The organism is Kaistella gelatinilytica (assembly GCF_015679325.1).
GTDB classification, from domain to species: Bacteria; Bacteroidota; Bacteroidia; order Flavobacteriales; family Weeksellaceae; genus Kaistella; species Kaistella gelatinilytica.
On the sequence record NZ_JADPVI010000003.1, the window covers coordinates 288,357 to 346,027 of the forward strand.

The window sequence follows — 57,671 nt, forward strand, 5'->3', positions numbered from 1 at the left end:
AATTTAAAGTTGGACTTTCTTATTATTTTTTCTCTGCAGAGTTTGAAGGAAATATCAATCCAAAATTATTTGAAAAACAGACTAGAATTTTTGAATTGCCATAAAAAAATTCCTGAACGAATTCAGGAATTTATATTATTACGTATTTTTTGACGAAGCGAAAATCTGCAGCCCGGCTTGAGTGGAGCTCTTTTTATTTGGTGGCTGAGCTTGTCGAAGCCACTAAATAAAAAAGCGGGAACGGAAGACGGAAAAGCTGCCCAAATAAAGAATTTAATCGTTCAGCTTCAACACCGCCATAAATGCGGATTGTGGAACCTCTACTCTACCAATTTGTTTCATTTTCTTCTTTCCTTCTTTCTGCTTTTCCAACAATTTACGTTTACGGGAAATATCGCCTCCGTAACATTTTGCGGTAACGTCTTTTCTTAAAGCTTTGATGGTTTCACGAGCAATAACTTTCGCTCCCAAAGCGGCCTGAATTGCAATATCAAACTGTTGTCTCGGGATCAGTTCGCGCAATTTCTCACACATTCTTTTTCCAATATAAAAGGCGTTGCTGTCGTGAATCAGGGACGAAAGCGCATCGACCATATCGCCATTGATGAGAATATCCATCTTCACCAATTTTGAAGCGCGGAAACCGATCGGATGATAATCAAAAGAGGCATAACCTTTGGAAACGGATTTCAAACGGTCATAAAAATCGAAAACAACTTCTGCTAAAGGCATATTGAAAACGAGCTCTACTCTATCGGAAGTCAAATAACTTTGGTTAACAATTTCGCCGCGCTTTTCGATACACAAAGTCATCACGGGACCAACATAATCGGATTTGGTAATGATGGATGCTTTGATAAACGGTTCTTCAACGCGATCCATCGTCATCGGATCTGTCATTTCTGATGGATTGTTAATTAAGATCATTTTTTCAGGATCTTTTTTGGTGTAACCGTGGTAAGAAACGTTGGGAACGGTCGTGATAACGTCCATATTAAATTCGCGGTCGAGTCTTTCCTGAACGATCTCCATGTGCAACATTCCGAGGAATCCGCAACGAAAACCGAAACCTAGTGCGGCAGAACTTTCGGGTTCGAAAACCAAAGAAGCATCATTCAAACGCAGTTTTTCTAAAGAGAATCTTAATTCTTCAAAATCCTCTGATTCGATGGGATAAATCCCGGCAAAAACCATTGGTTTTACTTCTTCGAAACCGTCGATTGCTTCAGTTGCGCCATTTTCAAAAGTGGTGATCGTATCACCGACTTTTACTTCGCGCGCATCTTTAATACCGGAAATAATATAACCAACATCGCCGGTTTTAATTTCTTTCTTTGCGACTTGTTTTAGTTTTAAAGTTCCAACTTCATCGGCTTCATACATTTTGTTGGTTGCCATGAATTTGATCCGTTGTCCTTTTTTAATACTGCCGTTGACAACTTTGAAATAAGCTTCAATTCCACGGAAAGGATTGTAAACTGAATCAAAAATCAGTGCTTGAAGCGGACCGTCTTCATTTCCAACCGGTGCCGGAATTCTGTTGACGATATGTTCTAACAATTCATGAACTCCTTCTCCAGTTTTTCCGGAAACGCGTAAAACGTCTTCATATTCACAACCAATTAGGTTCATAATTTCATCGGTTACTTCTTCCGGGTTTGCAGAAGGTAAATCGATCTTATTCAGAATTGGAATGATGGTTAAATCATTTTCTAAAGCTAAATATAAATTGCTTATCGTTTGAGCCTGAATGCTTTGAGCCGCATCCACAATCAGAAGCGCACCTTCACAGGCTGCGATGGAACGGGAAACTTCATAAGAGAAATCTACATGTCCCGGAGTATCAATTAAATTAAGAATATATTTTTCTCCATTTAATTCATAATCCATTTGAATGGCGTGAGATTTTATGGTGATTCCACGTTCTTTCTCAATATCCATATCATCTAAAGTCTGAGACTGCAGTTCTCGGGAAGTCACGGTATTGGTATATTCCAAAAGCCGGTCTGCCAAAGTAGATTTACCGTGGTCAATATGTGCAATAATGCAAAAATTTCGTATGTTTTTCATTCAATTCTAGATAGTTTGCAAAGATAATGAAAGCGAAGAGAAAAAGATCATTTTTTCTTAAAAGTCCAGATTTACTTAACAAAGGAATATTCTCCTGTTAAAAAATCGATGTAAATAGGATATCTTTCATCTTTTAAAGCATTGTTGTATTTCACACTAAACTGAATTCCGGCTGCGATTCCGCCGACTGCTCCAAAAAGAAAAAATGCAGATGATGTATTAATTTCTTCCGGGAAAAGCATGAATTTATTTGCATTTACATAAAACCCTCTTTCGTCATGCAACATTTCTAAAAATCCTGCCTGCGAATTTTTGCACGCCTTACCACTTTCTACATAACAAAAGAATTTCCTTGCCGGGATTTTGTTATCATTTGGATCGATGGCTTTTACAACGTCGCCATCACTTCTTACAATTTTATAATTTTCAAGTGGCGTTTGTTTAAAGAAACTTTGAGCATCCAGATAAATTCCATTCTTTAGTTTACTGTTTGAAAAAACAGGGTAAGTCGCTTTTAAAATATCTTCGTAATTGTAGAGATCAGCCATGGGAATTACAGTTTCAGAAGGCGTTGCTCTGTAAGTACTGAACATTAAATTTTGGAGAACTTTCTGCGTATTATCCACAAAAAGATCTGGGATTCCGCCCATTTCTTTGGTGCTAAAACTTATTACGTTATCGTATCTCTTCAAAAAATAATAGCCGTTATCTTTTTTGAGAAAAGTACTAAATTTCATATCTAAGACACAGTAAATCTCATCATTTTTCACCTTATCAGTAATCGCTAAATTTTCTATTAGCAATACAATGTCGTTTGTGCCTTTATCTCTTTTTTTATTGTTTTTTTCGAACCAATTTTCGATATCTGCGCTTAAATCATTGGTAGGAAAACTAAAAGAATAATATTTTCCCCGAAAAACCATATTTCTGAAAACTTTATTTTTTCTCAAGTCAATAACTTCCAAACTTTTTGTAGTTCCTGTATAATCTTTCAGTGGATAATTCAGCTTAATGATCTTTTTTTCCTGTCCAAAAATAAATAGAGGCAACAGAAAAATTAAAAGGGTCTTTGTCATGAGTCATTGTTCTGTGGTGAAAATAAGAATTTTCAGGAGAAAAAGAACGACCTCTACAAAAACTTGCAGAGGTCGCTCAAACATTAAAAATAAACTATTATGGTCTTCTACGCTGCGTACTAGGATTTCCTTGTCCGTCTTCTTTTTTTTCTATTATTTTACTTCGCATCTTTCCTTCCGTGTGATACATTTGAAGAACTTGCTGCGGTTTTATTACTTTCAGAAACTTTTCAGAATACATTTTTCGGTTGTCTAAAAGTTGCTGACCAACTTCAAAACTCTCGTTGAGCTGCTTCTTTGCCTCATCATCACTCATATTTTCGTAATCGCTGCCAGATTTGAACTTACTTTTGATCAAATTTTGCTTTTCCTGATATTCAGAATACAAAGATTTAAAATCACCCTGCGTATTTTGCGGAACAGCCAGTGTTGAAACCATCATATTTTCGCGAAATTCCTGCAAAACCGATTTTCTTTCCTGCGGACTCATCTTCTGAATGATCTGTTTCCTTTGGTCCGGTTTCATCGTTTTCCAATCGTATTTCTGTGCTTGAGCAAAACTGTTTTGTGAAGTTAAAAACAGCGTGATCAGCAAAAATAAAATCTTTTTCATGTTTCTTTTAGTTTTAATTGTACAAATCCAGATAAACATCCTGTTCAACATTTTTTCCTAAATCTGCCAAATCTGCGGAGGAAAAACTAGCGAGAATCTGATCTACTTGAATATCAGGATTTTGACTTACTGCCGTTTTTTCTGAATCTCCCAATTTATTTTTATTCTGCTCTACAATTGCAGTTGGAACTTTGCTTTCTTTTTGATTCGATGCGACAACAGTAGTTAAATCTTGGTCTGCAATTTGATCCGGAACAACAGCTTCTTTTTTAGGGTTATCACTTGGTAATGAACTGTTTGCAACCGTATTGCTGTCGTTGGTAACTTGTTTTGTGGCAGATACCACTTCAGTATCAGTATTTTTCTGATTGACGAAAAAGGTCACTCCGAACAATAAAGCAACTGCAGCGGCGGCAGAATAAGCCCAGTTCATCTTAATAATTTTCGCCTCTTTTTTAGGAGCGGTTTCTGCAAGAACTTTCATCTGCATTTCCTCGAAAAAACGGTCAGGAACGCTGTAAACGTTTTGACGTTCTAATTTTTCTATATCTAAATTTTTCATCTGTCTATTTTTATTTCTTTAATGGTCATCTGCAATGATGCGATTTTACTAGAGAAAAAATGTTTTATTCGGTGTAATTTAATTTTATATACTCTTCCACTTTCTGTTTGGCGTAATGGTAATTGGTTTTCAAAGTTCCAACCGACATGTCTACAATTTTCGAAATTTCTTCATACGGTAGATCTTCGTAATATCTTAAAGTAAAAACCAGTTTCTGCTTTTCCGGTAATGACTGAATGGCTTTCTGTAACAAGATCTGAATTTCATCGGCATCTGCTGTAACATTCTCTGCAACTAAGTTTTGAAGATGATATTCTGAACCTTCGTCACTTTTTTGCATTTTTTTCATCTTATTCAGCTGTTGCAAAGCTTCGTTCGTAGCAATTCTATACAACCATGTATATAGTTGACTGTCCTGCTTGAACTGATGAAAATTCTGATACGCTTTGATAAACGTGTCCTGTAAAACATCTTGCGCCAGATCGTGATCAACAATTAATCTCCTGATATGCCAATATAACCTACTCTGATAAGCATCCATCATCGAACGAACTCCTTTTTCACGGGTTTTCTCGCTCGACATCAACTCGATAATTTCGGTTTCATTAATCTTCATTGCGACGCTTTCGTTGTTTTGATGGTAAATTTAATTAAAAGTTAAATAAGTATTTCAATATTGAGTCCAAACCAAAATAATTACCTTTGTTCATATTTAACTCAATGAAAATCGTCATTCTAGGTTCCGGAAATGTAGCTTATCATCTCGCGAAAGCTTTCAAGGAAAAAAATATCGCTGTTTCCCAAATTTTCGGCAGGAATGATAATGCCTTGAAGGAAATTTCAGAAAAATTGGATATTCCTTTTTCTACTACTGAATTGTTAGATGCAGATTTCTATCTGATCGCGGTAAATGACGATGCAGTTGCAACAATTTCAAAACAAATTACGAAAGAAAATTGCGTGGTCGCGCATACTTCCGGTTCATTACCAAAAGAAATTTTGGATGGTAAATTTAGAAAAGGCTGTTTTTATCCATTACAGACTTTTTCCAAATCGAAAGAACTGCAGTATTCAGAAATTCCTTTTTTCGTAGAAGCTGATAACGAAGATGATTTAAAAATGCTCGAAAATCTGGCTTTGAAAATTTCTGAAAATGTAATGAAAAGCGATTATGAAAAAAGAAAATATATTCATCTTACCGCAGTTTTTGCCTGCAACTTTGTGAATCATCTTTTTGCCCGGGCAAAAGAAATTTCAGATTCTCAGCAAATTCCATTTCAATACTTTTTGCCTTTAATTAAAGAAACTACGTCGAAGATTTATTCAATGGATCCTAAATTAGCGCAAACTGGACCGGCAATAAGGAATGATGAAAAGATCTTACAACTACATGAAGCTTTAATTAAAGATGAGGAACATCTCAAAATCTACCAGGTAATGAACGAATCAATAAAAAAAATGTATGAGTTATAAAACGAAACTAAAAAATATAAAAGCTTTTGTATTCGATGTTGACGGTGTTTTTACCGATGGAAGCGTTTACCTTTTACCAGGTGGAAATATGTGTAGAGTCATGAATGTTCTAGACGGTTATGCGGTGGTAAAAGCCATTAAAAATAATTATATCATTGGAGTTATTACCGGCGGAAATGATGAAGAAGTTCGACACAGGATCAATTACTTGGGTATCAAAGATTATTACGCCAAATCGCCCGATAAACAAATTGATTTTGAGGATTTTAAATCAAAATACAATTTAAAAAACGAGGAGATCTTAACGATGGGAGATGATCTTTCGGATATCAACATTATGAAAGTTTCGGGAATTTCGGCATGTCCAAAAAATTCAGTTCAGGAAGTGAAAGCAATCTCAGAATATATATCTCCAATTGAAGGTGGAAAAGGCGCAGTTCGCGACGTTATTGAACAGGTTATGAAAATTCAGGGAAACTGGATTGAAGATAATACTCAAAGTGTTTAATTGATTATTAATGAAAATATTACTAGCCTCCAATTCACCGCGAAGAAAAGAATTATTAGAAAATTTAGGCTTTACTTTTGAGGTCGTCTCGATTGACTGTGAGGAAATTTATCCGCAAAATTTAGCGGTTGAGGAAGTCGCGGAATATCTTTCGGAATTGAAGGCAAATGCTTTCCGCGATCTGGAAAAAGACGAAATTTTAATTACTGCTGATACGATTGTGGCTTTAGAAAACGAAATTCTGGGAAAACCGAAAGATGAGGCAGAAGCCAGAGAAATGTTACGAAAACTTTCTGGGAAAACACATCAGGTTTACACGGGCTTTACGATCAGAAGTTTAGAAAAAAATATCTCAAAAACCGATGTGGCTTCTGTAGAAATTGGTGATTTAACAGACACTGAAATTGATTTCTATATCAAAAATTACAAACCTTTTGACAAAGCAGGAAGTTATGGTGTTCAGGAGTGGCTCGGAATGGCAAAAATCAAGAAGATCGAAGGAAGTTATTATACGATCATGGGCTTTCCGACGCATTTGGTTTACTCGGTTTTAAAAGATTTTGAATAAGTAGCTTTAAAAAATAAAAAATCATTATTTTTACAACAAATTAATTGGCATTTTCTATACTAAAGTGCCAATTTCAAAGTTATTATGAAATAATGAAAAAAACGATACTCTTTCTTTTAGCAATCACGGTTCTCAGTTCCTGCTCATCTCGTAAAAAGACGAATAGTTCTACCTTTATGAAGGGATTTTTCGCCTACTACAATACTCTTTTTAATAGTAAAGATGCTCTGGAAACTGAACTAAAAAATCGCGATAAAGCACACAGAGATAATTTTTACGCTCCATACATTCAATTATTGACTTACGATGAGCAACCTCTTGGAACGGAACTGGGATCTGCAAAAATCTTCAGCGATGATCCTGCTCCGACTGGAAGAATGGGCAACAACGGACCGGGAACTCCGGGCGCCAATAACTTCGGAACTCCAGGCAGATCACAAAATCCTAATAATCCCGGAGGAAAAACGGGAGCTACCATTTTAGAAATTTCCGAAGCAAAAGCACTTCAAGCCATCGCCAAATATTCAGTAATGAAAGGCGGTGTAGAGAAGAATAAAGAAATTTTCAATGCAAATATATTGCTGGCTCAAGCTAGAATTTATCAAAATAAACCTCTGGAAGCTTTAGATGGTTTGAATTATATTTTTTCGAATATGCCGAAAGATAAAAGAATTCGTTTGGCGAAAATTTATCAAGGTCTCGCCTATTCAAAAATGGAAGATTATACAAGAGCCGAAGAGGTTTTTGCAGATCTGAAAAAAGAAAAACTGAAAAAAGATCAGCGCAAATTGCTGAGTATTTATTACTCAGAAATGTTGCTTCACGCTGGAAAAAAAGAAGATGCTATCAATGAACTGAGCGATGCTTATGCGGTCAATAAAAACAGAAAACTTCGCAGTAGAATTGCTTTTCTTCGCGGGCAGATCTTAGCCAATTTAGGGAAAAACGAAGAAGCAAGAGAAAGTTTTGTTTCCGCTTACAAAAATGCGAACAACTTTGAGTTCGAAGTAAAATCACAAATCGAAATCGCCAAAACCTTTAACGGAAAAGGTGATGATTACGAAGGAGCCAAAGAATATTTAGCAAAAATCAGTAAGAAAGGAACGTACGCTTCCAGAAAAAATGAATTTTACTATGCTCTGGGTTTAATGGCAAATAAAGCCGGAAAGAAAGACGAAGCTAAAGCGTTCTTCGCACAGTCATTGAAGGAAAAAATTTCGGATCCACAAATCCGTGGACTGAATTATTTTGAGATTGGAAAAGCCTATTTTGAAGACAGCGATTATCTTTCAGCAGGTGCTTACTACGATTCTGCTTTAGCCGTAATGAATTACGAACCTTCAAAAATTTTATTGACGGAACAATCAAAAAACATCAAACAGGTTTCTAAAAATTATTATTTAATTAAGAAAAATGACAGTATTCTGGCATTAACCAACATGCCGGAATTTGAAAGAATTGCATATTTCGCCAAGTATATTGAGGGAATTAAAACCAAAGAAGCAAAAGAAGAACTGGAGAAGAAAAGAGCCGAACGCAGCAAAGGATTTGATACCGGCGATTATTCTGCTAATTCACTTTTTGCCGCAAATACCGGAGGATTTCAGGATTTTGGAGAAAGTAAGGGTGGCTTTTATTTTGCGAATCTGAGCACGGTTGCAAAGGGAGAATCCAGCTTTAAACAGTTGTGGGGAAACCGTTCCCTGAATGATAACTGGCGCACCTCTGCAAGAAGCAACTCCATTGAAGATATGAAGAATGAGGCGATGGGAATTACAAATGCACCTGACCCAAGAAGATTAGAACCTGGTTTTTATATTGAAAAAATACCGACCGATCAAAAGGATATTTTTGCGCTGAAAAAAGCGAGAGATACCGCAAGCTTAGGTTTAGGAAGAATGTACGAATCTTATTTTTCTGATACGCCTCTTGCGACCAAAACGCTGTATAATCTCGTAGATTCGAAACCGGAAGACGATTTAAAACTTCAGGCACTTTATCAGATTTTTGCCATTAATTATGAAAAAAATCCGAGTGCTGCAGATCGCGCTAAGCAGATGATCCTCACTGAATATCCGTACACTTCTTATGCGGAATTTGTGAAAAATCCTAAAAATAATTCCTTCGCCAAATCCTCTGAAGAAGTGGAGAAAGTATATGCAGAAGCATTTGATCTATACGCTCAAGAAAAATATGCGGAGAGTAAAGTTTTGATAGAATCTTCTTTAGAAAAATATCCAAAAGACGCGTTGGTTCCAAAATTCGCTTTGTTAAATGCCTTTAATTCAGGAAAAATTGCCGGGAAAGAAATTATGATCCTTCAGCTGGAGCAGATCGCGCTCAACTACGCCAGAACGCGGGAAGGTGAAAAAGCACTGGAAATGCTGAAATATTTGAAAAGCGATCTGGCTATTGAAACCACTGATGAAACTGGTAATAAATTGAATGGTGGTCCCGGAACGCCGGAGAATAAAGCGGATCAGAATAACGGCGCACCAGTTCCAGGAGAACCTGTTGCAGAACCAGTTCCTCGACGCCGCCCGCAAAATGATGAAAAAAATGAAATACAGTCTCCTAAAATAAATCAGCTAGACATGGGAAGACCCGTAGAAAAAACAGTTGACACGAAACTCTAATACTTAAAAAGCGAAGATCATTCTTCGCTTTTTTTATTCGTTCAATTTATGGAGAACAGCATTTCAAAATGCTTTAACAGTTTAAATTATTCTGATTTCTTTTTCTTAACCCCCTGAAAATCCTTTAAATAAAAAGGTTCAAAGTAAGCAACATCCTCAAATTCTTTTTTATGGAATTTATCACTGGCTTTTTTTATTAAATATTTTGCGGAGGGAAATATCGTATCATCAAACTCGGCGGTAGAAAACTGAAGAATTTCCTTTGCTTTTTTGGCTCCGTCACCTACAAAAATTATTTTTTTCCCTTCAAGTTCCTGAAAAGAAGATCCATCTAAAATTTTAGCTTCTGTTTCCGTCAGTATTTCGCCGGATTTTCCATCAAAATTAGCACAATAAACCTCCATTCTTCTTGCGTCAATTAAAGGAATGATCAAATCATACCCTTTATTTAAAAAAGGTTCGATCATCGTTTCTAGAGAATTTACAGCGATAAGCGGAATTTCTAAACCGAAGCAAAATCCTTTTGCGGAAGAAGCGCCGATTCGCAATCCTGTGTACGATCCCGGTCCTTTTCCTAAACTGATGGCATCTAAATCCTGCAACGTGATTTTAGCGCCTTCTAAAGCCCATTGTACAAAGGTGTGCAAACTTTCAGACTGTTTATAATTTTCGGAAACTTCTTCGCACAAACATAACAGCTCTTCGCCATCAGAAATAGCCACAGAGCAGTTTTTGGAGGAAGTTTCGATATGAAGTATTTTCATTTTTGAAAACAAATTAAAGTATAAATTAATTACAAGCCGACGTTTTTATAAACGGTTCGCGATTCAGCCTGCGCGCTTGGATAAATGGTTAAATCTGAAATACAAACGTGTTTCGGCGCGTTGACACAATAAGAAATTGCATCGGCAATATCAGTTGGCTTCAAAGCTTGAAAACCTTGATAAACTGTTTTTGCACGTTCTTCATCTCCTTTGAAACGAACTTTTGAGAAATCAGTTTCCGTTAGTCCCGGTTGAAGATTGGTGACTTTGATACCAAATTCGGTGAGCTCCAAACGCATTCCTTCTGAAATTACATCAACGGCTTTTTTGGAAGCACAATAAACTACTCCATTTGCGTAAGTTTGACGTGCTGCAGTTGAAGAAATGTTTACAATATGTCCGGATTTTTGGCTTTTCATACCAGGAATAAGAAGTTTAGAAATGTAGAGAATTCCTTTTACGTTTCCATCTAACATCGCATCCCAATCATCAATGTTTCCGTTTTCTAAGGAATCCATTCCGTGAGCGTTTCCAGCGTTATTGACTAATACATCAACTTTTTTCCAGTTTTCCGGAAGAGAATGAATTGCCTTTTCGACTTCAGAAAATTCCCGAATATCGAAATTCAAACTAAATATTTCGGTACTTGCCGAAAGATGGGTTTTCATTTGGTTCAAAACTTCTACATTTCGACCACAAATAATAAGTCGCCAGTTATTTTTTGCGAGAAGTTCTGCGGTAGCTTTTCCAATTCCGGAAGTTGCGCCTGTAATAAGTGCTGTTTTCATTTTATTTGATATTTTTAATTCGCATCGAAACTCTGAAAAGCGTCTTCGATGTGATTGATTTGTAATTTTCCTGATGCATCTGGAAGAACAGTAATGATGTCGAAACGTACTTCTTTGTCAATAGAATTTTCATTCATGAAAAAGTCTGAGCAAAGTAAAATTGCTTTTATTTTCTTCTTTGTTACTGCTTCTTGCGGCTCAATGAGCGTATCATAACTTCTTGCTTTCACTTCCACGACAACAATCAGGTTTTCGAATTCTGCAACGATATCTATTTCTGCTCTTTGATAACGAAAGTTTCTGACCAAAATTTTATAATTTTTCTTGGTCAAATAATCAGCAGCTAAAGCTTCTGCAAGGTTTCCGAAATCATTGTGTTCTGCCATTATTTAATAAATTGATACGCCCACCAAATCATCAAAAATTGAAGTGGTAAACGCAATAAAGTGAACCAAAATCCTTCCTTTTTCTTAACATAATATTTACGGGACATTTCAATATTCGCCGGAAAAACAGCTATTAATAACGCAATGGTCAAATAAGCGCCGAGATTAGATGTTGCTGGAAAAAGCAGTAAAATTCCGCAGATTATTTCGGCAATTCCACTTAAAATTATTAAAATATGATGTGCCGGAAGATAAGCAGGCATTATTTTTCTATAGAAATTGGGTTTTAGGAAATGCAAAATTCCTGCGATAATAAGCAATACCGCAAAGATATATTTTGAAATTCCCAGCATTTCCATTAGAATTCGATTGTTGTTTTTTCAGCGACTTTCAATCTGATATTTGCTCCGATAATTAAAGGTCGATTATCATGAATATGTCCGTTCGGAAAACCAAATGCTGTTGGGAAGTCATATTTTGAAATCCGATCAGTAACTATTTTATAGGCAAATTCATCAAATCTTTCTTCATAGCTTTTGTTGTCTTTTTCATCGCCCATATTGGTCATTCCACCAATAATTAAACCTTTAATATTTCGAAAAACTCCGGCCAGATCTAAGCTGATCAACATTCGGTCTAAAGCATAATAATTCTCTCCGATATCTTCAATAAAAAGAATTTTATCTTTAAAATTAAAAGAATAATTCGTACCCAAAAGTGCATAAACTAAAGCGAGATTTCCGCCTACCAAAGTTCCTTCTGTAAATCCATTTCTATTAAACGGCGTTTTATCAATCGTATATTTTGGTCTTTTACCTTCTAAAACATCGAAGATTAAATTATAGCTTTCATCGGTTACTCCAAAGCTGGAAGTTTTGATGGTTTGTCCGTGAATTGAGGCGAAATTATTTTTTAATAAAAAGCTTTGAATAACCGTATTATCGGAATATCCAATATACCATTTCGGGTTTTTCCTGAATCTGGAAAGCGTGATATGTCTCAATAAATGTTGACACCCATAACCACCTCTAGAAGCCCAAATTGCACCGATTTCTTCATTATTAAACGCCCAGTTCATCTCTTCTATTCTTTCCTTTTCAGTTCCTGCGTAATTGTAACCGTTTGAAAATTTAGTGTAAAGGTGCTTTCCGAGAACTGGTTCAAAACCTTTTGATTCAATCAGTGTTAATCCTTTTTCCAACTGAGATTCTTCAACCGCACCTGCAGGGGAAATGACCGCAATTTTATCTCCTTTTTTCAAAGATTTAGGGAAAGTTACTTCTTTCATTTGTGAATCATTTTTTGCTCTGTCTTTTCTGCATCTTCAAGCCTTCTGTCGAACTGGTTGAATTTTTTGAAACTCTGCAGGAATATGAAAATACTGAATGCAATTAAAATAAATCCTACCAGTTTCCGGATCTGATTCGTCAGTTTTTGAGTAAGCCGATCGTGAAACTGTTTCGCGAGATAAATTTTGAAAAAATCAATAACCAGATAAGTTCCCACTACCAATGCCATATACAACAGAAAATCATCAAGTCCGGGATACGCATTTCTCACCGAAATTACGGTAACCAACCAAAATAAAACAACGCCAATATTGAGAATATTAAAGAAAAAACCATTGAAAAACGTCTTCATATAGTTTTGGTTGATCATTTTTTCTTCACTGGCTAAATGCATTTTGGTTTTAGAAACGATCATATAAACTGCGTAGATCAAAATGATAAAAGCGGTAATCCGGTAAAATCCAGGATGTTTATCAATAATTTCAACGAGATCGCCACTCGCAAAAAATGCGGCGGCAATACATAAAATATCCGCGGAAATAACCCCTAGATCTAAGGCTAAAGCATGTTTCGGGCCTCGGGAGAAACTTGTTTCAATTAAGAGAAAAAATATGGGCCCGATAAAAACCAGACTCAACATAATTCCTAAACCGATCGCGGAGAAAATGAGTTCAAACATAGAAAAAGATCTTAAGTTGTTGGAATTTTCCTCTAACTTATTATAAATAAATGATTTATGAATTGATAATTTTAAAGTCCAATTGCTTTTGAACTAAATTAACTTTCATCACCTTGATGGTTACTTTGTCGCCTAACTGATATTGATTTCCTGTTCGGCTTCCCTGAACCAAATGATTTTTTTGATCATAAGAGTAAGAATCATCCATTAAATCACGAAGTTTAATCAAACCTTCTGCACCATTTTCCGGAATCTGAACCCAGAAACCAAAATCTGCAACACCCGAAATTACACCGGTAAAATCTTCGCCCAAATGTTTCTCCATAAATTTGACCTGCATAAACTTGATAGAATCCCGTTCTGCATCGGCTGCTAAACGTTCTCTCGCACTGCAATGCTTACATTTTATTTCATACTCCTCTTTATTCGGCGATTTTCCGCCATCTAAATAATGTTGTAACAATCGGTGTGCAATTAAATCAGGATAACGTCGAATTGGTGAAGTAAAATGCGAATAATAGTCGAATCCTAAACCGTAATGTCCGATCGGATCTGTAGAGTAGATCGCTTTACTCATGGATCTCATGGCCAAAGTTTCGATCATATTTTCCTCCCCTTTTCCTTTCACGTCACCCAATAATTTATTTAAGGATTGCGCTACTTTTTTAGTGTTCGCCAGATCCATTTTATATCCAAAAGTTCCTACAAAATCGCGCAAAGCTTCTAATTTTGCTGGATCAGGATCATCGTGAATTCTATAGATAAATGTTTTTTCGGTCGGTTTTCCATTTTTTAAAGAAACAAATTCTGACACTTTTTTATTGGCCAATAATGCAAATTCTTCGATCAAATGGTTGGAATCTTTGCTCACTTTAAAGTAAACTCCAATCGGCTGGCTGTTTTCATCTAAATTAAAACGGACTTCGCTGCGGTCAAAAGTTATGGCTCCATCTTCAATTCTTCTTTTGCGAAGAATTTTTGCCAAACGGTCTAAAACTAAAATTTCTTCCGTCAGATCACCTTCCTTCGTTTCAATTCTTTCCTGTGCCTCTTCGTACGAAAATCTTCGGTCAGAATGAGTGATCGTTCTGCCTAACCATTCGTTTAGAACTTCCGAATTTTCATTCATTTCAAAAACTGCGGAAAACGTATATTTATCTTCATTCGGACGCAGAGAACATACCTCGTTACTTAAAATTTCGGGTAACATGGGAACAACACGATCAACCAAATAAACGGAAGTTCCGCGCTCGTAAGCTTCATCATCCAGCAAAGTTCCCGGAACAACGTAATGCGAAACGTCGGCGATATGAACGCCTATTTCCCAGTTTCCGTTGTCTAATTTTTGAATAGACATTGAATCATCAAAATCTTTCGCATCTTTCGGATCAATCGTGAATGTGCAGATATTACGCATATCACGGCGTTTTTCTAACTCTGCTCCACCAATGGTTTTATCAATTTTATTGGCTTCATTTTCAACTTCTTCAGGGAACGAATAAGGCAATCCATATTCTGCTAAAATGGAGTGAATTTCTGTTTCGTGATTTCCGGGCATTCCCAAAACCTTAATGATCTCGCCAGTCGGATTTTTTTCGCCACCTTTCCATTCAGTCATTTTGACAACGACTTTTTCTCCATCTTTTGCACCTCCAATATTGTCGCGGGGAATAAAAATATCGGTGTTGATGGATTTTTTATCGCAAACTACGAAGCCAAAATCTTTTTCTTTGATCATTTGTAAAACTCCGACAAATTCATCACGCTTTCTTTCCAAAACTTCCAAAACAGAACCTTCCATTTTTTTGCCTTTGAAATTGTAAGTAACGATGAGAACTTTATCGCCTTGCAGCGCATCTTTCACATTTTTGGAATGAATGAATACGTCATCTTTCATATCATCAACTCTTACGTAAGCATTTCCAGCTTGGTTAAAATCGATGGTTCCGGTTAAAGTTCCTTCTATATTAAGATTGATGATGTATTTTCCTTTTTCTGTCTCCTTAATTCTTTTTTCGGAAAGTAATTTGTGCAAAGACTGAATAACCTGTTCTCTTTGACGCGGGTTTTTATAATCGATACCGTCGGAAATCTGTTTATAGTTATAAATCTTCGCGGAGTTTTTGTTCATAAAATTAAAAATCAAACTGCCAATTTCCTGAAGTTTGTTATTATTTTTCGATGATATGAATTTGCTTTTTTTAGCCATAAAATAAAAGGTGTTTGAAGTAGTGAATTAGCAAAAAGCAATTTTATCTACTCTATTTTGATGTCTTCCACCTTCGAAATCGGTGGTAAGGAATTTTTCAACGATATCGATTGCCAACTCGCTGGATATAAAACGTGCAGGAAGTGCGATCATATTCGCATTATTGTGTTGTCTTGCCAATTCAGCCAGTTCCGTTTCCCAGCATAAAGCACAACGAATTCCCTGGTGTTTATTAGCAGTAATTGCAACGCCTTCGCCACTTCCACAAATCAGAATTCCTAATTCGTTTATTCCATCTTCCACAGAGGTTGCAGCGGGATGAACGAAATCCGGGTAATCTACAGAATCCTCGGAATAAGTCCCGAAATCCTGCACTTCATATTTTCCTTCCAGATATTTTTTGATGATCTCTTTGTATTCAAAACCTGCGTGGTCAGCAGCAATCGCTATTTTTTTCATTTTTAAATGTAATTTATTATTTTACAAATCTTACAAATTTAATACTATTAATATAAATACGGTTTGATTGAATCTTAAATCTTTCGATTCTAAATTAATTTTCATTACCAAAAACGATCTCGCGTGAGCGATGGAAACGGCTACCCCGCAACTAGCGCAGGCAAAAGCAGGGGAGTGAGGAGTAATAGTGTACAGCGCGACCCGACAGATGCGGGAAAGTAGTCAGTATTATGATAAGCAAAGGAGAGGGGCACGTCATAAAAAAAGTAACAGAATAAAATGTTAGCATCGCCTCGAAATGGTGTGGATAAGTCGGTGAAACAAATCCTTTTTTAATTCATTTTAAATTCATACTGCACTAAGTTTTTGAATTCTCAACAGAAAGTTTGCAGAAAGTTTAGGAAGCAAATTGAAGAGGTTTTCAATATTAACTTTCCTAATAGCGTAGCAGTAGAAAACTTACTAATAATTGTTGGTAAAGTCCTCAAGTCATTATCTATCAACGAATTAAAATGTGAACTAAATATGAACTACACCGCTACTAAATGTGTTAAAATTTCTTAATTTTATTTCTCCCCAAACACCCAGACTACAACAACATTACTCATCTTCTTTTTTTAATAAAAGAATATAATGTAGATAAATTGAGGTTTTGGGGATTGTGGAATTTTAAGTGAGATTAAATTTTTATTCGAGGGAATAAATCCTAAATTTGTGAAACCAAAAACAGGAAAAACTATGAAGACAATCAACGATTTTAATTTCAAAGATAAAAAGGCTTTGGTCCGTGTGGATTTTAATGTTCCACAAAGTGCCGATTTGAAAGTTACGGATAATAGCCGAATTAAGGCAGTAAAACCCACGATCGATAAAATCTTGAACGATGGAGGTTCTGTAATTTTGATGACGCATCTGGGTAGACCGAAAGGTAAAGTTTCTGAAGAATTTTCTTTGAAAAATATCATCCCGGAAATTGAAGAGGTCTTAGGTAAAAAAGTTCAGTTTTGTAGCGATTGTATTGGAGTAGATGCTGAAAATATGACCAAAAATTTAAAACCTGGAGAAATTCTTTTGTTAGAGAATCTGCGTTTTTACAATGAAGAGGAAAATGGGGATGTTCAGTTTGCAGAAAAATTATCAAAATATGCTGATGCTTATGTGAATGATGCTTTCGGAACGGCGCATAGAGAACATGCTTCGACTGCGGTAATTGCACAATTTTTTCCTTCAACTAAGTTTTTCGGTTTATTGATGGCAAAAGAGTTGGAAGCAATTGATAAAGTGCTGAAAAGCGGTGAAAAACCTGTCCTTGCAATTTTAGGAGGATCAAAAGTTTCTACAAAAATTACGATTATTGAGAATATTTTACCTGCGATAGATCATTTGATTATCGGTGGTGGAATGGCTTTCACGTTTGTAAAAGCTTTGGGCGGAAAAATTGGAAACTCACTCGTTGAAGCAGATAAATTAAAGTTAGCCCTGGAAATTTTGGAAAAGGCAAAAGAGCAGAATGTGAAAGTTCATTTGCCGATCGATATTATAATCGCTGATGAATTTAATAATGATGCGGAAACGAAAGAAGTAGATGTTTACGATATTCCCGACGGTTGGATGGGATTAGATGCCGGTACGAAAACGCGATTATTGAATCATGATGTAATTATGAATTCGAGAACAATTTTGTGGAATGGACCAATCGGTGTTTTTGAAATGCCTAATTTTTCGGCAGGGACAATTGCTTTGGGTGATAGTATTGCAGAGGCGACGGAGTTAGGAGCTTTTTCTCTTGTTGGAGGAGGAGACAGTGTTGCATTTGTAAAACAATTCGGTTATGAAGACAAAGTAAGTTATGTTTCAACTGGCGGAGGCGCAATGCTGGAGAGTTTGGAAGGAAAAGAACTTCCGGGCGTAAAAGCGATCAATCATTAAATAACTAAGCCTTTAGTTTTATAGTAAAAAAAGGTTCCCATGTTTTGAGAACTTTTTTTTTGTTGATATTTTAACAATACCTTAAATAAAAAATATTTTTCGAATTAACGCCATTGTTCAATTCCTAAAAATTATAGTCTTAAAAAATCTACCGTTTCATTTGTTAAGAAATTTATTTTCATGATTGATTTTTGAAAAGTGAGGAATTTCAGAAAATATAGGAGAAATCAGCTTGCAGAAATAGGTCTAAAACCAAAAAACTATTTTTTTTCGATAACATATATCAAACTGGAATATTCACCAGTTTTTGATGCTTTAAAATTAGAAATGCTTCCGAAAACCAATCCTTTTAACCAAAAAAATGCAGATTTCTTGTATTTTTCGCTGAGCATTGAAATATAAAAGGAATCGAGTAGGAGTGGTTTGATTTTTTTCATTTTCCAATTTTCGGTATTCATTAATTTTTCCATTCCCGATTTTGTAAAATGATAGATATGTCTTGGTACATCGTAAGCAGCCCATAACTCTTTATAGTGTAAAGCGTCGAACGAAGCAGGATTCGGAACTGCAATAATTAATAAACCGCTGTCTTTCAGTTTATTATGAAATATATATAAGATATCTTCTTGATTATCAATATGTTCGAATACATGCCATAAAGTGATTGCATCTAAACTTTCATTTTCTATAGTATTTAGATCACTTAGAATTTTTGTTTTAGATAATTTCTGGGAAGCAAAATTTCTTGCAGCATCATTAGGTTCGAATCCTAAAGTTCGGAAATCATTTTCAATAAACTTTAGAAATTCACCAGCGCCACATCCGTAATCCAGAACTTTTGCGTGTGGTGGTAATTCATCTTTTAAAATATCTTTTTTATAATTTAAATTGAAACCTTGTAAATATTTATAGAGTTTTTCTTTCAAACTTCCAGAATCCTGATGGTGAGAAATGTAATCTACACTATCATAATATTTATCCAAATTGGAAGGAACTGGAGTTGTTCTAAAAACACCTTTTGTTTCCGTCTCTTTTATTTCAAATATTTCCTGGGTTAAAAAATGATCTTTAATTTTCATTTAAAAGTCTTCTTAGTTTAAAGTGAAGTTTTTGGATTGAATAGTATTTCGGAATAAATTCAGAATGTTTCACGTGAAACATTCTGAATTTATCTTCCTAAAAAGATAAGAAGTACATTAATGTCTGCAGGTGAAACTCCGCTAATTCTTCCGGCTTGTGCAATAGATTGTGGTTTCACTTTGTTTAGTTTTTGTTTGGCTTCTGATGATAAAGAATTGATATTCGAATAATCAAAATCCTCTGGAATTTTTATTGTTTCCAAGCGATTAAGTTTGGCGACATTCTCTTTTTCTTTTTCAATATAACCTCTGTATTTTATATTGATCTCAGCTTGCTCCTTAACTTCTTCGGAAAAAATCTCTGTTTGTTCTTTGATAAAATCGATTTCCTCTAATTTTCCTAAAGTCATATTCGGTCTGGTTAGAATCTGCGCGGCACGATAAGCCTGATCAACAGGAGAGGATTCTATACTTGCTAAAACGGGATTAATAACACCAGGTTTTAGCGAAGTTTCCTTTAAATACGCTTCTAACTGATTACTTTTAGCAATTTTTTCTTCCACATTTCTAAGTCGTTTTTCATCAGCTAAACCTAAATTATAGGCCTTTTCCGTTAAACGAATATCTGCGTTGTCCTGTCTTAAAAGTAAGCGATATTCTGCTCGGGAAGTAAACATTCGATAAGGTTCTTCGGTTCCTTTTGTAATTAAATCATCAATGAGAACTCCGATATAAGCTTCGTCGCGGTTTAATATGAATTCACCGTTATCGTGAACTTTATTATGAGCATTAATTCCAGCCATTAAACCTTGTCCAGCAGCTTCTTCATAACCGGTTGTACCATTTATTTGTCCCGCAAAGTATAGATTTTGGATCAATTTTGTTTCCAAAGTATGATACAATTGGGTAGGAGGGAAGTAGTCATATTCTATGGCATATCCTGGACGAAAAACTTTTACATTTTGGAAACCTGGAATATGTTTCATTGCTTTGATTTGAATATCCTCAGGAAGAGAAGAACTGAAACCGTTAACATAGATCTCAACGGTTCTCCAACCTTCAGGTTCTACAAATAACTGGTGGCGGTTTCTCTCGGCAAATCGGTTTATTTTATCCTCAATACTTGGACAATATCTAGGTCCTGTACTTTGGATTGTTCCATTAAACATGGGGCTTCTGTCGAATCCTTCTCGTAAAATATCGTGCACCGTTTCGTTGGTATAAACAATGTGACAACTTAATTGTTTTGTCAGTTTTGGGGTGTCTGAATAGGAGAATTTTTGCGGTTTTTCGTCACCTTTTTGTTCTTCCATTTTTGAATAATCCAAACTTCTACCGTCGACTCGTGGTGGAGTACCGGTTTTCATTCGACCAGATTCAAAACCTAGGGAGACGAGTTGTTCTGTAATTCCGGAAGCTTTTGGTTCACCCATTCTTCCGCCTCCCAGTTGTTTATCACCTACATGAATTAGACCGTTTAAGAAAGTTCCATTGGTTAAAACCACTGATTTTGCTTTGATCGCTATTCCTAGAGAAGTAATTACGCCAACGACCTTGTGATTTTCTATGATCAAGCTTTTAACCATATCTTGAAAAAAGTCCAGATTCTTTGTGTTTTCCAAAGCGTATCTCCATTCTTCAGCAAACAACATTCTATCATTCTGAGTTCTTGGTGACCACATTGCAGGACCTTTGGAAAGATTGAGCATTTTGAACTGAATGGCTGATTTATCTGCTATAATTCCAGAATAACCTCCCATTGCATCAATTTCCCGAACAATTTGTCCTTTTGCAATCCCACCCATTGCAGGGTTACAAGACATTTGTCCGATGGTCTGCATATTCATTGTAATGAGTAGGGTTTTAGACCCGAGATTTGCTGCTGCAGCTGCTGCTTCAGATCCGGCGTGTCCTGCTCCTACTACGATTACGTCGTATATTTCGCTTATCATTTGTTTATTGAATGAATTAATTTGTAAAATGTTTCACGTGAAACATCTATTTGTTTTAAAATTTAGTTGTGCTTATAGCCCCGATGGAAACGGCATCCTATTGTGCAGCGGAGCGGAACAATAGATATAGTGGACAGCGGGAAATAGCTCCTAAAAAATAGACAAATAATAATCTTCTTTGTTTCGCATTTCGGAAATTTCTTCTTCTGTTTTATCCTTGTAACCGCAAAGGTGTAAAATACCATGCGCTAAAACGCGAAGTAATTCAGAATCAAACGCTTTGGATAACGAAGAAGCGTTCTCCAAAATGCGGGGCAAAGATACAAAAATATCTGCTGAAATGGTTTTACCCTTCACATAATCAAAGGTGATCACATCTGTGTAATAATCGTGCTGAAGAAAATCCCGGTTTACCTGTAAAAGATGTTCGTCATCACAGAATATGTAATTAATTTCGCCTGGTTTTTTCTGTTCTGAAATTATAAGTTGCTCTAACCAAATTTCTGTATTTGGTGGAAGAGTAATTTCATCTAAATTTTCGAAGAAAAATTGTATCATATGCTAAAAATAATGTCCCAATACGACACTGAAAATATTATTATTAATGGACAATGAACGGCTGAAATTAATTTTAATTTGACCAACCGGCGACTTATAACCAGCGGTAAGTCCCATTGAAGAAGCATTGACATGGAATATATCGTCAACTTTGATATCGGTAAATAAATTAGCGAGACTTAAACTTGCTTCCAGAAAATAATTTTTATAGACGTTGAACTGGAAACTGTTGATATTAGTTAAGAGATTTTTTGAACTCAGTTGACCGAATTCGTACCCTTGGAACATTGTGAAATTTCCTAAATTTTGGGCGAAAATTCCGCCAATTCGATATTGGTAATAGCTTGGAAGCTTTTTCCCAATGGTAAAACCACCGTATAATCCTAACCGGTAAGTAAACCAGCTTGTAATTGGAAAGTTCAACTGAGTTGTTATTTTTGCCTGTAACGTTCGACCATCCTGATCTTTATTGAGAAGATCTAAAACTTTCCCTTCTGCATTTAAATAGATTCCTTTTGTGGGAAAGCTCTTATCGTCCTGCGTATCACTTTTAATGAAGAGGTAAGCATTCATAAAGTTCGTGCCATTTGTATACGTTGGAGTGCCGGTAAATTTGGTTTCAAAGTAGTCATGACTTATTCCGCCACCAATTGCATATTTATCGCGCCAAACCGACTGAATGAAAGCTTCATTTCTGAACCAGTTCCATTTTTCATAGATATTAGAATCACGATCATTCAAATTGAGAGACATTCCCGAAGCGTAAACGCCGAATCCCGGGATATAACCGTTGTCTATAAAATAATTTAGGTAATATCTCGTCTGGTCGCCGACAACCAGATCCAGTGAAACGATGGAATTCCGAAACAACAATCTTTTGGCAGTCATGTTAAGGAGAAGACCCGTTTTAAAAATTTCATCGTAATGAAGACCAAATTTTAAGAAAAAACGCGTATCATCTTCTGTGACATTGAGCTTTAAATAGTTTTCATTATTTTTTTGAATGATATCGTAATTTATTAAAGTGTAATTATTTGTTGCATACAGCGCATCAATCATTTTGTTGATACCGCCATAAGTTTGAAGCGATGGAATTCGAAGATTCATTTTCCCTTTCACATAATTTTTTCCAAAAATGCGGCTGTTATCGAGGATCAAACTGTCAATTTTATAAACGTTCGAGTAGATCGAACTCAGTGGTGCGCGCAAAACTGTAGAATCTCTCTTCGGGAGCAGGGAGAGAGGCTCAACGTATTTTTTAGCTTCTACATAACCCGAGTCTAAGATCGCTTTCTTAAAATCATAGCTTGTTGCGCCCATCCCCTTTAGGTTCGGACGAATATTGATATCGGTATATTGATATTGGTTTTTTGTTTCACTTTGAATTCCGTAATCGATGACCTGATTTAGGATGTCGATTGCACTTATAAGACTCTTTGCACTTGCTAAACCCTGGCTTAAATCGACTCCAATTACAATATCAATTCCTTTGTCTTTCAAGGGTTTGGAGGGATAATTTATCGTCATCGCGCCATCAATATATAAGGAATCGCCAATTTTTACAGGGTCCATTAAAGAGGGAAAAGCCGAACTTGCCATGATCGAACTAACGAGATCGCCCTTCTCAAAAATTTCAATTTTACCACTCTCTAAATTAGTCGCAATACACATGAAAGGGATGGGAAGTTTAGAAAAATCACTTATTGTAGATACATTTTTGAAGAGCTCTTTTAAGAGATAAATATTTTTTTGACCCGTCGAAATTGCTTTCGGCAAAACATTGATCTTACCGTCTTTCACCGGGACTGTAACAATATATTTGTCAACCGACTTGCTGAAAAAGGAAGTTTCCTGTCTGGTTTTTCCATTAGCGAGGATATTGTAGAAATCGGTATCTAATACAATTTTTTCAATTTCCTTTCCACTATAACCTGAAGCATATAATCCTCCGACAATCGCGCCCATACTGGTACCGGAAATATAATCGATCTTTACACCTAAGGAGTCAAGAACCTTTAAAACACCGATGTGCGCAAAGCCTTTTGCACCACCACCGGAAAGTGATAATCCAATTTTGGCATTTTTAGGCACCCTAAATCCTTCTTTTACCTGAGCTGTCAGGAAAAAACTGCACAAAACAGTAATGATAAGTATAAGTTTTATTTTCATTTAATCTTTAATATAAATTCTTTTTACGCGGCGAGAAATAGAGGTTAATACCTCATAAGGAATTGTATTACAATAAATTGCGAATTCTTCAAGTGAAGGTTTGTCATTAAAAATGATTACTTCTTCCCCTTCATTAATAGGTTCATTTCCAATATTGATCATCATCATATCCATACAAATGTTTCCGACGATGGGAAAAAGTTTTTGGTGTATTCCTACTTTACCGACTTCATTTCCGATCATCCGTGGAATTCCATCTGCATAACCAACGGGAATGGTGGCGATTTTCGTACGATTTTCAGCCAAAAATTTTCGGTTATACCCTATAGAATCACCTTTGTCAACTTCCGAAATCTGTGAAATAACGGTTTTAAAATTTACTGCATTTCGAAGTTGCTTCTTAATTTGTGGATCTGCTGCAATTCCGACCATTCCAATACCGATCCGAACCATATCAAACTGAAATTGAGAATAGCTAATGATGCCGGAAGAGTTTAAAATATGTCGGATAGGATGGTAGTGCAAACCATCAATCAATTTCTCAGAATTGGCTTCAAAAATTTTTATCTGTTCAAAAGTATATTCTTTTTCATCTGGATCATCAGCGGAGGAAAGATGGCTAAAAATGGATTCCACTTTCACATTCATTGTCTTCAACTTGTCAATAAGCTCATCCAACTCATTTGCTTTAAAACCAAGACGATGCATTCCGGTTTCCAGTTTAATATGAATCGGATATTTTCGCTGAATCCCTTTGTGCAAAAGTTGCTCATTGAAAAGTTGAAGCACCCTGAAACTGTAAATTTCGGGTTCCAAATTGTAATCGATAATGCTGTTGTAACTGTGTTGCTCCGGATTCATCACCATGATGGGCGTTGTAATTCCGTTTTTTCGCAGGTCAATTCCTTCGTCGGCGTAGGCAACTCCAAGGTAGTCAATATGATGATGTTGTAGAAACTCTGCGATTTCATAACCTCCCAAACCATAGGAATAGGCTTTCACCATCGCCATCATTTTTGTTTCAGGTTTTAATAAAGACTTATGGATATTGATGTTATGAATAATTGCGTTTAAATTAACCTCTAAAACAGTGTCATGTTTCTGCAATTCTAAAAATGTTTTTAACCGGTCAATTTCGAATTTACGAGCACCTTTCAGAAGAATTAATTCATCTTCTATTTGGTTAAGTTGCGTACTTTCAATAAGTTCCTTCGTATTTTTAAAAGGGTAGGTCTGCGAATTGAAAAGATTTTCAAAATGTATTATTTCTTCACCAATGAGAAATATTTTGCTAAAATCCTGTTGATTCGTTAGGTCAGCGACTTCATGATATAATTTTTCAGAATCTTTACCTTCCACAAAATCAGTGATAATCAGAGTCTTTTTCGGTTTATTGTATTGATGAATGAACTGAAAAGCAATTTTCAACGAATCCATGTCCAGATTATAGGAATCATTGATCACCAAATTATTACGAAGGCCGTTCACGCTTTCCAGACGCATTTCAACCGCCTTTAATGCATTTATCTTTTCGATAATTTTTGCATTTTCTATTTTGAATTCCTTTAAAACTGCAATCACACACATCGCATTACTCAGCGTTGCTTCATCTCTTTGAGAAATTGGTATTTTAATTTCCTCTTGGAAATATTGCAGAACCAACTCGTTTGAATCTCCTCGCCAGTCATTTTTTAGATGAAGATCATTATGAGATTTAAAACCATAAGATATTAGATTTTTACTTGAATAAAGATCATTTATACAATTGTAAACCAAATCGTTATCAGCATTAAAAATAATAGTTTTGGAATCTTTGAAAAGTATCAGTTTTTCTTTAATGAGCTGTTCCTCATTTTCGAAATTTGAAGAATGAGCCGCACCAATATGAGTAAGAATACCAATCTCCGGAGAGAAAATATGTTCTAAAACTTGCATTTCTCCAGGCTTTGAAATTCCTACTTCGAAAATCCCGAGTTCGTGAGTTTTGGTAATTTCCAACAAAGAGATCGGAAGTCCGATTTGTGAATTGAAACTTTTTGGGCTCTTCACGGTAACGAATTCATCAAAAATACTTTGATAAAGCCATTCCTTAACAATGGTTTTTCCGTTGCTGCCTGTAATTCCTATGGTTTTCAATGAAAATTGATGAAGGTGAAATTTCGCCAGTTTCTGAATAAATCGAATTGCATTTTCAACGATGATCCAAGTAATATCCTGAATTTCAGGGAAGTGGTGTTCGCTGATGATGATCTTTACACCTTTTTCAACTGCAGACTGAATATATTTTTCTCCCGAATTTTTTGAAGTATTGATGGCAAGAAAGCCAATGTTTTCGCTGGAATAGATATTACGACTGTCAAACTCGATTGTTTTGACAATCAGATCATTTTTACCAATGAGTTTTGAACCGGTGATTTCTGCAATTTGCTGGGTAGAATAATTCATTTTTTATTTATTCAAAAATTCATCATTGAAAACCCTTCTGCTTACTGCTTCATAACTTTCTGTTTCGCCAAGTTCTACTAAATCTTTACTCGTTGAAATCCTCATCGAATAATTAGCAAGATTTCCGGTTCTCTTACAAATTGCATGAACCTTCGTCACATATTCTGCGGTCGCCATTAAATTAGGGATGGGTCCAAATGGACGGCCCATAAAATCCATATCTAAACCTGCAACGATGACACGTATTCCGCTGTTCGCCAGTTTATTAGCAACTTCGACGATACTTTCATCAAAAAATTGAGCTTCATCAATTCCTACAACATCACAATTAGATCCCAGTAGTAAAATTTCGCTCGGACTGTCAACGGGAGTGCTCCGAATTTTGTTTTGATTGTGAGACACCACTTCTTCAGCAGCATAACGCACATCTAATTTTGGCTTAAAAATTTCCACATTTTGTCCTGCCATTTCTGCACGCCGAAGTCTCCGTATCAATTCTTCCGTTTTACCGGAAAACATTGAGCCGCAGATCACTTCCATCCAACCGCTTTGTTTTGCGTGATTAATTGTATTTTCTAAAAACATTTGTTAAATTAGCCGTAATATTTAAAGCTCAAAAATAAGGAAATTTAATAAGACTTTATTATGCAAAACCTTCAAGATCTACAAGAAAAAATTTTTTTTGAATCAAAGAATATTCTCAATACCCTTTCAAAAATTAATTCTAAAGAAGAACTACTCTCTAAGCAAGATCTATTTGCAGAAGTAGCCGACAGAATTGCCTTTCTAAGAATTTTAGAGAAAAATAAAGAGAGTTTTCAACAAACTGTTGAAGATGCTGACAATCAAGAAATTAACAACAATATTATCGAATCCGGTAATGAAGATTATTTATCCGACTCACCTCTTTCCGAAGATGTTATTGAAGAGGAAGTAATTTTCACGAACGAAATTAATGAGATCGATAATTCTCCCGACCATCCCATTCATGAACTAAGACCCGAAATGGAAGACCCCTTTATTGAGTATAATAATCCTGAAGTATCCAGTGAAGGAAATTCAGATTTTGAAGAGGTCAGTCATGACTTAGAAGATTTTGTGGTCAACGGTAATTTTGCTTCTGATAAAGAAATTCCCTTGGTCGTCGAACAGGAAGAAGCAGATTATGCAGAACGTATTTCTCAGAAAGAAAAAGATTTTTTAGATTCTGAAGAAAGACGGAGAAAAATTGTAGAATTTGGCAAAGTAGAAACTCCTTATCCCGTAAGTACAGAAACTATTTCAGAAGAAAAAATAACAGATAGCAATCCTGAAAAGAAATTTAAACTTGCCAACATCAAAGGTTTGAAAGCAGTTCAAAATTTATTTGATGATGATCCGTTGGAAAATATCGAAGAAAATTCTCCCGAAATTAAGACTAAAACAGTAGATCCCGGAAGTTTATTAAAATCTAACATTGCGACAGATTTTATGGAAGCTCCTAAAAAGCAACATGAATTTAAATTAGATTTCAATGATAAGATCGCATTTACGAAATTGCTTTTCAACGGAGATGAAACTGATTTAAAGAATACGATCGACAGATTAAATTCTTACCAAAAGTTAGAAGATGCCCGACAATATTTGAGTGAAGTTTATTACCAGAAAGACTGGAGTAAAGCCGATGAATACGCTCAAAGACTGTGGGATTTGGTAGAAAGTAAATTTTTATAGCACGCTGTTTCTTTGTAAAATTTAAGAAACTTGTTTTTCATTAAAGGTCAGAATCAATAAATTTAGAATGACAAAAAGTATTTCAGATTTTCAAAATGTCTTTTTCATCGGAGTCGCTGGAGTTGGAATGAGCGCAATCGCCCAATATTTAAAAGGAATTGGTAAAGAAGTTTCGGGCAGCGACCGGTATTTTCATCCTAATGAATATAATAAAACCAAAGAGCAGTTAGAAGCAGAAGGAATTCACTGTTTTCTGCAAGACGGAAGCGGAATTAATGACAAAACGGATCTGATCGTAGTTTCGACGGCAATTGAAGACACGGTTTTTGAAGTTCAGAAGGCCAAAGAGCTCGGAATTCCAATTATTAAAAGGAGCGAACTTTTATCGATCATTGCAAAAAGTAAAAAAACGATTGCCGTTGCGGGAACTTCCGGCAAATCTACAACTTCTGCAATGCTCTATCAAATTTTATTGGATGCGGAACTGGAGCCGAGTATTATTTCCGGAGCTGGTTTAACCAGCATTATTAAGCAGGGAAAAATCGGAAATGCCGCAGTCGGAAAAGGAGAATGGCTTATTATTGAAGCTGATGAAAGCGACGGTTCCGTTGTTCAATATGAACCGGAAATCGGGTTGCTTTTAAATATCGATAAAGATCATCAGGAAATCGATGAGTTGATCGATTTATTTACCATTTTTAAAAATAATAGTAAAAGCTTATTTGTTGTAAATCAATCAAATACATTGGCGAAATCGTTGTCAGCGAATTCTAAAAATGATTTTGGATTTGAAGATAAAAATGCAGGATATTCTGCCGAAAATTTTAATCAAAATGGACTTTCTTTGACTTTTGAAGTTTTGAATCAGAAATTTCAAATGAACTCTTTAGGAAAACATTCCGTCGAAAATGCAACCGCTGCAATTGCAGTCGCACATCAAATTGGAATTGATCTAAAAACCTGCGCAGAAAGTTTAGCAACTTACGAAGGAATTTATCGGCGTCATCAAATTCTTGGACAGAAAAATGGAGTTTGGGTGATTGATGATTATGCTCACAATCCCGCAAAATGTGCTGCTTCGATAAAAGCTTGTCAACCTTTAGCAGAAAAAGTAATTGCCTGGTTTCAACCACATGGTTACAAACCGACGAGATTTCTGAAAGATGATTTTATTCAAGAAATTGCAGATTCATTAAGACCACAAGATGAAATTTGGATGAGCGAAATTTTCTATGCGGGCGGAACTGCGGTGAAAGATATTTCAGCCAAAGATTTAATTGAAGGCATTAAAGCAAAAGGGAAAAATGCCCATTTCGTTGAAGATCGAAATAATTTGTTAGCAGCCTTAAAACCGGAATTAAAAGAAGGAACGGTTTTACTTTTAATGGGTGCAAGAGATCCGAGTTTGGAAACTTTTTGCAAAAACTTATATGAAAATCTATAAATGAGCGGAATCCTATATTTTGTTCCGACACCCGTTGGAAACTTAGAAGACATGACTTTCAGAGCTGTAAAAATTCTGAAAGAAGTCGATTATATTTTATGTGAAGATACCCGGACTTCGGGTTTTCTTTTGAAGCATTATGAGATATCTAAACCGCTGAAATCGTACCATTTACACAACGAACATCAAACGACGCAAAAAGTTATTGATGATTTAAAGAACGGTCAAAACATCGCAATTATAACCGATGCAGGAACTCCCGGAATTTCAGATCCCGGATATCTTTTGTCAAAAGCAGTTTCAGATGAAAAATTAGAAATGCAGTGTTTACCGGGCGCAACAGCTTTTGTTCCAGCTTTGGTTGTTTCAGGATTACCGAATAATGAATTTCTATTTGCCGGATTTTTACCACAGAAAAAAGGACGTCAAACCAAGCTTAAACAATTGGCGGAAGAGAAAAAAACAATCATCATTTACGAAAGTCCGCACAAGATCAACACGACATTAGAACAGATCAAAGAATTTTTCGGCGAGGAAACTAAAGTGAGTTTAAGCAGAGAAATATCAAAAAAATTTGAAGAAACTAAACGCGGAACAATCAACGAGTTAATTGACTTCTCCAAAAGCAAAACTTTAAAAGGTGAAATAGTTTTAGTCGTCAATAATGTAATAACTAAGGAAGACGAAAGCGAAAAACCTTTGTCCAAAAACAAGTACAAAAACTTAGAAAAATAAACGAAAATAATATGGGATTATTAGAAGGAAAAGTTGCCCTCATTACCGGAGCAACTCGTGGAATAGGAAAAGGAATAGCAGAAGTTTTTGCGAAAGAAGGCGCTCAAGTTGCTTTCACTTACGCCGGTTCTGTCGATAAAGCGAAAACTTTGGAAGAAGAATTAGGAAAAATAACAAAAGTAAAATCTTACCAATCCGATGCTTCCGATTACGATGCTGCGCAACAATTAGCCGCAGATGTGATCGCTGATTTCGGTAAAATCGATATTTTGATCAATAACGCCGGAATAACGCGTGATAATTTAATGCTCAGAATGTCCAAAGACGATTGGGATACGATCATCAAAGTGAATTTAGATTCTGTTTTCAACCTCACAAAAGCGGTGATCAAGCCGATGATGAAAGCGAGAGCAGGTTCGATCATCAATATGACTTCAGTTGTTGGGGTAAAAGGAAATGCGGGACAAGCAAATTATGCTGCGTCAAAAGCGGGCGTGATTGGTTTTTCAAAATCGATTGCGTTGGAGTTAGGTTCCAGAAATATCCGTTGCAACGCGATTGCTCCCGGATTTATCGAAACAGAAATGACTTTAGCTTTAGATGAAAAAACCGTTCAGGGTTGGAGAGAAGGAATTCCTTTAAAACGTGGAGGTCAACCGGAAGATGTTGCAAATGCGTGCGTTTTCTTAGCAAGCGATATGTCAACTTATATTACAGGTCAGGTTTTGAATGTTGATGGCGGAATGTTGACCTAATCTCACTTTTCTTTTTTGGGAGCCCCAAGATTTCAGCCTGTCTCGAAGATCAGACCAGCTTTACGCTCTATCTTTTCCTCGTCGTACCTCCTCAAAAAAGGATGCCGCTGCAATCTGGGCTAAAATAAAATATATTTCTTCTTTCTAACAATTTGAATTATTCGATTGTTAGTAAGTTTTTATACCAATATTTCAATATTAGTTGGTAAACTGACAATTCGGAATATTTTTTGTAGTTTAGTTCTACTATAATTATTTTTAATTATTATGAGCGAACTATTTCAACTTTTTAAAAACACAAGATCGCACTCGGTTGCGCTTTGTGAACCTCTCGAAATCGAGGACTACATTCCACAGCCTGTGGATTTTGCAAGTCCGCCGAAGTGGCATTTGAGTCACTCGACCTGGTTTTTCGAAGAGATGATTCTGAAAAAGTTCGTTACTGATTACCAAGTTTTCAATCCTCACTTTGCGTTTTTATTCAACAGTTATTACCAGACTTTAGGCGAAAGAGCCATCCGAACAGAACGTGGGACAATTACCCGTCCAACGGTAGCTGAAGTCTATGAATACCGAAATTACGTTGATGAACACATCGAAAACTTATTAAAAACAAACTCGTCTTCAGAGTTAGAAGAATTAATTATTCTAGGAATTAATCACGAGCAACAGCATCAGGAACTTTTAATTACAGATCTTAAACATACTTTTTCTTACAATCCTATTTTCCCGGTTTACAAAGAAGGCTTCAATCTAACGGCCCAAGAAAATTCTGAAAAAGGTTGGTTAGAAATAAAAGAAGGAGTTTACGAAATCGGTTATGGAGGAACTGGCTTTCATTTCGATAATGAAAAAGGAAGACACAAAGTATTTCTACACGATTTTCAGATCTCAAAATCTTTAGTAACCAACGGCGAATATATAGAATTTATGGAAGCTGGAGGTTACGACAATTTCAAACTCTGGCTCGATGAAGGTTGGAGTTGGGTCAACGAAAATCTAATAAAATCACCTCTTTACTGGAAAAAAATAGATGAGAAATGGCATTCCTATACTTTAGAAGGCTTAAGACCAATTCAGCCCCACCATATTTTAACACATATTTCTTTCTACGAAGCGCAAGCTTTTGCCAATTGGAAAGGCATGAGATTACCGACCGAATTTGAATGGGAAATTGCTTCCGACCAATTCGATTGGGGAAAACGCTGGGAATGGACGTACTCTGCATATTTACCTTACCCAAATTTCCAGATTGCAGAAGGCGCAGTTGGAGAATACAACGGCAAATTTATGATCGGTCAAATGGTTTTGCGCGGAAGTTCTACTGCAACTCCAAAAGGTCACGAGAGAAAAACATATCGAAACTTTTTTCAATCCAAATACAGGTGGCAAATCACCGGAATAAGATTAGCAAAATGACGAAAAACGACACTTTTTTAAAAGATATTGAAGCAGGATTGAGCCAAAATCCAAAATATATTTCTTCGCATTATTTTTACGACAAAGCTGGGGATGAACTTTTCCAGCAGATCATGGAAATGCCGGAATATTATCTGACCAATTCTGAACTGGAGATTTTTAGTCAGCAAAGTGAGGCCATCATAGAATCTTTCCAGATAAATCCGAACGAGGAGTTTGAATTGATAGAACTCGGAGCAGGCGATGGAAAGAAAACACAGCATCTGTTAAAAACTTTGCTCGAAAAAAATTACCGGTTTAAATTTATTCCTGTTGATATTTCTCACAACAGTCTTTCAGTCATTACAGAACGCATGGAAGATTTATTTCCGGATTTAGAAATTGATCCTCAGCAAGGAGATTATTTTCAGGTTTTAGATGAACTTTTTACTTCAGATAAACCCAAAGTAATTTTGTTCATCGGCTCCAATCTTGGTAATATGCAGGACGAAGTTGCAAGAAGTTTTCTTCATAAAATTGCGGATCATTTAAAACCCAATGAAAAATTACTTTTAGGAGTAGATCAAATTAAATCGAAAGATATTGTTCTTCCTGCATACAACGATGCAGCTGGAATTACACGAGACTTTAACCTAAATTTGTTGAAAAGGATCAATCGGGAATTAGGTGCAGATTTTGACTTAGAGAATTTCGAACATGCTCCAGAATATACAGAGGAAGAAGGTATTGCAAAAAGTTTTTTAAAAAGTACTAAAAAGCAATCTGTTTATTTTAAGGAACTCGGTAAATCTTTTGAGTTTGACGAAGGTGAACTGATCCATACAGAGATTTCCAGGAAGTACAACGATACAATTTTGCAAGATCTTATTGATGACTCAATGCTGGAAATTACCCATAAATTTCTGGATTCAAAAAATTATTTCGCAGATTATATTCTAACCAAAAGATGATTATTGATTCGAGTTTAAGGGGCGTTTTAGGTTTAGGTAATGCTTCAACCGAATACTATTTGAAGAGGATCCACGAGAAATATAGGAAAAATAAGAAAGAGTTCTCAACTTGCCCATTGCTTTTATACCAAAGTGATTTTCAGGAAATAAACCCTTATTTGCCTGATCAATTTTCAGTCTTAATTCCTAAACTGGAAAATTACTTTTCGAAGATTTTAGACTTCGGTATTTCAAAACTTTTAGTTCCAAATATTACGCTGCATGAAACATTGGATCAGATGAAATTACCATTCGAAATTTTTCATCCTATCGATCTCACTTTAAAATATTTAAAGGAAAACAGCATTTCAGAAGTAACCCTGTTTGGGACCTTTTACACAATGAATTCCGAATATTTAGATGCTAGATTTCAGAAAGAGGGAATTTCTCTATTAAAACCCATAGAATCGGATCAAAAATGGATTGATGATTTTAGGAAAAAAATCTACAACAAAGAAGAATCTCCCTCAGAAATAAATATTTTTCAAAATTTAATTAAGAAATATTCCAGCGGAAATCCTGTAATTATTGGTTGTACAGAACTTTCACTTTTTGCTTTTAAAGAAAATTCTTCCTGCATCGATATGGCTGAGCTGCAAATCGAGGAATTTTTAAAGTGAACGATTTAATAGATTTAGCCTCCGAATACTTGATTCTCTTGCTCAGAAACTCTGATAAAAGTAGTTCTTTTTGACAGTTCGCGCAGTTGTGAAGCGCCAACGTAAGTACAGGTAGACCGAACTCCGCCCAAAATATCTTTCACCGTTTCTGCAACTGCACCTTTATAGGAAACTTTCACCGTTTTGCCTTCAGAAGCACGATATTCTGCAATTCCACCCGAATGTTTATCCATAGCAGTTTGAGAACTCATGCCATAAAAAAGTCGGTATTTTTTCCCGTTTTCTTCTACGATTTCACCTCCGCTTTCGTCGTGTCCCGCGAACATTCCGCCTAACATCACGAAGTCTGCGCCACCACCAAAAGCTTTTGCCACATCACCGGGAATTTTGCAACCACCATCAGAAATAATATGTCCGCCAAGTCCGTGAGCAGCATCTGCACATTCTATAATTGCAGAAAGCTGCGGATAACCGACGCCGGTTTTAATTCTTGTTGTACACACAGAACCGGGACCAATTCCTACTTTAATAACATCTGCGCCGGCTAAAATTAGTTCTTCTACCATTTCACCTGTTACTACGTTTCCTGCGATGATCGTTTTATCAGGAAAAATAGTCCGCATTTTTTTTACAAATCCTACAAAATGTTCAGAATATCCATTGGCAACGTCAATACACAAAAAATTAATTTTTGGATGTGCTTCAACTATTTTCTGAATTTTTTCTTCATCACTTTTTCCAATTCCGGTGCTTAATGCGATATAATCGTAGATAGAATCAGGTTGCTGATTTAAAAATGAACTCCACTCTTCCAAAGTGTAATGTTTATGAACCGCCGTAATAATTTTATCTTTTGATAGTGCTTCTGCCATCTCAAATGTTCCCACCGTATCCATATTGGCAGCGATGATCGGAACACCGCTCCATTTTTTCTGAGAATTGACAAAAGTAAAATTTCGTTCCAAACTTACCTGTGAACGAGATTTTAAAGTAGATCGTTTTGGACGGATCATGACGTCTTTGAAACCTAATTTGAGTTCGTTTTCTATGCGCATCTTTTGAGAGTAAAATTTATTGAATTAAAATAAGGAGCTGAAAATTATTCCATCATTTTTCGAAGGTTTTCCAGTTCTTCGTGAGCGGTAAGATCAAATTTAACGGGAACGATAGAAATATAACCATTTGCCAAAGCAGTTTCATCAGCATCTTCGCCTGAATCCATATTGTTGAAATAACCCGTTAACCAATAATATTTCTTACCGTGTGGATTGATTCTTTCATCGAAATTTTCTTCCCACTTTGCTTTCGCCTGTCGGCAAACTTTCACCCCTTTAATTTCATCTTTCAGTAATTTTGGGATATTTACGTTGAGAACAATTCCTTTCGGTAAAGGATTTTCTAAGACTTTTTTTGCAATATTTTGAATGTATTCTTTCGCCTGAGAAAAATCGGCATCCCAGGAAAAATCGAGTAAGGAAAATCCGATCGCCTGCAAACCTTCAACACCTGCCTCTACAGCAGCACTCATCGTACCTGAATAAATAACATTAATGGATGAATTCGCACCGTGATTAATTCCGGAAACCACGAGATCTGGTTTTCGGGTTAAAATCTTATCTAAGGCAAATTTCACACAATCTACAGGAGTTCCGCTCAGTGAATAATCTTTCTGCGGTCCTTCTAAACTAATTTCTTCAAAAGTTAAAGTTTGATTGATGGTAATTGCATGACCTTTTCCAGATTGTGGTGAGTTTGGTGCTACTACAATAACTTCCCCAATTTCATTCATAAATTCTACAAGATGCCTGATTCCAGGCGCTGTAATTCCGTCATCATTCGTTACTAAAATCAAAGGTTTTTGCATATAATTTCTAGGGTTTCCACAAATTTACTTAAAATAATAGTGTGCAAATATAAATAAGGTATTAATTTTGATACTTTGTAAAATCCTGTAACAAATGGAGAAAATTCTTAACAAATTAGATATTAATTAATTATATGTTCAAAAACCTAAAACTCAATACATTATTGCTTTTCATACCACTCACAAGTTTGGTGTTCTGTTTTAATACTCCGAAAAATGATGATGAAAAAATGTCGACAATAATGGTGAGTGTAAAAAATACACTCAGTTATTTACATTATTCCCCCAAAACCATAAATGATGCGTACTCGAAGGATGTTTACAAGCATTATTTCGAAATGGTAGATTCATCAAAAAGATATTTTCTCCAGTCTGACATGGATGACTTTGCGAAACACGAAACTAAACTCGATGATTATCTGAATCAGGGAGATCTTACTTTTTATAAACTAACGGTAGATCGTTTGTATCAAAGAGTTGATGAGATCGATAAGATCACTCAGGATATTTTGAGCAAACCGATCAATTTGAATGAAGACGAAACTTTGATCTTAGAGCCGAAGATCAAGAAAAATGCGAAAAATCAAGCTGAGCTTTCTCAGGAATGGAAAAAATACATCAAGTATAATATTTTACAGGAAATGGAATCTTTGACGGCAAAAGAAGAAATGCAGAAAGAGAAAAAAGATTCTGTACAGAAATTTAACTTGAAAGATACGATTAAGCTTGAAATTCTAACGCCGGAAGCGAAGAGAATTAAAGCAACTTCGGAGGTAAAAGACCTTGTTACCGATACGTTCAGAAGATTTAAGAAAAGAAATAAAATGGACTGGTTTACAGTTTATATGAATGCTTACACCGAAGTTTTCGATCCGCACACGAATTATTATTCACCGAAAAATAAGGAAGATTTCGACACTCAGTTTACTGGCAAAGTGATCGGAATTGGAGCTATTATTCAGGAAAAAAGAGGTTATCTTTATTTAGGTGCACTTACAATCGGAGCTCCCGCCTGGAAATCTAAACAACTTACGGAAGGTGACAAAATATTGAAAGTAAGATCTAAACCCGATGCTGATGCAGTAAATGTGGTAGGAATGCTTTCTGATGAAGCTGTACGACTAATTCGCGGTGAAAAGGGAACGAAAGTAACCTTGACCGTTGAGAAAAAAGACAAATCAATCAAGGAAGTTACCATGACTCGCGAGGAAGTCGCGATTGAAGATACTTTTGCTAGAAGCATTATCGTTAACGCTCCAGATGGTAAAAAATACGGACTGATCAATTTGCCAAGCTTTAACGCGGATTTTGCAGATTCTAAAGGAAGAAATGCTTCAGATGATATTAAAAATGAAATACTCAAGTTAAAACCTCAAAATGTTGACGGGATCATTCTTGATCTTCGAAATAATGGTGGTGGAAGTTTAACGGAAGTTGGTGATATTATGGGTTTGTTTATGAACGCAGGTCCTTATGTTCAGGTGAAAGATGGCAACGGAAAAGTACAGACTCTGAAAAATAAAACAAATGCACCGATCTGGACGGGTCCTTTGTTGATCATGCAAAATGAACTTTCAGCTTCGGCCTCAGAGATTTTAGCCGGTGCAATGCAGGATTACGGGAGAGCTGTAATTCTTGGTTCGCCACAGTCTTTTGGGAAAGGAACGGTACAGACTTTTGTTGATCTGAACAGATTCCTGAACACCACCGATGATTTTGGTTCTTTGAAATTAACCATCCAGAAATTCTACAGAATTACAGGGGAATCAACGCAAAGAAAAGGGATAGAGTCCGACATTAAAATGAAAGATTTCTTCACTTACGCTGAAATTGGAGAACGTTATGATGATTACGCTTTAGCCTGGGATAAAATTCCGGCAGTGCCTTTTCAAGCTTTAAATACATTCTCGGTTCAGGCTTTACAAAAAGGGATCGAAGCGCGTCTTGCTAATAATAAAAACTACCAGTTGATTCAGGAATCTGCGCAATGGAAGGAAAAATTAGACAAAGAAGAAACAATTTCCTTAGAGCAAAGCAAATTCAATGAAGTGATGCAGACAAGAAAAGCCCAGATCAAAAAATTCAAAGGGCTGGATAAATTTAACAATGGCCTTAAATTTACGCTGAATCCGGATGAAGCGATCCGTGAAAAAACAGATGAACCTTTCACCAAGAAAACAGAAAACTGGACCAAAAATTTACAGCGCGATCTGTATCTTCAGGAAGCAGTAAATGTTGTGGGTGAAATGAAATAGCCTTCAAAAATAGACTTACTAAAACCATCGGAATTCCGGTGGTTTTTTGTTTTTTACAACTCGGTGTATAAAATTGACCCTTCGGTTATAATTAGTTGAAAAGTGAGGTCGGAGGGAATACCTTTACACCATCAAATAACAACAACTACAAAAATTTTATAAAATGGAAACTTACAATTTTAATCAGGAAGCAAAATTTTCACAAGCTCAAAGAAGAGTGAAATGCATCAGAGGTTTTTATGTTCATGCCATGATCTATCTTGCCGTAAACGCAATCATTATTGCTGGATGTGCGGTTGATAACGTAAGCACTTTATTAACTTCTGATCCCTACATGACCGCATTATTTTGGGGAATCGGTTTGGCTGCACACGGAATGTCAGTTTTTGGACAGGACTTTATTCTGGGAAAAAACTGGGAGGAAAAAGAAATTCAGAAAATATTAAGAAAATAATTTAAACTTTTCTTTTATCATTAAATTTACAGGATGGATTTTAAAGACGTTAGAAAGCAGGCAAGAATTTCTCTCTGGATCTCATTCGGAACAGGCCTTTTCTTTTTTACTTTTTTTACAGATGAAAAGAGTGTTAATAACTTGTTGATCAGCTTTTTAGTTTCTGCTATTTATTCCTTCGTTTTTGTTTTCGGGAATTTTTATACCAACTGCTATCTCAATTCAAAATATTCCTGGATCGATGATACCAGAACGCGGATCATCCTTGGGATTGTCGCAACCATTTTTGTCAATATCATTTTAGTCCTTTTCTGTAACTACTTGAATTTCATTGTTCTTCAGAAAAACAGTCCGGATCATTTCTTCACCGGTCAAATGGGATTTGTGAATTGGGTCATCATCAATATTGCACTTTTGGTCTCTGCGATCATGCATGCGAAAGGCTTCATGGAAGAATGGAAAAAATCCTCCCGGAAAGAAGTTGTAGAACAGAAATTAATTGCAAAATCAGCCAACGCACAATTTGAAAGTTTAAAGAATCAACTCGATCCGCATTTTCTTTTTAATTCTTTGAATGTTTTAAGTGCTTTAATTGATGAAAATCCGAATCAGGCACAAAGATTTACGGCTTCCATGTCGAAAATTTACAGATATGTTCTGGAGCAGAAAGACAAAGAACTCGTTACCGTAGAAGAGGAAATTGAATTTGCTAAAACCTATTGCGATCTTTTGAAAACGCGTTTTGAAGATAGTGTGAGCTTTGATTTTAATGTAAATGAAATGGCCTTGAAATCGTACGTCGTTCCACTTTCTTTACAGCTGCTTTTAGAGAACTGTATCAAACATAATTTTGCAACTTCAAGCAAACCTTTACACATTAAGATCTATTCAGAAAACGGATTTCTTTTTATAGAAAATAATTTACAGCAAAGAGAACAGGTAAAAGAAAGCGCCGGAATTGGCCTCTCTAATATCGTTCAACGTTATTCATTACTCACGAAACAAAATGTTTTCATCGAAAAATCAGATGATTTTTTCAAAGTGAAAATACCAATGTTAACCAAAAAAATTACAGCCATGACCACACAACCTACTAAAGAATCCATATCCTACCAAAGAGCAGCCAAAAGAGTCGATGAACTGAAAGGGTTCTACAGCAATTTGATCTCTTACTGTCTCGTCATTCCATTTTTACTCTTTATTAATCTGTACACATCGCCGAAACACTTATGGTTTTATTGGCCGATGTTAGGATGGGGTTTTGGATTATCCATACACGCCTTAAAAACATTTGGCATCGGTAAAAACTGGGAAGAAAAACAAATTCAGAAAATTTTAGACAGAGAAAATTCAAAAAAATAAATAATATGGAAAATTTAACCGACAACGAAACTGATTATTCTATCGCAAAGGAAAGAGTAAATCAAATGAAAAAGTTTTACGCAAGCATATTCATTTTTATCTTGGTATTTGCAATCTATAGTTTTCGCAGATACTATAAAACGGGCGAAATTACCTTTTTAGATTACAACGGTTTCTCCGTTATTTTCTGGATCTGCGGAATTGTTTTGGTCGCAAAAGCGTTTAAAATATTCTTCTTTAACCACAGTTGGGAACGAAGAATGATTGATAAAGAACTTAATAAAGAACAGCATGGAAAATACTAACGAAAATAATATCAAGTATTTAGAAGCGCAAAAAAGGGTAAAACGGTTGAAAGGATTTTACATTCACGCCGTAATCTATGTACTAGTGAATCTTTTTATCATCGCGCAAAATGTAGAATCAGGTGCCTCGCTCTCAAATATGGACAATTACTGGACTGCAATTTTCTGGGGAGTTGGTTTGCTCGGTCATGGGACAAGCGTTTTCCTGCCGAATATGTTGATGGGAAAAGACTGGGAAGAGAGAAAAATTCGGGAGCTAATGGATAAAAATAAATAAGATGAATGCTGCAACCAATATCATTATGATCTTGTGGGGATTTTCAGAAATTTTTCTCCTCTTAAAAATGCGCTCCGGAAATGCAGACGCGAAAGGAAAAGATAAAAAGTCACTTTCTTATCTGTGGATGGTCATTGGCTTCAGCATTTTCTTCGGGATTTTTGTTTCCAAAGCAACGCAGTTCCCTTTTTACACCAACAGTAAAATACAAATTTTAGGATTAGCAATTCTTTTTTTAAGTATCGTTTTGCGTATGATCGTTGTTTATAATTTAGGGAAATATTTCACCGTTGACGTAACCATCAAAAAAGACCATCAATTAAAAACAGATGGCTTTTATAAATATGTGAGACATCCTTCTTACCTTTTTTCCCTGCTCACTTTTGTAGGGTTAGCCATCGTTTTAAACAATTACATTTCTGCAGTTATCCTTTTGGTTCCGGTATTTTTAATGTTCTTTTACCGCATCAACATTGAGGAAAAAGTCTTGACAGAGCAGTTTGGGAAAGATTATACCGATTATATGAAAAAAACCAAAAGACTTATCCCTTTTATTTATTAATTTTAGAACATGATAAAAACCGTCATCATCGAAGATGAAAAACCTGCCGCGCGAAAACTTGAACGACTAATTGGTTTATTTCCTGATTTAGAATTAGTTGCAACATTAAATTCTGTTGAAGAAGGTTTAGACTGGTTTCAGAATAATCCACACCCGGATCTGATTTTCTCCGATATCGTTTTGGGTGATGGATTGTCATTTGATATTTTTGAAAAGGTTCCTACGAAGAGTTTTATGATCTATACCACAGCGTTTGATCAATATACTTTAAAGGCATTTAAACTGAATTCCATCGACTATCTTTTGAAGCCAATAATGGAAGAAGATCTGGAAAAAGCCATCAATAAGTTTAAAAGCTTCCTACCTTCTGAATCATCAAATAATTCACTGGAGATCAAATCTTTAATTAAAGAAGAGAAGCAAAAGCTGTCCCGGATTTTGGTGAAGATCGGCTATAATTTAAAGATCGTTCAGACCGATGAGGTTTCGTGTTTTTACAGTGAAAACAAGATCGTTTATCTTCAAACCAAAGAGAGAAATTATCCGACCGATTTTACTTTAGATGAACTGCAGGAAGTTCTCGATGAGAAGAAATTCTTTCGCGTGAACCGACAGTTTATGATCAATTCCAATTTCATTAAAAACATTCATACTTCGCCTTATTACAAAGTGGAAATGGAGTTTCAGCCGGAAGAAGAAATTACGGTGAGTCGGGATCGAGTGAAGGATTTTAAAGATTGGTTGAGTAACTAAAATAGTACAGGATGAACTGGATTTTATTGATTGAGATCATTTATGTTCTTTTCATCAGCGGAGTTCTGCTTCGAATTATTTATGATACGCAAAGTGTTACCAAAACGCTGGCGTATTTACTTTTGGTCATTTTCCTGCCGATCATCGGCGTTTTTATTTACTTCTCTTTCGGCATCAATTACCGCAAGAATAAACTCTACAGCAAAAAGATCATTCAGGATGAGAAACAGGAAGATCTTGTTCTCGCAAAACTGGAATCTTATAATCTAAAAAATCTGGATGGAATCGATGATAATGATCACTTTTCGGGTTTAATGAAGATGATCTATGAAACCGACAGAAGTCCTTTAACTACCAATAATTCTGCGAAACTTTTGATCAACGGCGAAGAGAAATTTCCGGAAGTTTTAATGGAATTGCAAAATGCAAAACACCATATTCACATCGAATATTATATTTATGAAGATGACGAGATCGGTCGCGCAATCGAAAAAATTCTGATTGAAAAAGCAAATGTCGGCGTTGAAGTTCGCTTTATTTATGATGATTTCGGCAGTGCTTCCATTCGCAAAACTTTAGCCAGGAGATTGAGAGCTAACGGCGTGAAAGCTTTTCCGTTTTATGAGATCAAATTGATCAAGCTTGCGAATCGCCTCAACTATCGAAATCACCGGAAAATTATTGTCATTGACGGCCGCGTTTCTTTTGTGGGCGGGATCAACGTGAGTGATAAATATAATAATGCACATTCCGGAAACAAATTATTCTGGCGCGATACTCATCTGAAGATCGAAGGAGATGCGACCGCAATTCTGCAACATCTTTTTATCGGTGACTGGAATTATTGTTCTAATGAAAAACTCACGGTCAGCGAAAATTACTTTCCAAAACCAGAAATGATTTCTGGGCAAACAAAAAATATACAGATCGTTTCCAGCGGACCGGATTCCGACCGACCTTCGATTTATTACGCAGTAATTAAGACCATACAGTCGGCGAAGAAAGAGATCTTCCTGACTTCTCCTTATTTTATTCCAGGCGAAACCATTATTGATGCGCTGAAAATGGCCGCACTTTCCGGTGTTGATGTTCGTCTCTTGGTTCCGGGGATTTCAGATTCTTTTATGGTAAATGCGGCGGCAAAATCTTATTACAACGAACTTTTAAAAGCCGGCGTAAAAATTTATCTCTATCAAAAAGGTTTTGTCCACGCGAAAACTTTGGTTGCCGATCGTTGTTTGGCAATGGTCGGAACCGCCAATTTAGATTACCGTAGTTTTGATCTGAATTTCGAAGTCAATGCAATTGTTTATGATGAGCAAATCGCTGAAGAACTCGCTTTTAATTTTGAAAAAGATATGAAGGATTCAGAACAGATCGATATTAATTCCTGGCTTAATCGCCCGAAACATGTTCAGCTGATTGAAAAGATCGTGCGGTTGATCTCTCCGATGTTGTAGAAAATTTTTCCATAGAAAATACGCTTCAAATGTTTTGAAAGGTATTTTTAAATTGATTGGAACTGCTTTTTTAGATTCTCTCTGCAACCAATTCTTCTTCGTCCGTCACTTCATAAAGATAGCGCTCCTTCGTGTCATTCATTTCATCCATCCATTCCGTATGATGTACGGCTGCCTTCGTTCCGGTAACGACACTTTGATACGTTTTGTCGCGATAAGTCAGGATACATTCCTCTTTATCTTTCAGCCATTCTTTAAACATCACTGCGACCTGATCAACATTAAAATGCGGATAGTCGGAAAGAGAAAGCAGATCTTTAATATAGGCCGTTTGAAAATCAACATGTTCTTCACCCGTTGCAGCCTGCTCATTTTTTTCTAACCACTGATCAATATCAAGTCGTCTTTCAGCCGGCGTAGGAAGTTCTAATTTTCCCATCATATAATCTCTCGCAACCCAGGCCTGTGTATCAAACATGTTAAAAGTGTAATACTGATCCTGCATTCCTAAATAAATTAACTGTGGCAAGTCATTAAAGAAAACTCCTTTGTAAAGGTGATCCGGATATAAATTATTCTTGGTTTTCAATCGCATCTCATCCGGCAAGAAAGGGAATTTATGTTGATAACCGGTACACATAATTACGGCGTCGAACTTCTCCGTAGTGCCATCTTTAAAGAAAGCGGTATCATCTTCAAAATGCGTCACCAATGGAAGTTCTTTCATTCCTTCCGGCCATTCAATTCCGATCGGATTGCTTCTGTAACTCAAGGTCACCGATTGAGCGCCGTGCTTATAACACTGAACTCCAATATCTTCTGCAGAATAACTGCTGCCGATGAGTAAAACGTTTCGGTCTTTGAACTGGTCCGCTCCTCTAAAGTCATGCGCATGCATTACCGTTCCCGGGAAGTTTTCTATTCCTTTGAAATAAGGCATATTTGGTGTTGAAAAATGTCCTGAAGCGACCACTAGGAAATCAAATTCTTCAGAATACGTTTTATCAATTTTTAAGTCATCCAGAATGACGGTAAATTTTTTCGTTTCCTCATCGAAACTTACCCATCGCACCGTCGTATTGAAACGGATGTACTCCCGGGCATTACTTTTTTTGATCCTTCCCTGAATATAATCGAATAAAACCGGACGTGGTGGATAAGATGAAATTGGCTTTTTAAAATGTTCGTCAAATGAATAGTCTGCAAATTCCAAACATTCTTTCGGACCGTTGGACCACAAGTATTTATACATACTTCCGTGCAATGGTTCACCATATTTTCCCACACCGGTTCGCCAGGAATAATTCCACATTCCGCCCCAGTTATCCTGCTTTTCAAAACAGACGATTTCAGGCATGGCAAAACCTTGATTTTTTAGGGCTTCAAACGCACGAATTTGTGCAAGACCGCTTGGACCTGCACCGATAATACCAACACGTTTATTTTTCAAAATATTTTTATTACTCATACTATTTATTTTTTTAAAATTAAAATTGGAACACTTTATAAGAAAGCATTCTACGTTAATAACAGCTTGTAAAAATTTCTGCAGAAAGCAGAGGTAGAGTTCAATACTCTAAAGAGAAATTAATGACAAAAAGAATTGACTTATAATTTCCGGGGGAATTTTTAATGTAAGCAAGAACTGGAATATAAGGAATTTTTTGCGGAATTCCTAATTTTGAGAGAAACAGGAGGTAATTAAGTATTGAATTAATGAAAAAATAGGTCGAATTTTGATTATAGTTTAGCCCTCTAATTTTTTATATCTCGAGCAGAGGATTGTGCGATGGGCAATATTGATTAATCGCGACTGCAATCCCTTTCCTTTGATTCTTTTTCAAGGGCTTTTTTATAAGACCATTTTTTAGCAAACATTGGGATGAAAAACAAGGGAAACGCGGTAAGAATTCCGAAACCGTTTCTCACCGTGCTGTAAATTGCAACTCCAATCATTACGCCGACCAATAAGGCATTGATGACATTGGTGGATTTAATCTTTTGTAATTCGATCAACAATTCTTCGGCTGTCATTTCGGAGGGTTCTTTTTGTTTCATTCGATTTGTTCTCATTTATGCTAGAAGCGTAAGTCGGTGGAGAATATTTTTATTGATGACATTGTATATAATTTGAAAGCAGGTCGTTAAATTTCATTCCAGTTCAGTGTTTTTTGTTTGCTGCTGCTTGAAAGGATGGGAACCCGAACTTCAAGTTCTTTGTTCTTCGTGGTCAGTAATGCAATGACTTCAAATTCCTTTTCTTCCAGAACTTTTTGAAGTGCTAAAGCAGAATCTTTTCCGCCGCTCCAGTTGAATACTGCTTTTTTCATTGGGTAGATGAATTCAAATATTTTTTTTCGCAGGCGACAACTATAGTTTTGTTAGTCGATCTATAATTAAAGAAAAATGAAAATGCACACGATGAAGAATTATGACTTAGATTTTATGAATTTTCTATTTGAAAAAGTTTATTATCCTCAGATAGTTCCAATATGAAGTAATCAGGATTATTAAGTTCTGCAGGTAATTTGTCTTTCAAAATTGAGGCTACAAATTGAATCCCTTTTTCGTTAACCAAATGGGCTATTTTTACTAACTGATTGTCGTGCATCAATTCCTTTTTGTCATTTAAAATAAAATCCATTGAGGGTATTTCTTCATTTCTAGCAAATAAGATATAGGCGATATCGAAACAAGAGATTTCCCCCTGCTTTTTACCTGAACTAAAATTTGTATTAAATGCACTGAACTTATAAAGACGTTGACCTTTTTTGTTTATGATTTTATCATATTTAAGAGCATACTTTTCATCATAAAGGTATTCAGAAACAGACGAAAAGTATTTATTAAATTTATTTAATTGGATTTTTATTTTGTCTTCAAAGTCATTTGAAAATAGTGCTTGATTAATTTTTGTTAATTCATCGTTATATGAAGTTAAATTATCCTCAACTTCTTGCAGTTGTTGAATTGTGTTTTCATATTCACCTTTTACTCGGTATTTTTCAGTTAACTCAGTAATTAAGGACTCCAACTCTTTAAAAGAATCACCTTTTGCGATAGTTTTAGACAATTTTGATTCACTAATTAAAAGTATTTCTAATTCTCTTCTTCTTTGTTGTAATTTTAATTCAAGATTTGGTAATTCATTAGTTATAAATTTAGTTTTTTCAGAAATCATTTGATTATGATATATTACCATGTTCTCAAACGTCTTTTGCAATTCTCCCAACATTTCAGTTGCCTGACTATAAATTTGCTCAAGTTGTGGCATATCTATATCGACGTTATTCGATTCTAATTCCTTTTTTGTTTCAAATATTATTTCTTTTCTTATACTTAATTTACTTATTTCTGAACTTAATTTATTAATATCATATTTAACTTCATTCAATGCATTCAAATCCCTTTCAAAATTTTCATTTAAATTTAATTTTGATTTTTTTAAATTCAGTTCCTCAATATCGTTTTCGATAAGTGCTAAAGTCGTTTCGTAGGCTGTTTTTGTTTGAAATTTCTCTAGTCGGTTTCTGAAAATGCTTTCTTGACGAATGCTTTGAAGAATTTCTTGTTTTTTGTTACCTTCATTAAATTCACATCCTAATAGATAAAGATATAATGTTTCATATTCAGCATCTGAAGTATAACTGTTCAACGTTTTCAACGTGTTATTAATACTAATATCTTTGTACCTAATATTGTGCGAAATAATTTGCCTAAAACTTGGCTTCTCTGCATCGAGATTAGGGAAGAAAAATTCTTTAAGCTCTGGTTCAAACTCTTCCTCTGTATATTGTTGACCATTTATACGACGAATAATTTTATTTTTTGAACTTAAGAAGTTTCTCTCTATTACAACATCACTTTCTTCATCTTTATCAAAAGAATTTCCCAGAGTTAGAACGATTAAAACTTCATTATTTATCAAGAAATCTTTCACTGCGGAGTAAACTTCTTTCGGATTTTCTGGATCTTGCCAAATATTATTTTTATCTCCTCCAAAACAAAAGTCAATTAACTTTAGAACTGTAGTTTTTCCAATATTATTTCCTGTTATTTGTTCTTTACTTTCATCAACAATTAAATTTATTCCATTTCGAAAATGGATTTCTCGAATAACTGAAGAATTTTTTGTGTTTACAATTAAAAGAGTTTTTATGTACATAATTTTACTTCACCTTTATTTAATTCTGCAATATTAATTATGTATAACCAGTCCAAGCATAAAATATATACAGGCAATGATATTTTTTTAGTTTTATTGACTATTAAATACAAATCTAATAGCTCTAGATTTCCATAATCCTGTAATGCTTTTAGGACAATTGATGCATTGTAATAAATGCTGTTTTTTGGATGAATATTATCCGGTAGTAACATATTTATATTCTTTAGGATTCTCAAAAATTTTACATCGAATAAATGCGTCTACAACTAAAATGTCTATGCAGAGTTCTATTTCATCAATTGGTATTGAGTTAAGATTACCACTTTTCAATACTTTGTTTTTGACATTTTCTATAACAGTAAAAAATATTTTGTCTTTATTTTCTTTATTTTTTATCGTTAAATATTCTTTTCTAATTGAGTTTAAAACTGAATTACTCTTATTTGCCCCCAGCAGATCAAACTCGGTATATTTTTCATCAATTTTTTTATAATATATACAAAACTCTTCAATTATATCTCTTGCATCATTTAGTTCATTAAATTGAATTTTTCTTTCAATTTCAAAACTGTTTAATTTATCATCTCCAATTGTATCATCCCATCTCTCGAGAGAGAGAACATTTATTATAGTCGCTAGATTACTATCTAACTTAACAATATCTATTTCTTCGCCCAGTTCTTCTTTAATGAATTCATAAAGTTTATTCTGAGTTTCTGCTTTTTTTGGCAAAATATCATTTAAAATGCTTTTTAAGTCATAAATATCATTCTTCGGATCAAAACTTATCGAATGTGGATTCGAAAATGTTTTATTTCTTAAATCTGTTGCATCAATTGAAATTGAAATAAACTTAAACCTATAATCCTTATATTTTTTAAAAATATCTTTGGATAACGTAGATTCAATTTTTTGTTTTGTACAAGTTGATGAAACTTGAAAAATCATTTTATTTTCATGATCTATTAAATCAATAGCTTCAACATTTTGATTACTACTGTTTAAATTACTTAACTTAAGACTGTATAGCAGATTAAAAAAATGAAGATAAAAATTCTCTGAATGCAGATGAAGATTGAGAATATTCAATTTGCCTTTAGTTTGAATCCGATGTGCTAGAATATGAAGTTTGGCTTCTATGTACTCAAAATATTTGCTTCTGTTCATTCTGATTCAGTAAAGATTATTTTCATAAAAGCTCGTCTTATATTTGAAGCCAAATTACTGAAAATTTTGTTCTAATATTCTCAAAAGGAATTTAAATAACTTATTTAGATAAAAAATCACGAAATAACCCCACTTCCCACCAACTCATCGTCCATATACCAGGCAGCAAACTGTCCTTCTGCAATCGCAGATTGTGGGTTTTCAAACTCGATATAGAAACCTTCTTCAAATTGGTAAAGCGTCGCTTCTTCCAAAGTTTGTCGGTACCGGATTCTGGCTTTTACTTTCATCGATTCGCCCTTTTGCAAACGCAGATCTTCACGAACCCAATGAACTTCTGAGTTTTCTATTTTTAAAGCGCTTCTGAAAAGTCCCGGGAAATTTCTCCCTTCCCCCACAAAAACGATATTATTTTCAATATCTCTGGAAATCAAAAAGCAGGATTCTTTATGTCCGCCAATTCCCAAACCTTTGCTTTGACCCACCGTAAAATAATGCGCACCCTGATGTTTGCCAATTACTTTTCCGTCCGATTTTTCGTATTTTATTTTCTGAGAAAGGAATTGCAATTCTTCCAATTTTGAAGAAAATTTAGGCGTTTCCTCATGAAAACCGGGGAAATCCTTAAAAATCTCTACAATTTCACCTTCTTTCGGTTCCAACTGTTGTTGCAGAAAAGTCGGTAAACTTACTTTACCGATAAAACATAAACCTTGTGAATCTTTTTTATCTGCCGTCACCAAACCCATTTCCCGGGCGATTTCCCGAACTTCAGGCTTTGTCAATGCTCCAATCGGAAACAACGATTTCGACAACTGGTCCTGATTCAACTGACACAGGAAATACGACTGATCTTTATTATTATCTGCTCCTGCCAAAAGGTGAAAAATTTCTTTTCCATTTTCATCAAAAGTAGAGTTCACCTGTGCATAATGTCCCGTTGCAACTTTCTCAGCACCAAGCGATAAGGCTGTTTTCATAAACACGTCAAACTTCACTTCGCGGTTACACAAAACATCAGGATTCGGCGTTCGGCCTTTTTTATATTCCTCGAACATATAATCCACGATCTTCTCCTTATACAGTTCACTCATATCGATCACCTGATAAGGGATTCCAAGTTTTTGCGCCACCATCAAAGCATCATTACTGTCCTCGATCCAGGGACATTCATCCTCCAAAGTTACGGATGCATCATTCCAGTTCCGCATAAAAAGCGCGACTACTTCATGACCTTGTTTTTGCAGCAAATACGCTGCAACACTGGAATCTACACCTCCAGAAAGTCCAACTACAATTTTCATATGTTCATTTTATAAAGCACTTCAAGGATGCTCTTTATTGAGGCTGCAAATTTACGACTTTAAATATGATTTGTAAGGAGCAAGCAGATTTTCGCTTTTTTCGAAAACTCCTCCCGCTTTCCGTTTCAATCTTTTATTTTTTATTCAAAAAACAAAAGGATTTCCACTGCAATCGGGGCTAGAATATCGATTTGTTTTTCTTCCCAAATTTTTACACCGCAGAAAAGCAATTTTTTTTAGAATTATAGAAATTTTCGATTTCAAAAAAAGAACTATTTTTGAAAGTACAATCAAGCACCCATGAAAAAAATTCTTTTACTTTCCCTTATAGGATTCGGACTGCAATTCAATGCACAGATCACAACTTCGACACCCCTTGGAAATACCGGATCAAAATGGACTTTCGGTGGTTCTGCCGGTTTAGGCGGATCGTTTGGAAGTGGCGGCGGCGGAACTTCCATTTATCTTTCTCCCAGAGTTGGCTATAAACTGACGGAAGATCTCGAAACCGGTTTAGCAGCAAATTTCACCTGGTCAAATTCTGATTATTATTCCGCAACCACGATTGGCGTTGGACCCTTCGTTAACTACTACATTTCCAGAAGTTTTTTTCTAAGCGGTATGTTTCAGGAATATTTCTTCAATCAGAAAAACAAGTATGATCATTCAAAATATTCCGGAAACGAATCCGCACTTTATTTAGGTGGTGGTTATATGCAGAGAATTGGCGAACGCGCTTACATGCAGATCGGCGGAATGTATAATGTGTTGTACAAAAAAGACCGGTCAGTTTTTGGCAGCGGATTTATTCCAAGTATTGGCGTTGTATTCGGACTGTAAACTTTGAAACATTTTCACGGATAATAATTTTTGAATCTTTCTCGCATGTATCAATTTCTCAAATTTCTCTTTGTCATTGTATTTTACGGTTTCATTTCCTGTAATGAGAAATCAACAGAGAAAGAAGTTGTGAAAAATTCTGCCAAATCAATTTTGAATTGTGATTTGCATGAAGCACAGAATGAAATTCTAAAACTTCCGGAGGTTATGAGCAAAAATAAAATGATCGATTCGCTTACCACCCATAAACAGGGAATTTCCCTTATGTCCGACAGTACGACCATCGACGGAACTGTATTTTATGAAATTAATGCAGGGTACAATTCAGACATTAGGTATGAAACTTATTATAATTTTTACGTAGAGAAAGGCAATTGTAGTAATATAAAAATAGCCGAACCGATTGAAGGTGATATCATTCCGATATCTGAATGGCGAATGAGAAATCGGGACAAAAATAAAAAGAAACAACCGGCAAATCTTGAAAATTTTCCCTACAGATCTTTTGTGATAAGTTGTGGGTCCGGTTGTGCGATGACGTATTCAGCGATCGACATCAAAAGAAATTCGGGAAATATTTCAGTGATCTTTTCTGTGGACAATTATATTGATGAGGTATTAACGGATACTTTTGAAGATGAATTTATATTCACGTACGATGATTCAAACAGTTTAAAAAAAATTACTCAAAAAGGAGATAAGGAGGATTTTTTAAAAACACAAAGCGCATCTTCTCAGAAAAGCTTCGAAAAATTCGCAACTGATTTGATCCAATTTATTGAAAATAAAACAATTGACACTAATGCTGTTGCTACTAGGAACAATCCCATTTTATTACCCTTAACCGGAAGTACTATTGAAATTTCAGATCATCCTATGACTGAAAAATTCGAGTTTATTAAAATTGAGGGAGATATTCCATCATCCGTTATAGAAATTAATAAAAATCTTTTACTGACCTGGTTTGACGGCGATACAGAAAGATGGTATTTAGTTACTATTGAAAATAAAAAAGTTATAGATCAATTACTTGTGGGAAAAAGCGAAACGGTTGAAACTGAAAAAGAAACATTTGATAATTATATAGAATTTACCATTGACAAAAACTTAATTGTCGAATTAAAATATAGTTATGGAAAAGGCTTCGATTCCAGAAAAATTCAAAAAACTGAAAAATATAAAATTAAATCGAATCATTTTGTCAGATTGTGAAAGAAATATTAATCGCTTAATGGTGAAAAAAAATAAAAACATACACAAAAGGTTTCAATAGGCTCAAATTTATAATTCTTAAAGTTCTTAACAAGAATAAACTTGTTTATTACTTAATTACTTCAATTCCTAATTTATTGTTAAATGATGGGTTTTTATATTATTAAGAGAAAGTAGGACAGATAAAATCTTAATTTCTTAATGGTAAAAAAAGCACAACAAAACCCACAAAAGGTTTCGACGTGCTCAACCTGACAATTCAAATAAAATTTATTTGGTACAGTGTTAGACTGAGCCTGTCGAAGCCTCTCCAATTCTCAATATATTTCCAACAAAAAAATCTCCCGAATATCAGGAGATTTTTTATGAATTGTTGAGGTTTCAATTACGGTTTGCTCGCTAAAAAATATTCAGCTTCTCCTTTTCCCCAATTCGGATCTAAAGCCGTTTTTGGTTTATAAACTTTGAACTGATCCAGCGATTTTTGAAATAATTCGAGTCCTTTTGTTTTGCTTCCACCAAACTGTTCCGGCGTAAAATAAGTGTCTTCAGCTTGCAATAAAGAAATCCGTGGATTTTCAGGGTCTAATTTCGCCGCTTTGGAGAGTGCGTCTGCCGCCAACATTCCTTCGCTCATAAATCTTGCCTGTGGATTGACCATCATTTTCATACTGTGGATCATTTTCTGCAAGATCATGTTCTCCGCGTTGTCTTTGCTTAATGCGGAAGCTTTGTCTAAATTAGTTTGTGCTTCTGCTGCGATGGCGTCTAACTCAGTAAGTTTGCCCGTTCTCATTAATTTTCTGCCTTTCTCGATGGAAGAATGTGCAGCGTAATAATAAGGAAGCCACTGTGTTTTTTCTTTGTCCCCAATTCTGGCGAAATCGTTGGAAAGTGCAGTTAATTCTTCCGGAGTTTGAGCTTGCTCCATTTTGGTGATTTTTTCAGTCATCACTTTATCAAAAGCTGTTTGAGCGAAAGTGCTTACTGAAATTGCGAGAAGCGTAGTTAAAAATAGTTTTTTCATTGTTTTAAATTTTTGAGTGTTTGTTCTGTTTTGATGAATCAAAGGTATTTTAAAAATTTCCCCGTTGAAATATTTTTTTTCTGAAAGGTTGATTTTGTTTTCTGACCCGTATTACAAATTATTATTGATGGCGTCTTCTGTTCTGTCAATACCGAAATTGATGAAGGCACCGATGAAAATAAAGGTATTGGTAGAAGGTAAAACAGGTCGGTTTCTTAATCCATCATTTGAAAATTGATAGCCGTAAATATTTTTTTGTCCCAGTACATTATTAATTCCCAATACAAGAACCGTAAATGCTTTTGCATCTTTTTTACCCAAGAACGGTAAGTAATTCAAACTGAAATTTAAAGCGTTGTAATCTTTTAATGTTCCGTAATTGTTGAGGTGGTAATCGCCGTTGCTGTCTGTTTGAAAATTGTAATAAGGTCTTCCGGAAGTGTAGGTATAAGAAACATTAAATCCGGTTTTCCAGGCGGTGACAAATTTTTTCGCTACGATCGAAAGCGTATGTTTTGCTGCAAAACTCGGAAACAAACTTTGATCATAATTCTCGAAATTTCTTTTGGAATCCAGGAAAGAGTAGGAAACCCAGTAGTCGATGTCTTTGATCGATTTTTTATCACGCCAGAAAACTTCGAGTCCTTTTGCATAGCCGTCGCCATTATTATTGATCGCAACCGGGCGGTAACCTAAAACTTTAGTTTTAATGAGATCATTGTAATTTTTATAGAACGCTTCTAAGCGAAAACTTCTTCCTTCCGAAGATTTTTGAAGTTGAAGAATATAATGTTCTGCTTTTTGGTAATTTAAAGAAGTAGCGCCAAAATATCTGTTTTCCGGGTTTTGATAAAAAATTCCATAGGCTAAAGAGCTTGTCCAGCCTTTTGCAATTCGGTAAGCCATTGCAAACCTTGGTGCGAGATTCCATTTTTCAATTGCAGAAGAATATTCGGATCGTAAACCGAGTTTCGCTGAGAAATTATTGCTGAATCCCAGATCTGTTTCTGCAAACACTGAAGTTATTCCATCATTAAACTGATAAGGATTTGGCGCAAGTGAAACGTCTGTTGTCTCGCGGGTCTGGTTAAATTCTATTCCGCCTCTTAAGGCAGAAATTTTATTGATCTTTCTTTCGAGCATTGCTTTCGCATTGAAGTAATTGCCTTTCACATCGATCTTGTTTGGATTGATCTCTACATTTTGGTAGGTGTTGCTTAAATCGATCAGGTTGGAATTATAGGTGTAAGATCCGCCTAAATTCAAAAGATATTCTCCAAACTTCTGTTTAAATGATAAGTTGTGAAAAGTATTTTGCCCCTTCAATCTGGTATTGTCAAAATCGATGTTGGGTTCTAAACTTTCTGCCTGTAATCCGATTTTATTCGTGTCGAAACTGCCGTAATATTTTAGAATTCCGCCCCCTTTATTTTTGATTCTGAAGTTAAAATTGGTGCCAAAACTCTCCGGTGCTTTGGTGAAATCATTATTAAATTTGATCAATTTCGTCATCAAAGCAATATTAGAATAACTCCCGGAAATCCCGAAAGATCGCGTTTTTTCTGAGTTTACATTTTGAAATCCGGCATTGACGAAAATAGGTGAAATTCCTAGATCTATAGAATTCCGCTCCGGAAAATCGATACTTTCCAGGGCTAAAACTGAAGATAAAGCTTGTCCGTAAACTGCAGAATAACCACCACTTGAAAAAACATTTCCTTTAAATAAAGAAGTATTTAAACGGTCCATGGATTTAATTCCCGGTACTGAATTTCCGAAAAAATTATTGACCAGATTTCCATCCATAAAAAATTTCGTTTCAGTGCCAGTTCCGCCACGGACAAATAATCCTTCTGTTTCTCCGATTTTCTGAACACCCGGAAGTGTTTCCAAGGCAGCCGTAACCTGTCCGTTGGCTCCTGCAGTAGTGTAAATATCAATTGGAGTTAAAAGCGCCGTTGCTCTTTTTCGATCACTTGCTTCAATAGAACCCGCCGTAATTACAACTGCATCAATTTCAGAGATCTGCTCTTTTAGGTCAGAATTCACAACGATGGATTCATTCGCAAGGATGACCGGTTTTTCAATTTCCACAAATTTTGTATTAGAAAAAACAAGGATGTGATTCCCTTTTTCTGAAGTTTGGAAAGAGTAATTTCCATTGGCATCGGTTGTAGAACCGTCATAGGTGTCTTTCAATGTCACAGAAATATCTTTGACTCCTTTGGTTTTATAATTTACTTTTCCGGAAATGGTAATTTGAGCGTTCAGAAAAAGGCCCATTAAGAAAGAAAAAAGAAGAAGTAGTTTAGAAATGATGAACGTTTGCATGGTTGTAATTTTTATACTGCAAATATATTACGGAATGGGATTCGATGAAATTAATTTCTACTGAATCGTCAGAAATTCCTGCTGAATTGTTTTTAATTCAAAAAGAACAGAATTGGCGTACCTTTATCAATTAGTAACATCAAAAAATTTATTATGAAAATTACAACTTTATCAATGCTTGTTTGCGGTGCCATTTTTACCGTTTCCTGCACCACTGCAAAAAATTATAAAATTAATTCCAAAAGTGGAACGAATACCCAAGGAACTGCTGATTTCGTACAGAAAGGCAAGAACGTGAAAATGGATCTTAATGTCTATAAATTAACTCCCGGAATTCACGCCGTACATATCCATGAAAAAGGAGATTGTTCTGCGACAGACGGAAGTTCTGCAGGTGGGCACTGGAATCCTTCAAAAAATGATCACGGGAAATGGGGTTCTGAACATTTTCACATGGGTGACATCGGAAATTTAGTTGCAGACAAAAACGGTACTGCAAGATTGATCTTCGATACTGATAAATGGTGCATCGGATGTAAAGATGAAAGCAAAAATATTATCGGAAAAACGATTATTATTCACGCAGGTCAAGATGACTTCCATACGCAGCCAACAGGAAACGCAGGTGGAAGAGTAGGTTGTGTAGAAATCAAATAATTCTGCTTAGATGTAATATTTTTCCAGAAAAAGGAAAAATTCCTGCATTCTGAAAATATTATTGAATGCTAAATAAAAGAGTAAAATTACTACTGTAGAAAATAGCAGAGAAAGTATTTTGGGATTATTTTTATAGGAATAGAAGAGCCAACCGATCATGAGCGGAAAGACGAAAACAAAGTGACCGCCGTAAATGTAGGAAGTGTGCAAACCAAATTTTAAAACGCAGTGAATGATGATATCTACGAAAATAGAGATCATCAGAACCTGCACCAATTTATTTTTAAAATTTCTAAAATAACTCCAGAATACGAGAAGAAGTAAAACACTCACAAAAACATAAGGAATCCAGGAATGGTACACTTCCATAAAAAGGGCTTTGTAAAAGAAGCCCTTTTTGTTGTGATAATCTCGTATTGCAAAGTCTGAAAACAAAACATTTCCACCAAAAAACCAGGAGGCGATCATGTCCCAAAGTGGCGTGATTTTCGGTTTTGAAAATTTATCGAATTGTTCCTCAGATTTATTCAGAAAATTCAAATATTTGAAATCTATTCGGTAAAGAAACAGCAATATAAAAGCTGCGACAGAAACGGAAACCCGAAAAACAGCATTCCCCAATTTCTTCCAGTTTCGAAAAATATTTTTTTCAAAAAGAAGTGGAATATATACTTTTACAATATTGGTCACGGTTAATCCACCGATCGAAATTCCGGCTAATGCGAGTGCGACAGCGGGAATTTTTTCTTCTTTCCGTAATTTTAGAGCTGCGTAATAATTGAAGAGGACGAGGAAAAACAAAGTGTAAGTATACGTTTCCGGTGTGAAAGACAATAAAATATTCGTCGTAAAAAAAGCAAAAAAGAGAAGAATTACCAACGAGATTTTCTTCGGTAAAGCAATGATGTTTTTTAAATATTTATAAATTTGAATTAAACTCAAACTCACGGCAAAGTTGCTGCACCACGCCAAAACGAGACGAAAAGTGTCATCTTTTTTTCCACCTGAAATTAAATAGGCAAACTCCCGGATCCACTTAAAAAAATAGTTGGAAAGCGGATGTCTTTCAAAACCGCCGCCAGTCATGACGATAGCGCGGTTATCAAAACTAAAATAAGCATCCCACGGAATTCTGTCATCAAAAATAATTCGGTAGTTGAGTGCGATCGTCGTTCCCAAAATACCGTAAGCGGTTAGAAAAATTGCAAAGAGCAAGAATTCGAATTTCGTGCAGGGAAAAACAGTTTTTAGAAAAACAGTGAATTTTTGTTTGAAAACCAAGGTAGAAAATTTCGACAAAATTAAGAAAATTTAGGAACTGCATGACAGCGTTGAGCAACCGGTTTGATCGTTATAAATTGGCGGTCTTTTTTTAGAAAATTCCGGATAAATTTCTTTGTAAGGATTTTCTAACGCGATGAGAATTTTATTGAAAAGATCTTTTTTGCCTTCATTTAATTCGTTGATGCATTCAAACAGAATATAATTCCGAAGAATAAATTTTGGATTATTTTTCTGCATTAAGGCTAAAGATTCTTCGCCAGAGATCATATTTTGTTCTAATCTTTCGCGATACGTTTTTATAAAATTTTCCAGGATTTTAAATTGGTCATCTGTGAGTCGATCATAAAAAACTGTTTCAAAATGTGCCTTTAAATCTGAATTTTCCGGCAAAGTTTCCAGTTGATTAAAGAAAAGCGTGTAATCTGCTTTTAAATCTTCCATGACTTTTTGAGCATCAGTAAAAAATGGACCGTCACTTTCTAAAACAGTGTCGAAACCAAAT

At 35.4% G+C, this 57,671-nt stretch carries 56 protein-coding genes (2 of these 56 cut by a window edge); 24 read left to right on the forward strand and 32 right to left on the reverse strand.

Annotated features, from left to right (window positions below):
- Nucleotides 1–104, forward strand: partial view of a hypothetical protein gene (locus tag IV494_RS12185; RefSeq protein WP_196080411.1) — the 3' end only. Its footprint begins 679 nt before the window's first position; the window shows 104 of its 783 coding nt (coding positions 680–783); its start codon lies beyond the left edge, outside the window; the stop codon is at nucleotides 102–104.
- 169 nt (nucleotides 105–273) lie between these two features.
- On the opposite strand, the gene lepA is transcribed toward IV494_RS12185, so the two are convergent.
- From lepA to IV494_RS12210, 5 genes are all read right to left on the reverse strand, one after another.
- Nucleotides 274–2,070 carry a translation elongation factor 4 gene (gene lepA, locus IV494_RS12190; protein ID WP_196080412.1) on the reverse strand — a complete coding sequence of 599 codons (1,797 nt, stop codon included), beginning with the start codon at nucleotides 2,068–2,070 and terminating at the stop codon, nucleotides 274–276.
- 71 nt (nucleotides 2,071–2,141) lie between these two features.
- A complete protein-coding gene (locus IV494_RS12195; protein ID WP_196080413.1) occupies nucleotides 2,142–3,146 on the reverse strand; it encodes a hypothetical protein in 1,005 nt (334 codons plus the stop codon).
- A gap of 97 nt (nucleotides 3,147–3,243) precedes the next feature.
- On the reverse strand, nucleotides 3,244–3,759 hold the full coding sequence (locus IV494_RS12200) for a hypothetical protein (protein ID WP_196080414.1): 516 nt from the start codon (nucleotides 3,757–3,759) through the stop codon (nucleotides 3,244–3,246).
- Nucleotides 3,760–3,772: 13 nt separating this feature from the next.
- Nucleotides 3,773–4,321 carry a hypothetical protein gene (locus IV494_RS12205; RefSeq protein WP_196080415.1) on the reverse strand — a complete coding sequence of 183 codons (549 nt, stop codon included), beginning with the start codon at nucleotides 4,319–4,321 and terminating at the stop codon, nucleotides 3,773–3,775.
- A gap of 64 nt (nucleotides 4,322–4,385) precedes the next feature.
- Entirely contained in the window at nucleotides 4,386–4,937 is a 552-nt protein-coding gene (locus tag IV494_RS12210) for an RNA polymerase sigma factor (RefSeq protein ID WP_196080416.1), read from the reverse strand.
- Between the two features lie 104 nt (nucleotides 4,938–5,041).
- On the opposite strand from IV494_RS12210, the gene IV494_RS12215 reads away from it, so the two are divergent.
- The 4 genes from IV494_RS12215 to porW all read left to right on the forward strand — a co-directional run bounded on the left by IV494_RS12215 (nucleotide 5,042) and on the right by porW (nucleotide 9,506).
- Complete coding sequence (locus IV494_RS12215) at nucleotides 5,042–5,794, forward strand: Rossmann-like and DUF2520 domain-containing protein (RefSeq protein ID WP_196080417.1); 753 nt, start codon at nucleotides 5,042–5,044, stop codon at nucleotides 5,792–5,794.
- Nucleotides 5,784–6,302: a KdsC family phosphatase gene (locus IV494_RS12220; RefSeq protein WP_196080418.1), complete on the forward strand. Its 519-nt coding sequence runs from the start codon at nucleotides 5,784–5,786 to the stop codon at nucleotides 6,300–6,302. Before IV494_RS12215 ends, IV494_RS12220 begins: the two co-directional genes overlap by 11 nt.
- Before the next feature lie 10 nt (nucleotides 6,303–6,312).
- The gene (locus IV494_RS12225) at nucleotides 6,313–6,870 is read left to right on the forward strand and encodes a Maf family protein (protein WP_196080419.1); all 558 of its coding nucleotides are present in this window, start codon (nucleotides 6,313–6,315) and stop codon (nucleotides 6,868–6,870) included.
- Between the two features lie 92 nt (nucleotides 6,871–6,962).
- Entirely contained in the window at nucleotides 6,963–9,506 is a 2,544-nt protein-coding gene (gene porW, locus IV494_RS12230; protein WP_196080420.1) for a type IX secretion system periplasmic lipoprotein PorW/SprE, read from the forward strand.
- An 86-nt stretch (nucleotides 9,507–9,592) separates the two neighbouring features.
- Here porW and tsaB read toward each other — a convergent pair whose 3' ends face one another.
- From tsaB to rpiB, 8 genes are read right to left on the reverse strand one after another with little or no spacing between them, the layout of a single operon-like run.
- Entirely contained in the window at nucleotides 9,593–10,270 is a 678-nt protein-coding gene (gene tsaB, locus IV494_RS12235; protein WP_196080421.1) for a tRNA (adenosine(37)-N6)-threonylcarbamoyltransferase complex dimerization subunit type 1 TsaB, read from the reverse strand.
- 29 nt (nucleotides 10,271–10,299) lie between these two features.
- Nucleotides 10,300–11,058 (reverse strand): SDR family NAD(P)-dependent oxidoreductase, encoded by a 759-nt coding sequence (locus IV494_RS12240; RefSeq protein WP_196080422.1) that lies wholly within the window; start codon nucleotides 11,056–11,058, stop codon nucleotides 10,300–10,302.
- 14 nt (nucleotides 11,059–11,072) lie between these two features.
- Nucleotides 11,073–11,444, reverse strand: a complete 372-nt coding sequence (locus tag IV494_RS12245; protein ID WP_196080423.1) for a YraN family protein — start codon at nucleotides 11,442–11,444, stop codon at nucleotides 11,073–11,075.
- Nucleotides 11,444–11,803, reverse strand: a complete 360-nt coding sequence (locus IV494_RS12250; protein ID WP_196080424.1) for a DoxX family protein — start codon at nucleotides 11,801–11,803, stop codon at nucleotides 11,444–11,446. The genes IV494_RS12245 and IV494_RS12250 overlap by 1 nt, the downstream gene beginning before the upstream one ends.
- Nucleotides 11,803–12,732, reverse strand: coding sequence for a S66 peptidase family protein (locus IV494_RS12255; RefSeq protein WP_196080425.1), 930 nt, complete (start codon nucleotides 12,730–12,732; stop codon nucleotides 11,803–11,805). Before IV494_RS12255 ends, IV494_RS12250 begins: the two co-directional genes overlap by 1 nt.
- Entirely contained in the window at nucleotides 12,729–13,412 is a 684-nt protein-coding gene (locus IV494_RS12260) for a LysE family translocator (protein ID WP_196080426.1), read from the reverse strand. Before IV494_RS12260 ends, IV494_RS12255 begins: the two co-directional genes overlap by 4 nt.
- Before the next feature lie 55 nt (nucleotides 13,413–13,467).
- Nucleotides 13,468–15,621 carry a ribonuclease R gene (gene rnr, locus IV494_RS12265; protein ID WP_196080427.1) on the reverse strand — a complete coding sequence of 718 codons (2,154 nt, stop codon included), beginning with the start codon at nucleotides 15,619–15,621 and terminating at the stop codon, nucleotides 13,468–13,470.
- Between the two features lie 27 nt (nucleotides 15,622–15,648).
- Nucleotides 15,649–16,080: a ribose 5-phosphate isomerase B gene (gene rpiB, locus IV494_RS12270; RefSeq protein WP_196080428.1), complete on the reverse strand. Its 432-nt coding sequence runs from the start codon at nucleotides 16,078–16,080 to the stop codon at nucleotides 15,649–15,651.
- Nucleotides 16,081–16,818: 738 nt separating this feature from the next.
- Between rpiB and IV494_RS12275 the strand changes: the two genes are divergently transcribed.
- Nucleotides 16,819–18,009, forward strand: coding sequence for a phosphoglycerate kinase (locus IV494_RS12275; RefSeq protein WP_196080429.1), 1,191 nt, complete (start codon nucleotides 16,819–16,821; stop codon nucleotides 18,007–18,009).
- 260 nt (nucleotides 18,010–18,269) lie between these two features.
- Here the strand turns inward: IV494_RS12275 and IV494_RS12280 are convergent, their stop codons facing one another.
- The 6 genes from IV494_RS12280 to IV494_RS12305 form a co-directional block, all read right to left on the reverse strand.
- Nucleotides 18,270–19,088 carry a class I SAM-dependent methyltransferase gene (locus IV494_RS12280; RefSeq protein WP_196080430.1) on the reverse strand — a complete coding sequence of 273 codons (819 nt, stop codon included), beginning with the start codon at nucleotides 19,086–19,088 and terminating at the stop codon, nucleotides 18,270–18,272.
- Nucleotides 19,089–19,177: 89 nt separating this feature from the next.
- The gene (gene mnmG / locus IV494_RS12285; RefSeq protein WP_196080431.1) at nucleotides 19,178–21,040 is read right to left on the reverse strand and encodes a tRNA uridine-5-carboxymethylaminomethyl(34) synthesis enzyme MnmG; all 1,863 of its coding nucleotides are present in this window, start codon (nucleotides 21,038–21,040) and stop codon (nucleotides 19,178–19,180) included.
- 150 nt (nucleotides 21,041–21,190) lie between these two features.
- Entirely contained in the window at nucleotides 21,191–21,598 is a 408-nt protein-coding gene (ybeY, locus tag IV494_RS12290) for an rRNA maturation RNase YbeY (protein ID WP_196080432.1), read from the reverse strand.
- 3 nt (nucleotides 21,599–21,601) lie between these two features.
- Nucleotides 21,602–23,767 carry a patatin-like phospholipase family protein gene (locus IV494_RS12295; protein WP_196080433.1) on the reverse strand — a complete coding sequence of 722 codons (2,166 nt, stop codon included), beginning with the start codon at nucleotides 23,765–23,767 and terminating at the stop codon, nucleotides 21,602–21,604.
- Nucleotides 23,768–26,212 carry a bifunctional UDP-N-acetylmuramoyl-tripeptide:D-alanyl-D-alanine ligase/alanine racemase gene (locus IV494_RS12300; RefSeq protein WP_196080434.1) on the reverse strand — a complete coding sequence of 815 codons (2,445 nt, stop codon included), beginning with the start codon at nucleotides 26,210–26,212 and terminating at the stop codon, nucleotides 23,768–23,770.
- A 3-nt stretch (nucleotides 26,213–26,215) separates the two neighbouring features.
- Nucleotides 26,216–26,797, reverse strand: a complete 582-nt coding sequence (locus tag IV494_RS12305) for a thymidine kinase (protein ID WP_196080435.1) — start codon at nucleotides 26,795–26,797, stop codon at nucleotides 26,216–26,218.
- A 60-nt stretch (nucleotides 26,798–26,857) separates the two neighbouring features.
- On the opposite strand from IV494_RS12305, the gene IV494_RS12310 reads away from it, so the two are divergent.
- The 7 genes from IV494_RS12310 to IV494_RS12340 all read left to right on the forward strand — a co-directional run bounded on the left by IV494_RS12310 (nucleotide 26,858) and on the right by IV494_RS12340 (nucleotide 33,887).
- On the forward strand, nucleotides 26,858–27,925 hold the full coding sequence (locus IV494_RS12310) for a hypothetical protein (protein WP_196080436.1): 1,068 nt from the start codon (nucleotides 26,858–26,860) through the stop codon (nucleotides 27,923–27,925).
- A 67-nt stretch (nucleotides 27,926–27,992) separates the two neighbouring features.
- Nucleotides 27,993–29,369: a UDP-N-acetylmuramate--L-alanine ligase gene (locus IV494_RS12315; RefSeq protein WP_196080437.1), complete on the forward strand. Its 1,377-nt coding sequence runs from the start codon at nucleotides 27,993–27,995 to the stop codon at nucleotides 29,367–29,369.
- Nucleotides 29,370–30,104 (forward strand): 16S rRNA (cytidine(1402)-2'-O)-methyltransferase, encoded by a 735-nt coding sequence (rsmI, locus tag IV494_RS12320; RefSeq protein WP_230380130.1) that lies wholly within the window; start codon nucleotides 29,370–29,372, stop codon nucleotides 30,102–30,104.
- Nucleotides 30,105–30,115: 11 nt separating this feature from the next.
- On the forward strand, nucleotides 30,116–30,859 hold the full coding sequence (fabG, locus tag IV494_RS12325) for a 3-oxoacyl-[acyl-carrier-protein] reductase (RefSeq protein WP_196080438.1): 744 nt from the start codon (nucleotides 30,116–30,118) through the stop codon (nucleotides 30,857–30,859).
- 267 nt (nucleotides 30,860–31,126) lie between these two features.
- A complete protein-coding gene (gene egtB, locus IV494_RS12330) occupies nucleotides 31,127–32,278 on the forward strand; it encodes an ergothioneine biosynthesis protein EgtB (RefSeq protein WP_196080439.1) in 1,152 nt (383 codons plus the stop codon).
- A complete protein-coding gene (locus IV494_RS12335) occupies nucleotides 32,275–33,228 on the forward strand; it encodes an L-histidine N(alpha)-methyltransferase (protein WP_196080440.1) in 954 nt (317 codons plus the stop codon). The genes egtB and IV494_RS12335 overlap by 4 nt, the downstream gene beginning before the upstream one ends.
- Nucleotides 33,225–33,887, forward strand: a complete 663-nt coding sequence (locus IV494_RS12340) for an aspartate/glutamate racemase family protein (RefSeq protein WP_196080441.1) — start codon at nucleotides 33,225–33,227, stop codon at nucleotides 33,885–33,887. The genes IV494_RS12335 and IV494_RS12340 overlap by 4 nt, the downstream gene beginning before the upstream one ends.
- A gap of 14 nt (nucleotides 33,888–33,901) precedes the next feature.
- On the opposite strand, the gene IV494_RS12345 is transcribed toward IV494_RS12340, so the two are convergent.
- Both IV494_RS12345 and surE read right to left on the reverse strand, forming a co-directional pair.
- A complete protein-coding gene (locus tag IV494_RS12345) occupies nucleotides 33,902–34,942 on the reverse strand; it encodes a GMP reductase (RefSeq protein WP_196080442.1) in 1,041 nt (346 codons plus the stop codon).
- A 44-nt stretch (nucleotides 34,943–34,986) separates the two neighbouring features.
- On the reverse strand, nucleotides 34,987–35,751 hold the full coding sequence (surE, locus tag IV494_RS12350; protein WP_196080443.1) for a 5'/3'-nucleotidase SurE: 765 nt from the start codon (nucleotides 35,749–35,751) through the stop codon (nucleotides 34,987–34,989).
- Nucleotides 35,752–35,885: 134 nt separating this feature from the next.
- On the opposite strand from surE, the gene IV494_RS12355 reads away from it, so the two are divergent.
- From IV494_RS12355 to cls, 8 genes are all read left to right on the forward strand, one after another.
- Nucleotides 35,886–38,006, forward strand: a complete 2,121-nt coding sequence (locus tag IV494_RS12355; RefSeq protein WP_196080444.1) for a carboxy terminal-processing peptidase — start codon at nucleotides 35,886–35,888, stop codon at nucleotides 38,004–38,006.
- A 163-nt stretch (nucleotides 38,007–38,169) separates the two neighbouring features.
- Nucleotides 38,170–38,460 (forward strand): 2TM domain-containing protein, encoded by a 291-nt coding sequence (locus tag IV494_RS12360; protein WP_196080445.1) that lies wholly within the window; start codon nucleotides 38,170–38,172, stop codon nucleotides 38,458–38,460.
- A 33-nt stretch (nucleotides 38,461–38,493) separates the two neighbouring features.
- The gene (locus IV494_RS12365; protein WP_196080446.1) at nucleotides 38,494–39,822 is read left to right on the forward strand and encodes a 2TM domain-containing protein; all 1,329 of its coding nucleotides are present in this window, start codon (nucleotides 38,494–38,496) and stop codon (nucleotides 39,820–39,822) included.
- 5 nt (nucleotides 39,823–39,827) lie between these two features.
- Nucleotides 39,828–40,127, forward strand: coding sequence for a 2TM domain-containing protein (locus IV494_RS12370; protein ID WP_196080447.1), 300 nt, complete (start codon nucleotides 39,828–39,830; stop codon nucleotides 40,125–40,127).
- Nucleotides 40,114–40,404 carry a 2TM domain-containing protein gene (locus IV494_RS12375; protein ID WP_196080448.1) on the forward strand — a complete coding sequence of 97 codons (291 nt, stop codon included), beginning with the start codon at nucleotides 40,114–40,116 and terminating at the stop codon, nucleotides 40,402–40,404. The genes IV494_RS12370 and IV494_RS12375 overlap by 14 nt, the downstream gene beginning before the upstream one ends.
- A 1-nt stretch (nucleotide 40,405) precedes the next feature.
- Nucleotides 40,406–40,966, forward strand: coding sequence for a methyltransferase family protein (locus IV494_RS12380; RefSeq protein ID WP_230380132.1), 561 nt, complete (start codon nucleotides 40,406–40,408; stop codon nucleotides 40,964–40,966).
- A gap of 9 nt (nucleotides 40,967–40,975) precedes the next feature.
- Entirely contained in the window at nucleotides 40,976–41,719 is a 744-nt protein-coding gene (locus tag IV494_RS12385) for a LytR/AlgR family response regulator transcription factor (protein WP_196080449.1), read from the forward strand.
- A gap of 11 nt (nucleotides 41,720–41,730) precedes the next feature.
- Nucleotides 41,731–43,179: a cardiolipin synthase gene (gene cls, locus IV494_RS12390; RefSeq protein ID WP_196080450.1), complete on the forward strand. Its 1,449-nt coding sequence runs from the start codon at nucleotides 41,731–41,733 to the stop codon at nucleotides 43,177–43,179.
- 70 nt (nucleotides 43,180–43,249) lie between these two features.
- Here cls and IV494_RS12395 read toward each other — a convergent pair whose 3' ends face one another.
- From IV494_RS12395 to mnmA, 7 genes are all read right to left on the reverse strand, one after another.
- Nucleotides 43,250–44,629 carry a flavin-containing monooxygenase gene (locus tag IV494_RS12395; RefSeq protein ID WP_196080509.1) on the reverse strand — a complete coding sequence of 460 codons (1,380 nt, stop codon included), beginning with the start codon at nucleotides 44,627–44,629 and terminating at the stop codon, nucleotides 43,250–43,252.
- 353 nt (nucleotides 44,630–44,982) lie between these two features.
- On the reverse strand, nucleotides 44,983–45,237 hold the full coding sequence (locus IV494_RS12400; RefSeq protein WP_196080451.1) for an FUSC family protein: 255 nt from the start codon (nucleotides 45,235–45,237) through the stop codon (nucleotides 44,983–44,985).
- 86 nt (nucleotides 45,238–45,323) lie between these two features.
- Nucleotides 45,324–45,509, reverse strand: coding sequence for a Dph6-related ATP pyrophosphatase (locus tag IV494_RS14905; protein ID WP_317193007.1), 186 nt, complete (start codon nucleotides 45,507–45,509; stop codon nucleotides 45,324–45,326).
- Nucleotides 45,510–45,622: 113 nt separating this feature from the next.
- A complete protein-coding gene (locus IV494_RS12410) occupies nucleotides 45,623–47,344 on the reverse strand; it encodes a DUF2326 domain-containing protein (RefSeq protein ID WP_196080452.1) in 1,722 nt (573 codons plus the stop codon).
- On the reverse strand, nucleotides 47,335–47,559 hold the full coding sequence (locus IV494_RS14910) for an ABC-three component system middle component 6 (RefSeq protein WP_317193008.1): 225 nt from the start codon (nucleotides 47,557–47,559) through the stop codon (nucleotides 47,335–47,337). The genes IV494_RS12410 and IV494_RS14910 overlap by 10 nt, the downstream gene beginning before the upstream one ends.
- The gene (locus IV494_RS12415; protein ID WP_196080453.1) at nucleotides 47,543–48,514 is read right to left on the reverse strand and encodes an ABC-three component system protein; all 972 of its coding nucleotides are present in this window, start codon (nucleotides 48,512–48,514) and stop codon (nucleotides 47,543–47,545) included. Before IV494_RS12415 ends, IV494_RS14910 begins: the two co-directional genes overlap by 17 nt.
- Before the next feature lie 116 nt (nucleotides 48,515–48,630).
- Complete coding sequence (mnmA, locus tag IV494_RS12420; RefSeq protein WP_196080454.1) at nucleotides 48,631–49,818, reverse strand: tRNA 2-thiouridine(34) synthase MnmA; 1,188 nt, start codon at nucleotides 49,816–49,818, stop codon at nucleotides 48,631–48,633.
- Between the two features lie 300 nt (nucleotides 49,819–50,118).
- Between mnmA and IV494_RS12425 the strand changes: the two genes are divergently transcribed.
- Nucleotides 50,119–50,658 (forward strand): hypothetical protein, encoded by a 540-nt coding sequence (locus tag IV494_RS12425; RefSeq protein ID WP_196080455.1) that lies wholly within the window; start codon nucleotides 50,119–50,121, stop codon nucleotides 50,656–50,658.
- A 45-nt stretch (nucleotides 50,659–50,703) separates the two neighbouring features.
- Nucleotides 50,704–51,870 carry a hypothetical protein gene (locus tag IV494_RS12430; RefSeq protein WP_196080456.1) on the forward strand — a complete coding sequence of 389 codons (1,167 nt, stop codon included), beginning with the start codon at nucleotides 50,704–50,706 and terminating at the stop codon, nucleotides 51,868–51,870.
- A 385-nt stretch (nucleotides 51,871–52,255) separates the two neighbouring features.
- Here IV494_RS12430 and IV494_RS12435 read toward each other — a convergent pair whose 3' ends face one another.
- Together IV494_RS12435 and IV494_RS12440 are read right to left on the reverse strand one after the other, a co-directional pair.
- Nucleotides 52,256–52,897 carry a hypothetical protein gene (locus IV494_RS12435; RefSeq protein ID WP_196080457.1) on the reverse strand — a complete coding sequence of 214 codons (642 nt, stop codon included), beginning with the start codon at nucleotides 52,895–52,897 and terminating at the stop codon, nucleotides 52,256–52,258.
- Nucleotides 52,898–53,008: 111 nt separating this feature from the next.
- A complete protein-coding gene (locus IV494_RS12440; protein ID WP_196080458.1) occupies nucleotides 53,009–55,228 on the reverse strand; it encodes a TonB-dependent receptor in 2,220 nt (739 codons plus the stop codon).
- A 153-nt stretch (nucleotides 55,229–55,381) separates the two neighbouring features.
- Here IV494_RS12440 and IV494_RS12445 point away from each other — a divergent pair, with 153 nt between their 5' ends.
- A complete protein-coding gene (locus IV494_RS12445) occupies nucleotides 55,382–55,885 on the forward strand; it encodes a superoxide dismutase family protein (RefSeq protein ID WP_196080459.1) in 504 nt (167 codons plus the stop codon).
- Nucleotides 55,886–55,891: 6 nt separating this feature from the next.
- On the opposite strand, the gene IV494_RS12450 is transcribed toward IV494_RS12445, so the two are convergent.
- Nucleotides 55,892–57,184, reverse strand: a complete 1,293-nt coding sequence (locus IV494_RS12450; protein WP_317193009.1) for a DUF6080 domain-containing protein — start codon at nucleotides 57,182–57,184, stop codon at nucleotides 55,892–55,894.
- 12 nt (nucleotides 57,185–57,196) lie between these two features.
- Nucleotides 57,197–57,671 carry the final stretch of a protein adenylyltransferase SelO gene (locus IV494_RS12455; protein WP_196080460.1) on the reverse strand. 1,070 nt of this gene lie beyond the right edge of the window, so the window shows 475 of its 1,545 coding nt (coding positions 1,071–1,545); its start codon lies beyond the right edge, outside the window; the stop codon is at nucleotides 57,197–57,199.

Bases quoted from the DNA above. Each gene is read 5' to 3' on its own strand.
- lepA (WP_196080412.1), bottom strand. From the start codon at position 2,070: ATGAAAAACATACGAAATTTTTGCATTATTGCACATATTGACCACGGT.
- IV494_RS12195 (WP_196080413.1), bottom strand. From the start codon at position 3,146: ATGACAAAGACCCTTTTAATTTTTCTGTTGCCTCTATTTATTTTTGGA.
- IV494_RS12200 (WP_196080414.1), bottom strand. From the start codon at position 3,759: ATGAAAAAGATTTTATTTTTGCTGATCACGCTGTTTTTAACTTCACAA.
- IV494_RS12205 (WP_196080415.1), bottom strand. From the start codon at position 4,321: ATGAAAAATTTAGATATAGAAAAATTAGAACGTCAAAACGTTTACAGC.
- IV494_RS12210 (WP_196080416.1), bottom strand. From the start codon at position 4,937: ATGAAGATTAATGAAACCGAAATTATCGAGTTGATGTCGAGCGAGAAA.
- IV494_RS12215 (WP_196080417.1), top strand. From the start codon at position 5,042: ATGAAAATCGTCATTCTAGGTTCCGGAAATGTAGCTTATCATCTCGCG.
- IV494_RS12220 (WP_196080418.1), top strand. From the start codon at position 5,784: ATGAGTTATAAAACGAAACTAAAAAATATAAAAGCTTTTGTATTCGAT.
- IV494_RS12225 (WP_196080419.1), top strand. From the start codon at position 6,313: ATGAAAATATTACTAGCCTCCAATTCACCGCGAAGAAAAGAATTATTA.
- porW (WP_196080420.1), top strand. From the start codon at position 6,963: ATGAAAAAAACGATACTCTTTCTTTTAGCAATCACGGTTCTCAGTTCC.
- tsaB (WP_196080421.1), bottom strand. From the start codon at position 10,270: ATGAAAATACTTCATATCGAAACTTCCTCCAAAAACTGCTCTGTGGCT.
- IV494_RS12240 (WP_196080422.1), bottom strand. From the start codon at position 11,058: ATGAAAACAGCACTTATTACAGGCGCAACTTCCGGAATTGGAAAAGCT.
- IV494_RS12245 (WP_196080423.1), bottom strand. From the start codon at position 11,444: ATGGCAGAACACAATGATTTCGGAAACCTTGCAGAAGCTTTAGCTGCT.
- IV494_RS12250 (WP_196080424.1), bottom strand. From the start codon at position 11,803: ATGGAAATGCTGGGAATTTCAAAATATATCTTTGCGGTATTGCTTATT.
- IV494_RS12255 (WP_196080425.1), bottom strand. From the start codon at position 12,732: ATGAAAGAAGTAACTTTCCCTAAATCTTTGAAAAAAGGAGATAAAATT.
- IV494_RS12260 (WP_196080426.1), bottom strand. From the start codon at position 13,412: ATGTTTGAACTCATTTTCTCCGCGATCGGTTTAGGAATTATGTTGAGT.
- rnr (WP_196080427.1), bottom strand. From the start codon at position 15,621: ATGGCTAAAAAAAGCAAATTCATATCATCGAAAAATAATAACAAACTT.
- rpiB (WP_196080428.1), bottom strand. From the start codon at position 16,080: ATGAAAAAAATAGCGATTGCTGCTGACCACGCAGGTTTTGAATACAAA.
- IV494_RS12275 (WP_196080429.1), top strand. From the start codon at position 16,819: ATGAAGACAATCAACGATTTTAATTTCAAAGATAAAAAGGCTTTGGTC.
- IV494_RS12280 (WP_196080430.1), bottom strand. From the start codon at position 19,088: ATGAAAATTAAAGATCATTTTTTAACCCAGGAAATATTTGAAATAAAA.
- mnmG (WP_196080431.1), bottom strand. From the start codon at position 21,040: ATGATAAGCGAAATATACGACGTAATCGTAGTAGGAGCAGGACACGCC.
- ybeY (WP_196080432.1), bottom strand. From the start codon at position 21,598: ATGATACAATTTTTCTTCGAAAATTTAGATGAAATTACTCTTCCACCA.
- IV494_RS12295 (WP_196080433.1), bottom strand. From the start codon at position 23,767: ATGAAAATAAAACTTATACTTATCATTACTGTTTTGTGCAGTTTTTTC.
- IV494_RS12300 (WP_196080434.1), bottom strand. From the start codon at position 26,212: ATGAATTATTCTACCCAGCAAATTGCAGAAATCACCGGTTCAAAACTC.
- IV494_RS12305 (WP_196080435.1), bottom strand. From the start codon at position 26,797: ATGTTTTTAGAAAATACAATTAATCACGCAAAACAAAGCGGTTGGATG.
- IV494_RS12310 (WP_196080436.1), top strand. From the start codon at position 26,858: ATGCAAAACCTTCAAGATCTACAAGAAAAAATTTTTTTTGAATCAAAG.
- IV494_RS12315 (WP_196080437.1), top strand. From the start codon at position 27,993: ATGACAAAAAGTATTTCAGATTTTCAAAATGTCTTTTTCATCGGAGTC.
- rsmI (WP_230380130.1), top strand. From the start codon at position 29,370: ATGAGCGGAATCCTATATTTTGTTCCGACACCCGTTGGAAACTTAGAA.
- fabG (WP_196080438.1), top strand. From the start codon at position 30,116: ATGGGATTATTAGAAGGAAAAGTTGCCCTCATTACCGGAGCAACTCGT.
- egtB (WP_196080439.1), top strand. From the start codon at position 31,127: ATGAGCGAACTATTTCAACTTTTTAAAAACACAAGATCGCACTCGGTT.
- IV494_RS12335 (WP_196080440.1), top strand. From the start codon at position 32,275: ATGACGAAAAACGACACTTTTTTAAAAGATATTGAAGCAGGATTGAGC.
- IV494_RS12340 (WP_196080441.1), top strand. From the start codon at position 33,225: ATGATTATTGATTCGAGTTTAAGGGGCGTTTTAGGTTTAGGTAATGCT.
- IV494_RS12345 (WP_196080442.1), bottom strand. From the start codon at position 34,942: ATGCGCATAGAAAACGAACTCAAATTAGGTTTCAAAGACGTCATGATC.
- surE (WP_196080443.1), bottom strand. From the start codon at position 35,751: ATGCAAAAACCTTTGATTTTAGTAACGAATGATGACGGAATTACAGCG.
- IV494_RS12355 (WP_196080444.1), top strand. From the start codon at position 35,886: ATGTTCAAAAACCTAAAACTCAATACATTATTGCTTTTCATACCACTC.
- IV494_RS12360 (WP_196080445.1), top strand. From the start codon at position 38,170: ATGGAAACTTACAATTTTAATCAGGAAGCAAAATTTTCACAAGCTCAA.
- IV494_RS12365 (WP_196080446.1), top strand. From the start codon at position 38,494: ATGGATTTTAAAGACGTTAGAAAGCAGGCAAGAATTTCTCTCTGGATC.
- IV494_RS12370 (WP_196080447.1), top strand. From the start codon at position 39,828: ATGGAAAATTTAACCGACAACGAAACTGATTATTCTATCGCAAAGGAA.
- IV494_RS12375 (WP_196080448.1), top strand. From the start codon at position 40,114: ATGGAAAATACTAACGAAAATAATATCAAGTATTTAGAAGCGCAAAAA.
- IV494_RS12380 (WP_230380132.1), top strand. From the start codon at position 40,406: ATGAATGCTGCAACCAATATCATTATGATCTTGTGGGGATTTTCAGAA.
- IV494_RS12385 (WP_196080449.1), top strand. From the start codon at position 40,976: ATGATAAAAACCGTCATCATCGAAGATGAAAAACCTGCCGCGCGAAAA.
- cls (WP_196080450.1), top strand. From the start codon at position 41,731: ATGAACTGGATTTTATTGATTGAGATCATTTATGTTCTTTTCATCAGC.
- IV494_RS12400 (WP_196080451.1), bottom strand. From the start codon at position 45,237: ATGAAACAAAAAGAACCCTCCGAAATGACAGCCGAAGAATTGTTGATC.
- IV494_RS14905 (WP_317193007.1), bottom strand. From the start codon at position 45,509: ATGAAAAAAGCAGTATTCAACTGGAGCGGCGGAAAAGATTCTGCTTTA.
- IV494_RS12410 (WP_196080452.1), bottom strand. From the start codon at position 47,344: ATGTACATAAAAACTCTTTTAATTGTAAACACAAAAAATTCTTCAGTT.
- IV494_RS14910 (WP_317193008.1), bottom strand. From the start codon at position 47,559: ATGTTACTACCGGATAATATTCATCCAAAAAACAGCATTTATTACAAT.
- IV494_RS12415 (WP_196080453.1), bottom strand. From the start codon at position 48,514: ATGAACAGAAGCAAATATTTTGAGTACATAGAAGCCAAACTTCATATT.
- mnmA (WP_196080454.1), bottom strand. From the start codon at position 49,818: ATGAAAATTGTAGTTGGACTTTCTGGAGGTGTAGATTCCAGTGTTGCA.
- IV494_RS12425 (WP_196080455.1), top strand. From the start codon at position 50,119: ATGAAAAAAATTCTTTTACTTTCCCTTATAGGATTCGGACTGCAATTC.
- IV494_RS12430 (WP_196080456.1), top strand. From the start codon at position 50,704: ATGTATCAATTTCTCAAATTTCTCTTTGTCATTGTATTTTACGGTTTC.
- IV494_RS12435 (WP_196080457.1), bottom strand. From the start codon at position 52,897: ATGAAAAAACTATTTTTAACTACGCTTCTCGCAATTTCAGTAAGCACT.
- IV494_RS12440 (WP_196080458.1), bottom strand. From the start codon at position 55,228: ATGCAAACGTTCATCATTTCTAAACTACTTCTTCTTTTTTCTTTCTTA.
- IV494_RS12445 (WP_196080459.1), top strand. From the start codon at position 55,382: ATGAAAATTACAACTTTATCAATGCTTGTTTGCGGTGCCATTTTTACC.